Annotated in this window: 43 protein-coding genes and 1 pseudogene (2 of these 44 only partly in view); 33 read left to right on the forward strand and 11 right to left on the reverse strand. The window is 67.1% G+C overall.

Annotation, left to right across the window (positions count from 1 at the left end):
* The 11 genes from GGR47_RS11115 to GGR47_RS11165 form a co-directional block, all read left to right on the forward strand.
* A protein-coding gene (locus GGR47_RS11115; RefSeq protein WP_017978987.1) for a DUF2062 domain-containing protein crosses the window boundary here: on the forward strand, positions 1-243 show its 3' portion. Its footprint begins 321 nt before the window's first position; only the last 243 of its 564 coding nucleotides appear in the window; the start codon falls outside the window, past its left edge; its stop codon occupies positions 241-243.
* Between the two features lie 75 nt (positions 244-318).
* Complete coding sequence (locus tag GGR47_RS11120; protein ID WP_147034676.1) at positions 319-2,382, forward strand: M13 family metallopeptidase; 2,064 nt, start codon at positions 319-321, stop codon at positions 2,380-2,382.
* Between the two features lie 233 nt (positions 2,383-2,615).
* Entirely contained in the window at positions 2,616-4,637 is a 2,022-nt protein-coding gene (locus tag GGR47_RS11125; RefSeq protein WP_147034677.1) for a M13 family metallopeptidase, read from the forward strand.
* Positions 4,638-4,853: 216 nt separating this feature from the next.
* Positions 4,854-7,235 carry a hybrid sensor histidine kinase/response regulator gene (locus GGR47_RS11130; protein WP_147034678.1) on the forward strand — a complete coding sequence of 794 codons (2,382 nt, stop codon included), beginning with the start codon at positions 4,854-4,856 and terminating at the stop codon, positions 7,233-7,235.
* Between the two features lie 58 nt (positions 7,236-7,293).
* Positions 7,294-7,644 carry a response regulator gene (locus GGR47_RS11135; protein ID WP_017978983.1) on the forward strand — a complete coding sequence of 117 codons (351 nt, stop codon included), beginning with the start codon at positions 7,294-7,296 and terminating at the stop codon, positions 7,642-7,644.
* 97 nt (positions 7,645-7,741) lie between these two features.
* Positions 7,742-8,506, forward strand: coding sequence for an SDR family NAD(P)-dependent oxidoreductase (locus GGR47_RS11140; RefSeq protein WP_147034679.1), 765 nt, complete (start codon positions 7,742-7,744; stop codon positions 8,504-8,506).
* Positions 8,507-8,509: 3 nt separating this feature from the next.
* Positions 8,510-9,424, forward strand: a complete 915-nt coding sequence (locus GGR47_RS11145; RefSeq protein WP_147034680.1) for a glycoside hydrolase family protein — start codon at positions 8,510-8,512, stop codon at positions 9,422-9,424.
* Positions 9,425-9,467: 43 nt separating this feature from the next.
* Positions 9,468-11,186 carry a dihydroxy-acid dehydratase gene (gene ilvD, locus GGR47_RS11150; protein ID WP_147034681.1) on the forward strand — a complete coding sequence of 573 codons (1,719 nt, stop codon included), beginning with the start codon at positions 9,468-9,470 and terminating at the stop codon, positions 11,184-11,186.
* On the forward strand, positions 11,173-11,595 hold the full coding sequence (locus GGR47_RS11155) for a hypothetical protein (protein WP_221204750.1): 423 nt from the start codon (positions 11,173-11,175) through the stop codon (positions 11,593-11,595). Before ilvD ends, GGR47_RS11155 begins: the two co-directional genes overlap by 14 nt.
* Positions 11,592-12,983, forward strand: a complete 1,392-nt coding sequence (locus tag GGR47_RS11160; RefSeq protein ID WP_147034682.1) for an NAD(P)H-hydrate dehydratase — start codon at positions 11,592-11,594, stop codon at positions 12,981-12,983. Before GGR47_RS11155 ends, GGR47_RS11160 begins: the two co-directional genes overlap by 4 nt.
* A complete protein-coding gene (locus GGR47_RS11165; protein WP_147034683.1) occupies positions 12,980-14,185 on the forward strand; it encodes a class I SAM-dependent RNA methyltransferase in 1,206 nt (401 codons plus the stop codon). Before GGR47_RS11160 ends, GGR47_RS11165 begins: the two co-directional genes overlap by 4 nt.
* Before the next feature lie 130 nt (positions 14,186-14,315).
* On the opposite strand, the gene truA is transcribed toward GGR47_RS11165, so the two are convergent.
* Complete coding sequence (gene truA / locus GGR47_RS11170; protein ID WP_147034684.1) at positions 14,316-15,053, reverse strand: tRNA pseudouridine(38-40) synthase TruA; 738 nt, start codon at positions 15,051-15,053, stop codon at positions 14,316-14,318.
* Positions 15,050-15,964 (reverse strand): methionyl-tRNA formyltransferase, encoded by a 915-nt coding sequence (gene fmt / locus GGR47_RS11175; RefSeq protein WP_147034685.1) that lies wholly within the window; start codon positions 15,962-15,964, stop codon positions 15,050-15,052. Before fmt ends, truA begins: the two co-directional genes overlap by 4 nt.
* Before the next feature lie 52 nt (positions 15,965-16,016).
* Here fmt and recR point away from each other — a divergent pair, with 52 nt between their 5' ends.
* Complete coding sequence (gene recR / locus GGR47_RS11180; RefSeq protein WP_024310551.1) at positions 16,017-16,613, forward strand: recombination mediator RecR; 597 nt, start codon at positions 16,017-16,019, stop codon at positions 16,611-16,613.
* A 54-nt stretch (positions 16,614-16,667) separates the two neighbouring features.
* Positions 16,668-17,186 carry a peptide deformylase gene (def, locus tag GGR47_RS11185; protein ID WP_147034686.1) on the forward strand — a complete coding sequence of 173 codons (519 nt, stop codon included), beginning with the start codon at positions 16,668-16,670 and terminating at the stop codon, positions 17,184-17,186.
* A gap of 22 nt (positions 17,187-17,208) precedes the next feature.
* Here def and GGR47_RS11190 read toward each other — a convergent pair whose 3' ends face one another.
* Positions 17,209-17,541, reverse strand: coding sequence for a VOC family protein (locus tag GGR47_RS11190; RefSeq protein WP_147034687.1), 333 nt, complete (start codon positions 17,539-17,541; stop codon positions 17,209-17,211).
* Between the two features lie 55 nt (positions 17,542-17,596).
* Between GGR47_RS11190 and GGR47_RS11195 the strand changes: the two genes are divergently transcribed.
* On the forward strand, positions 17,597-18,676 hold the full coding sequence (locus GGR47_RS11195) for a PA0069 family radical SAM protein (protein ID WP_147034688.1): 1,080 nt from the start codon (positions 17,597-17,599) through the stop codon (positions 18,674-18,676).
* 354 nt (positions 18,677-19,030) lie between these two features.
* Positions 19,031-20,446 carry a hypothetical protein gene (locus GGR47_RS11200; RefSeq protein ID WP_147034689.1) on the forward strand — a complete coding sequence of 472 codons (1,416 nt, stop codon included), beginning with the start codon at positions 19,031-19,033 and terminating at the stop codon, positions 20,444-20,446.
* A 205-nt stretch (positions 20,447-20,651) separates the two neighbouring features.
* Here GGR47_RS11200 and GGR47_RS11205 read toward each other — a convergent pair whose 3' ends face one another.
* On the reverse strand, positions 20,652-21,872 hold the full coding sequence (locus GGR47_RS11205; protein ID WP_017978968.1) for an NADP-dependent isocitrate dehydrogenase: 1,221 nt from the start codon (positions 21,870-21,872) through the stop codon (positions 20,652-20,654).
* A 127-nt stretch (positions 21,873-21,999) separates the two neighbouring features.
* Between GGR47_RS11205 and GGR47_RS11210 the strand changes: the two genes are divergently transcribed.
* The gene (locus tag GGR47_RS11210; protein ID WP_147034690.1) at positions 22,000-22,731 is read left to right on the forward strand and encodes a phosphatidylserine decarboxylase; all 732 of its coding nucleotides are present in this window, start codon (positions 22,000-22,002) and stop codon (positions 22,729-22,731) included.
* On the forward strand, positions 22,731-23,576 hold the full coding sequence (locus GGR47_RS11215; RefSeq protein WP_147034691.1) for a CDP-alcohol phosphatidyltransferase family protein: 846 nt from the start codon (positions 22,731-22,733) through the stop codon (positions 23,574-23,576). The genes GGR47_RS11210 and GGR47_RS11215 overlap by 1 nt, the downstream gene beginning before the upstream one ends.
* Here the strand turns inward: GGR47_RS11215 and GGR47_RS11220 are convergent.
* A complete protein-coding gene (locus tag GGR47_RS11220) occupies positions 23,515-23,751 on the reverse strand; it encodes a hypothetical protein (protein WP_147034692.1) in 237 nt (78 codons plus the stop codon). The two genes, GGR47_RS11215 and GGR47_RS11220, sit on opposite strands and share 62 nt — an antisense overlap.
* A 334-nt stretch (positions 23,752-24,085) precedes the next feature.
* Here GGR47_RS11220 and rpsB point away from each other — a divergent pair, with 334 nt between their 5' ends.
* Positions 24,086-24,898, forward strand: a complete 813-nt coding sequence (rpsB, locus tag GGR47_RS11225; protein ID WP_017978965.1) for a 30S ribosomal protein S2 — start codon at positions 24,086-24,088, stop codon at positions 24,896-24,898.
* Positions 24,899-24,985: 87 nt separating this feature from the next.
* On the forward strand, positions 24,986-25,921 hold the full coding sequence (gene tsf / locus GGR47_RS11230; RefSeq protein WP_147034693.1) for a translation elongation factor Ts: 936 nt from the start codon (positions 24,986-24,988) through the stop codon (positions 25,919-25,921).
* Positions 25,922-26,023: 102 nt separating this feature from the next.
* Here the strand turns inward: tsf and GGR47_RS11235 are convergent.
* Positions 26,024-27,220: pseudogene (locus GGR47_RS11235) on the reverse strand (carbohydrate porin).
* A gap of 206 nt (positions 27,221-27,426) precedes the next feature.
* Here GGR47_RS11235 and GGR47_RS11240 point away from each other — a divergent pair.
* Both GGR47_RS11240 and GGR47_RS11245 read left to right on the forward strand, forming a co-directional pair.
* Positions 27,427-29,271: a methyl-accepting chemotaxis protein gene (locus GGR47_RS11240; protein WP_147034694.1), complete on the forward strand. Its 1,845-nt coding sequence runs from the start codon at positions 27,427-27,429 to the stop codon at positions 29,269-29,271.
* Positions 29,272-29,365: 94 nt separating this feature from the next.
* The gene (locus GGR47_RS11245) at positions 29,366-31,414 is read left to right on the forward strand and encodes a S9 family peptidase (RefSeq protein WP_147034695.1); all 2,049 of its coding nucleotides are present in this window, start codon (positions 29,366-29,368) and stop codon (positions 31,412-31,414) included.
* 12 nt (positions 31,415-31,426) lie between these two features.
* Here the strand turns inward: GGR47_RS11245 and GGR47_RS11250 are convergent, their stop codons facing one another.
* The gene (locus GGR47_RS11250; protein ID WP_017978960.1) at positions 31,427-31,819 is read right to left on the reverse strand and encodes a hypothetical protein; all 393 of its coding nucleotides are present in this window, start codon (positions 31,817-31,819) and stop codon (positions 31,427-31,429) included.
* 137 nt (positions 31,820-31,956) lie between these two features.
* On the opposite strand from GGR47_RS11250, the gene GGR47_RS11255 reads away from it, so the two are divergent.
* Together GGR47_RS11255 and GGR47_RS11260 are read left to right on the forward strand one after the other, a co-directional pair.
* On the forward strand, positions 31,957-34,638 hold the full coding sequence (locus tag GGR47_RS11255) for a valine--tRNA ligase (protein WP_147034696.1): 2,682 nt from the start codon (positions 31,957-31,959) through the stop codon (positions 34,636-34,638).
* A gap of 1,188 nt (positions 34,639-35,826) precedes the next feature.
* The gene (locus GGR47_RS11260; protein ID WP_147034697.1) at positions 35,827-37,260 is read left to right on the forward strand and encodes an MATE family efflux transporter; all 1,434 of its coding nucleotides are present in this window, start codon (positions 35,827-35,829) and stop codon (positions 37,258-37,260) included.
* 21 nt (positions 37,261-37,281) lie between these two features.
* On the opposite strand, the gene GGR47_RS11265 is transcribed toward GGR47_RS11260, so the two are convergent.
* On the reverse strand, positions 37,282-37,632 hold the full coding sequence (locus GGR47_RS11265; RefSeq protein ID WP_147034698.1) for a hypothetical protein: 351 nt from the start codon (positions 37,630-37,632) through the stop codon (positions 37,282-37,284).
* A gap of 123 nt (positions 37,633-37,755) precedes the next feature.
* Here GGR47_RS11265 and GGR47_RS11270 point away from each other — a divergent pair, with 123 nt between their 5' ends.
* From GGR47_RS11270 to GGR47_RS11280, 3 genes are all read left to right on the forward strand, one after another.
* On the forward strand, positions 37,756-38,427 hold the full coding sequence (locus GGR47_RS11270; RefSeq protein WP_147034699.1) for a DUF6445 family protein: 672 nt from the start codon (positions 37,756-37,758) through the stop codon (positions 38,425-38,427).
* Positions 38,428-38,602: 175 nt separating this feature from the next.
* A complete protein-coding gene (locus GGR47_RS11275) occupies positions 38,603-41,512 on the forward strand; it encodes a TonB-dependent receptor (RefSeq protein WP_147034700.1) in 2,910 nt (969 codons plus the stop codon).
* A 222-nt stretch (positions 41,513-41,734) separates the two neighbouring features.
* Complete coding sequence (locus GGR47_RS11280) at positions 41,735-43,222, forward strand: tryptophan halogenase family protein (protein WP_147034722.1); 1,488 nt, start codon at positions 41,735-41,737, stop codon at positions 43,220-43,222.
* Positions 43,223-43,398: 176 nt separating this feature from the next.
* Here GGR47_RS11280 and GGR47_RS11285 read toward each other — a convergent pair whose 3' ends face one another.
* A complete protein-coding gene (locus tag GGR47_RS11285) occupies positions 43,399-44,451 on the reverse strand; it encodes a LacI family DNA-binding transcriptional regulator (protein WP_017978953.1) in 1,053 nt (350 codons plus the stop codon).
* 142 nt (positions 44,452-44,593) lie between these two features.
* On the opposite strand from GGR47_RS11285, the gene GGR47_RS11290 reads away from it, so the two are divergent.
* The 6 genes from GGR47_RS11290 to GGR47_RS11315 all read left to right on the forward strand — a co-directional run bounded on the left by GGR47_RS11290 (position 44,594) and on the right by GGR47_RS11315 (position 54,327).
* Positions 44,594-46,423, forward strand: coding sequence for an alpha-amylase family glycosyl hydrolase (locus GGR47_RS11290; RefSeq protein WP_147034701.1), 1,830 nt, complete (start codon positions 44,594-44,596; stop codon positions 46,421-46,423).
* Positions 46,424-46,428: 5 nt separating this feature from the next.
* Positions 46,429-48,051 carry an alpha-glucosidase gene (locus GGR47_RS11295; protein WP_147034702.1) on the forward strand — a complete coding sequence of 541 codons (1,623 nt, stop codon included), beginning with the start codon at positions 46,429-46,431 and terminating at the stop codon, positions 48,049-48,051.
* Positions 48,048-50,141, forward strand: coding sequence for a glycoside hydrolase family 97 protein (locus GGR47_RS11300; RefSeq protein ID WP_147034703.1), 2,094 nt, complete (start codon positions 48,048-48,050; stop codon positions 50,139-50,141). Before GGR47_RS11295 ends, GGR47_RS11300 begins: the two co-directional genes overlap by 4 nt.
* 173 nt (positions 50,142-50,314) lie before the next feature.
* Positions 50,315-51,790: a tryptophan halogenase family protein gene (locus GGR47_RS11305; protein WP_147034704.1), complete on the forward strand. Its 1,476-nt coding sequence runs from the start codon at positions 50,315-50,317 to the stop codon at positions 51,788-51,790.
* Positions 51,787-53,295, forward strand: coding sequence for an MFS transporter (locus GGR47_RS11310; RefSeq protein ID WP_147034705.1), 1,509 nt, complete (start codon positions 51,787-51,789; stop codon positions 53,293-53,295). Before GGR47_RS11305 ends, GGR47_RS11310 begins: the two co-directional genes overlap by 4 nt.
* Positions 53,296-53,325: 30 nt before the next feature.
* Positions 53,326-54,327 carry an NAD-dependent epimerase/dehydratase family protein gene (locus tag GGR47_RS11315; RefSeq protein ID WP_147034706.1) on the forward strand — a complete coding sequence of 334 codons (1,002 nt, stop codon included), beginning with the start codon at positions 53,326-53,328 and terminating at the stop codon, positions 54,325-54,327.
* Between the two features lie 22 nt (positions 54,328-54,349).
* Here the strand turns inward: GGR47_RS11315 and GGR47_RS11320 are convergent, their stop codons facing one another.
* Positions 54,350-56,428 (reverse strand): malate synthase G, encoded by a 2,079-nt coding sequence (locus GGR47_RS11320; RefSeq protein ID WP_147034707.1) that lies wholly within the window; start codon positions 56,426-56,428, stop codon positions 54,350-54,352.
* 100 nt (positions 56,429-56,528) lie between these two features.
* Between GGR47_RS11320 and GGR47_RS11325 the strand changes: the two genes are divergently transcribed.
* On the forward strand, positions 56,529-57,419 hold the full coding sequence (locus GGR47_RS11325; protein WP_147034708.1) for a LysR family transcriptional regulator: 891 nt from the start codon (positions 56,529-56,531) through the stop codon (positions 57,417-57,419).
* 3 nt (positions 57,420-57,422) lie between these two features.
* Here the strand turns inward: GGR47_RS11325 and GGR47_RS11330 are convergent, their stop codons facing one another.
* On the reverse strand, positions 57,423-57,671 hold the end of the coding sequence (locus GGR47_RS11330; protein ID WP_147034709.1) for a cryptochrome/photolyase family protein. The gene runs 1,116 nt beyond the window's last position; the window shows 249 of its 1,365 coding nt (coding positions 1,117-1,365); the start codon falls outside the window, past its right edge — the gene reads right to left on this strand; it ends in the stop codon at positions 57,423-57,425.

Genomic DNA, 57,671 nt, shown 5'->3' on the forward strand with positions numbered 1-57,671 from the left:
CTGCACAGCGACGCACCCGCCATCGCCCAGCCCGCGGCGGAGGCGACCGGATGGCTTCAGACGATCACCGGCGCCTTCCACTGGCTATGGGCGCAGGGCCCGGCGTTCGGCCTAGGCCTCATCGTTCTGACCAGCCTGTGCGCGGTCGTCGGCTATGCTGCGACGGCGCTCGGCTGGCGTCTGTGGATCGCACGCAAGTGGCGGCATCGCCATGCGCATAGTCACAGCGGAAACCATATTTGACGAGGCGTTTTAACTGGTTACAACACTGCCCATCGTGAGTCTGCCAATCCCGGCTTCGCTCACCAGGGACCTTCGATGCGCAAACCGGTTATCGCCGCTCTCCTGCTCGCCTCCGCTGCATCCGGCGTAGTCTACGCCCAAAGCACTCGCCCGACCGCAACCACCACGCCCGCCGCCGCCGGCAAGCCGCAGCTCGGCAGCTTCGGCGTCGACCTGACCGCGATGGACAAGAGCGTCGCGCCGGGCGACGACTTCTACAATTACGTCAACGGCGCCTGGATGGCCCGCACCGAGATCCCGGCTGACCGGTCGAGCTGGGGCGGCTTCGCGATCCTGCGCAACCTGTCCGACGAACGCACCCGCAAGGTGATCGAAGACGCCGCCGCCAATCCCGGCAGCGACCCCGTCACCGCCAAGATCGGCGATACCTATGCGAGCTTCATGGACGCGGCCGCGATCGAAAAGGCCGGTGCCACGCCGCTGAAGCCCTATCTCGCGAAGATCGCCGCAATCAATTCGCAGACCGATCTCGCCCGCGCCTTCGGCGACGCGACGCGCCACGGCATCGATGTGCCGATCGGCGCCGGTGTGCAGCAGGACCTGAAGGATAACACCGTCTATGCCGTCTACGTCGGCCAGGGCGGTCTGGGCCTGCCGGACAAGGACTATTACCTCAAGGATGATCCCAAGTTCGCCGAGGCGCGGACCAAGTACGTCACCTATATCGCCGACATGATGCGCATGGCGGGCCAGCCCGACCCGCAGGGTGCGGCGCAGCGCATCTACGACCTGGAAAAGCAGATCGCGCAGGTCCATTGGGATCGCGCCGAGCTGCGCCAGGTGGAAAAGGGTTACAACCCGATGCCGGTCGCGCAGCTCGCCACCGCCATGCCCGGCTTCGATTGGAAGGCGATGCTCGATGCGCAGGGCCTGGCCAATCAGAGCCGTGTGATCGTTGGCCAGCCGTCGGCGCAGGCGGGCACCGCCAAGATCGTCGCCGCCACGCCGCTGCCGGTGTGGAAGGAATATCTGGCGTTCCACACGATCTCGAACGCCGCGCCTTTGCTGTCGTCGAACTTCGTCAATACGCAGTTCGCCTTCTACGGCACGACGCTGAACGGCACGCCGCAGCTGAAGGACCGCTGGAAGCGCGGTGTCGACCTCGTCAACGGCAGCCTGGGTGAAGCGGTCGGCCAGGTCTACGTCCAGAAGTATTTCCCGCCCGAATCGAAGGCCAAGGCCGACGAACTGGTCCGCAATCTGATTTCGGCAATGGACAAGCGCCTCAACAATCTCACCTGGATGGCGCCCGAGACGAAGCTGAAGGCGCGTGCCAAGCTCGCCGCCTTCACGCCCAAGATCGGCTATCCCGACAAGTTCCGCGATTACACGTCGCTGAAGGTCGTGAAGGGTGACGTGCTCGGCAACGCCGATCGCGTGGCGGAGTTCGAATACAATCGCCAGCTCAACAAGATCGGCAAGCCGGTCGACCGCAGCGAATGGTTCATGACGCCGCAGACGGTGAACGCTTATGCCAACCCGCTGATGAACGAGGTCGTCTTCCCGGCCGCGATCCTGCAGCCGCCGTTCTTCGATCCCAACGCCGATCCGGCGGTGAACTATGGCGCGATCGGCGCGGTGATCGGCCACGAGCTGAGCCACCACTTCGACGACCAGGGCCGCAAATTCGATCCCAAGGGCAATTTCTCCGACTGGTGGACGCCGCAGGACGTCGCGCGCTTCAACGCGCTGACCGACAAGGTCGTCGCGCAGTACGGCGCCTATGAGCCGATCCCGGGCACGCACGTGAACGGCAAGCTGACGCTGGGCGAGAATATGGCCGACCTTGCCGGCATCAACGTCGCCTATGACGCGTACAAGCTGTCGCTGAAGGGCAAGCAGGCGCCCGTCATCGACGGTTATACCGGCGACCAGCGCTTCTTCATGGGCTTCGGCCAGGTCTGGCAAACCAAGGCGCGCGAGGCCTCGATCAAGAACCAGCTGACCACCGACCCGCATACGCCGGGCCAGTGGCGCGCCTATGTCGTTCGCAACCTCGACGCCTGGTATCCGGCGTTCAACGTAAAGCCGGGCCAGAAATTCTATCTGGCCCCCGCCGATCGCATCAAGATCTGGTGATCCTGCCGCCGCCGCCCGCGACCACCCGCGGGCGACGGTTTTGTTTTGGCACGAACCTGCGTTAGCTCTATCACCCTCCTAACCACCCGTTCGCCCTGAGCCTGTCGAAGGGCGGGGTGCCCCACTCGGGCGCTTTGCCCGCGGAGAGCCGCCCTTCGACAGGCTCAGGGCGAACGGAATGAGACGTACTCGGTCGTGATCTGTACAGCAGACCGACCCATCGGGGAGAGACCATGAAGACCTATCTCATCGCCGGCCTGCTCGGCGCCTCGGCGCTTGCCGGCGCCGTCTATGCACAGCAGGCGCCCACCGCCGCCGCAGCGGGTAAGCCGCAGATCGGCGCCTTCGGCTTCGACGAAGCGGGCATGGACCGCAGCATCGCGCCGGGCGACGATTTCTACAATTACGCCAACGGCACCTGGGCGAAGACGACCGCGATCCCTGCCGACAAGTCGAGCTTTGGCGCGTTCGACACGCTCGCCGATCTGTCGCGCGATCGCACCAGGGGCATTCTGGAGGCCGCGGCCAAGCAGCCGGGCTCCAAGATCGGCACGGCCTACGCGACCTATCTCGACACCGGCGGGATCGAGGCGAAGGGCCTGGCACCGATCAAGCCGTGGCTCGATACGATCAAGCGCTCGACCAAGGCGAATTACGCCTCGCTGCTCGCGCAGGCGGACCGCAACGGCGTCTCCATTCCGTTCGGCAGCGGTGTCGGCCAGGACGACAAGGCGCCCGAAACCTATGTCGTTGAGATGCGCCAGTCGGGCCTCGGCCTGCCCGATCGCGACTATTACCTGCAGGAGAAGAACGCCAAGGAAAAGGCCGCCTATGAGGCGCACCTGACCAAAGTGCTGACGCTGGCGGGCGAGCCCAATGCTGCCGCGCGCGCCAAGGCGATCGTCAATTTCGAAACGCAGATCGCTGAGGTCAGCTGGAGCCGCGTCGACAGCCGCGACGCCAACAAGACCTACAACAAGATGACGGTTGCGCAGCTGGTGCAGAGCGCGCCGGGCTTCGACTTCGTCACCTATCTGAAGGGCGTCGGCACGCCCGTCGATTCGCTGATCGTGTCGCAGCCGAGCGCCGTCACCGGCATCGCCAAGCTGATCGGTGCCGCGCCCATCGGCGTGTTGCAGGACCAATTGCTCGTCCGCAGCCTCGACGGATTCGCGGGCGTGCTGCCGAAGGCGTTCGACGACGAACAATTCGCCTTCTACGGCACCACTTTGTCGGGGACGCCGCAGCAGGAAGATCGCTGGAAGCGCGCGGTGGGCTTCACCAGCGGCGCGCTGTCGGACGAGGTCAGCAAGCTCTACGTCGCGCAATATTTCCCGCCCGAAACTAAGGCGTCGGCGGACCAGCTGGTCAAGAACGTGATCGCGGCGATGGGCAAGCGTATCGACAAGCTCGAATGGATGGCGCCCGAGACGAAGGTGAAGGCGCACGCCAAGCTCGCCGCCTTCACGCCGAAGATCGGCTATCCCAGCCAGTGGCGCGATTATAGCAACCTGAAGATCGTCAAGGGCGACGCCTTCGGCAACGCCCTGCGCGCGCGCCAGTGGGGCCACGAATATAACATCAGCCACCTCGGCAAGCCGTTGCAGCGCTGGGAATGGGGCATGACCCCGATGACGGTGAACGCCTATGCCAATTTCGGCATGGTCGAGATCGTCTTCCCCGCCGCGATCCTGCAACCGCCGTTCTTCGACCCGAAGGCGGACCCGGCGGTGAACTACGGCGGTATCGGCGCGGTGATCGGCCATGAGCTGAGCCACCATTTCGACGACCAGGGATCGAAGTATGACGCGCACGGCCAGCTGACCGACTGGTGGATGCCGGAGGACGTCACGCGCTTCAAGACGCTGACCCAGCGGCTCGTCGACCAGTATAATGCCTACGAACCGCTGCCCGGCATGCACGTCAACGGCGCGCTGACGTTGGGCGAGAACACCGCCGACCTCGCCGGCCTTTCGGTCGCCTATGACGCGTACAAGGCGTCGCTGGGCGGGCGCGAGGCGCCGGTGATCGACGGCCTGACCGGCGACCAGCGCTTCTACCTCGGCTGGGCGCAGGTGTGGCGTCGCAACTATCGCGAGGCGAACCTGAAGCAGCGGCTGATGACCGATCCGCACAGCCCGTCGCAGCAGCGCGCCTGGGTCGTGCGCAACCTCGATCCCTGGTACGGCGCCTACAAGCCCGCGCCGGGCGGCAAGCTGGTGCTGACGCCGGACCAGCGCGTCCGCATCTGGTGATACGATCCCGCTTCCCCCGTCGCGCCGGGGGAAGCGGGGCCACTAACACCGCCGTTCGCCCTGAGCCTGTCGAAGGGCAGGTCGCCACACGCGTCGTCCCGCAGGTCCAAACCCGTGCTTCGACAGGCTCAGCACGAACGGCCATGGGGCCCGGAAGCAACCCCACTACACCAATCGCTTGACGCGCCCCGCCTGATCCCGCGATGACGGGCGGGCATGGCCTCGCTCCCCCTTTCGACACATCTGAACCCCGCCCGCGCCGCTGCGCTCGTCGCCGGCGCTGCGACGGTGGTGGCTGCGGCGCTCGTGCTGTGGCTGGTCGGCAGCATCGTCGCCGCGGCGGGATTCGTCGCCACGGGGATCGTGGCCGCAGGCGCGGTGATCGCGTGGCGGATGCTGGCGCCGGCCAGGGTCGCGGCGACGCCGACGATCGATTGGGCTTTCACCCGCGCGGTCGCGCAGGCGAGCACCGACGCCGTGGCGATCACCGATCGCGCCGGCCGCCTCGTCTGCGCCAACGACGCCTATGAGGCGCTGTTCGAAGGCTTTCCGACCCCGCCCGGCCTGCCGCTGGCGGGGGAGGGCGTCGCCGAACTCGGCAACGCCGGCCGGATCGCCTGGCGGGACGGGCACGGCGAGGTGCGGGGCCTACGCGCCGGGCCACACCGGCTGACGGCAGAGATCGCACGGGCGGGCGATGAGGGAGACATGCTCGTCTGGCGCTTCGCCATCGTCCGGCAGCACGATGCCGCCGCCTCCACCGAAGCGCTGGTCTCCGGGGCGATGGGCGAACGGCTCGGCACGTCCGGCGTCATGGCGGCGCTGCTGGGGAGCGACGGCCGCGTCCGTGCTGCCAACCGCCTGCTCGCACGACGCGCGATCGCTGCCGACACGGGACTGGAGGGGCGCGACTTCGCCCGACTGCTCATCACCGACAGCCGCGGCCTCGTCCGTTTCGAGCGCGAGGGGCTGGACGGCGCGCCGTTGCGCGTGGTGGAGATCCCCTTTACCGATATTCCCGAAGCGCCCACGCTGATTGCGTTGCTCGATGACGTGGACACCGCCCCGGCGATCGGTGCCAGCGCCTCCGAACATGTGCGCAGCCTCGTCAGCCTGATGCCGTTCGGCATGGCGCTGGTCGATCGCGAGGGCCGCTTCCTCCAGATGAACGACGCCTTCGTTCGCGCGGCCGGCGTCGATCCTGCCGCGGCGCCGCTCTATCCGGGCGATCTGGTGGTGCGCGAGGACAAGGCGGCGGTCGCCGACGCGATCCGGCGCTTCGCCAGCGGCGCGACGCATTCGTCGGACATGGCGGTGCGGCTGAAGGATCATCCCGACGAACCCGTCGCGCTCACCATCGCCGGTGCCCGCGGCCTGGGCGATGCGGCGGTGCTGCTCAGCCTCAAGGACAATAGCGAGGAAAGCCGCCTGAAGCGCGAGGTGGCACAGGCGACCAAGATGCAGGCGGTCGGTCAGCTCGCCGGCGGCGTCGCGCACGATTTCAACAACATCCTTACTGCGATCATCGGCCATTGCGACCTGATGATGATGCGCCATTCGCCGGGCGACAGCGATTACGACGACATCCAGCAGATCCGCACCAATTCGAACCGCGCCGCCAGCCTGACGCGCCAGCTGCTCGCGTTCAGCCGTCAGCAGACGCTCCGCCCGCAGACCCTGCAACTGCCCGACGTGGTGGCGGAGGTGTCCAACCTTCTGAAGCGGCTGATGGGCGAACAGATCCGCCTCGACGTCAGCCATGGGCGCAACCTCGGCGCCGTGCGTGCCGATCCGGGTCAGCTCGAACAGGTCGTCGTCAATCTCGCGGTCAATGCGCGCGACGCGATGCTGGCGCACAATCCGCGCGGGGGCGGCACGCTGACCATCCAGACACGCAGCGTCACCGCGGCCGACGTGCGGGCGATGGGCACCGACATCCTGCCGGTCGCCGATTACACCGCGCTGATCGTCAGCGACACCGGCGGCGGTATCCCGCCCGACGTGCTGCCGAAGATCTTCGAACCCTTCTTCACCACCAAGGAAGTGGGAAAGGGCACTGGGCTTGGCCTGTCGACCGTCTACGGCATCGTCAAACAGTCGGGCGGCTGGATTTTCGCCGATACGAAGCCGGGGCAGGGGGCGACCTTCAGCATCTACCTGCCTGTCCACGCGGCGGGCACCGCGACCCGTGCGCCTGCGCCGCGGGCGCCCGCCAAGCCGGTCGAGGTCTGGGGCACCGGCACCATCCTGCTCGTCGAGGACGAGGATATGGTCCGCGCCGTCGCCGAACGTGCGCTGACGCGGCAGGGCTATACGGTGATGACCGCGGAGAATGGCGAGGCGGCACTGGAACTGCTCGATCGAAACGGCCGGCCAGACCTGCTCATCAGCGACGTGGTGATGCCGACGATGGATGGCCCGACGATGGTCCGTCACGCGCGCGACCGCTATCCCGACCTGCCGATCATCTTCATGTCGGGCTATGCCGAGGAGCAATTGCGCAAGTCGATCGACCTCGACAACGTCGCCTTCCTGCCCAAGCCCTTCAGCGTGCAGCAATTGGCGGAAGCCGCGCGCGACGTTCTCACGACGCGGTAGCACACCGTTACAAACGAGTGGTTGTCAGCGTGTAACAATCACGGGTAAGGGCTGGGGCATGTCTGCGCTCACCCAGATCCTCATCGTCGAGGACGAACCGCTCATCGCGATGATGCTCGAGGATTTCCTCGAGGTGCTCGACAAGACGCCGGTCGGCACCGTCGATACGGTGGCCGGCGCCTTGGCGCGGGTGGAGGACGGCGGCATCGACGCTGCGATCCTCGACGTCAACCTGCGCGGCGGTGAGAAGAGCACGCCCGTCGCCGAAGCGCTCGCCGCACGCGACATTCCGTTCGTGTTCGCGACTGGCGGCAGCGACGACAGCGTCGACAGCCGCTTCCGCGATCGCCCGGTGCTGCAAAAGCCCTTCACGATGGACGGCGTCGCCAAGGCTCTCGCCGCGCTGTAACGCCCCTCGTTTGGGATGACGCATTTGTCACCGGAACGATTGACCGGCCCATCGCATTGGTAGCGTCGATTCCGGACGCAACGATGGGGCAAGGTGCATGGCAGATAATCCGATCGCGGTGGTGACCGGCGGCGAATCCGGTATCGGGGCGGCGTGCGTCGCCGCCCTGGCGAAGGCGGGCGCGCGCGTCGTCTTCACCTATTTCCGCGATGCGGATGCCGCGGCCAAGGTCACCGAGGCGGCGGGCGCCGATCGAGTCCACGCGATCCAGTGCGACGTGTCCAGTGAAGACGCGGTCGAGGCGCTGTTTGCCGACACCGAACGCCGCTTCGGTACTGCCACGTGGCTGGTCAATTCCGCGGGCCTCAATATGAGCGGCACTAAGCTGGTCGACATGCCGCTCGACCATTTCGACCGCGTCATCCGCTCCGACCTATACGGCCCCTTCCTGACCTGCCGTCGCTTCGTGCGCGCCGCCGAAAAGGCGGGGCAGGGCGGGCGGATCGTCAACATATCGTCGATCCACGAACGCGCGCCGAGACCGGGCGGCGTGGACTATGACGCAGCGAAGGGCGGCTTGGCCCAGCTTACGGCGACGCTCGCGCTCGAACTGGCGCCCGCGAAGATCGCGGTCAATGGCGTCGCGCCCGGCATGATCCTGACGCCGATGAACGAACATGCGATGGAGGATGCCTCCTATCGCCAATCGCTTGAGGCCAATATCCCCTGGGGGCGTGCGGGCAAGCCCGAGGAGGTCGCGACGCTCGTCGCCTTCCTACTCTCGCCCGCTGCTGATTACATCACCGGGACGACCGTCACGATCGACGGCGCGCTGAGCCTGGTGATCGCGCAGGGGGCCTGACCGATGCCGACCTATGCCGTCGAAGCGCTCGACGACGTCACGATCGCGCCCAATTCGCCGCTCGATGGCATGGACCTGATGAGCCCCTTCGTCTGGCGCGAGGACGGGCGTTATCGCATGTTGGTGCGCGGCGTCCCCGACCCGCTCGGACCGGACGATCCGACCGGCCTCATCGCCAGCGGCTGGAGCGATGACGGCCTGACCTTCACGCTCGACGATCATATCGCCATGGCTCCGGGCAGCGATCCGACGGACCCGGACGCGGGGGGCTGCGAAGACCCGACCGTGCTCAGGACCGACGATGGCACCTACGTCGTCTATTACACCGGCGTGGACGCCAAGCGCAGCCAGGGCGTGATGATCGCCGCGACTGGCCCGTCGCTCGACCGGCTGACCAAGCGCCGCGTCGTCCTCGCCGCGCCCGAAGGCGAGGGCAATATCAAGGAGGCGACCTTCGCCCCGACACCGCATGACGGCTGGCGGCTGTTCTACGAATATGCCGCGGCGGAGGAAAAGGGCGTCGGCGCGTCGCGCGTCGGCATCGCCCGCGCGGACCAGCTCGGCGATCCCTGGACATCGCTCGACGATCCGTTTCCGATCCGGCCAAAATCCTGGGACAATTGGCATCTGTCCACCGGCCCGATCTGCCAGCTGCCCGGTGCCGATCCGGTGATGTTCTACAATGGCGCGACGCTGGATGCGCGCTGGCGGATCGGCTGGATCAGCTTCTCGCCGGATTTCTCGGCCGTCACCGGCCGTGGGATCGAACCGCTGATCCTGCCGCCACCGCCGGAAGATCGCACCAAGACCGATATCGCCTTCGCCGCGTCAACAATTGTCGAGAACGACATGATATCGCTGTATTTCTCGATCGAGGACCGCATTCTCCGTCGGGCGCGCGTACGATATTACGCGTAACAAGCTTGCGCAGATGGGGGTTTTCGCGACATAGGGCGTCGCCATGACCCAGTTCGACAAAACCCGCCTGCCCAGCCGTCACGTCTCCGTGGGCCCCGAACGCGCGCCGCATCGCAGCTATTATTATGCGATGGGCCTCAGCGAAGAGGATATCGCCAAGCCCTTCGTCGCGTTGGCGAGCGCCGGTAACAATTCGGCGCCCTGCAACACGACACTCAACGCCCAGGCCGATGCCGCGCAGGCCGGTGTGATCCAGGGCGGCGGCATGCCGCGTCGGTTCAACACGATCACCGTCACCGACGGCATCGCCATGGGCCACCAGGGCATGAAGGCCAGCCTCGTCAGCCGTGAAGTGATCGCCGATTCGGTCGAGGTGTCGGTCCGCGGCCATTGCTATGACGCGCTCGTCGGCTTTGCTGGCTGCGACAAGTCGTTGCCCGGCATGATGATGGCGATGTTGCGCCTCAATATCCCGTCGATCTTCGTCTATGGCGGATCGATCCTGCCGGGCCGCTTCCACGACCGCGACGTCACTGTCGTCGACGTGTTCGAAGTCGTCGGCAAATATGCCGCCGGTGCGTGTCCTTTGTCCGAGGTGCATGAGCTGGAAAAGGTCGCCTGCCCCGGTCACGGCGCATGCGGTGGTCAGTTCACCGCCAACACCATGGCCTGTGTTGGCGAGGCAATCGGTTTATCGCTCCCAAACAGCAACATGGTGCCCGCTCCTTACACCACGCGTGAGCAGATCGCCGTGGCTGCGGGCGCGCAGGTAATGGAGTTGGTGGCGCGCAACCTACGCCCGCGCGACATCTGCACGCGTGAAGCCTTCATCAACGCCGCGCGCGTCGTGGCCGCGACCGGCGGCTCGACCAATGCCGCGCTGCACCTGCCGGCGATGGCGAACGAAGCCGGTATCGATTTCGATCTGTTCGACGTCGCGGAGGCCTTTAAAACAACACCTTACATCGCGGACCTCAAGCCCGGTGGTCAGTATGTTGCCAAGGACATGCATGAGGCCGGCGGCGTCTACATGCTGATGAAGACGATGCTCGCCGGCGGCTTCCTCGACGGCAATTGCATGACGGTCACCGGCAAAACGCTTGGCGAGAATATCGATCAGGTGACGTGGAACCCCGACCAGAAGGTCATCTACGATATCGCCACGCCGATCACCCCGACCGGCGGTGTCGTGGGCCTGCGTGGCAGCCTCGCCCCCAATGGCGCGATCGTGAAGGTCGCGGGCATGCACCGCCTGCAGTTCGAAGGCCCGGCGCGGTGCTTCGATTGCGAGGAAGACGCCTTCGCCGCCGTCGAAGCGCGCGCGATCAACGAGGGCGAGGTGATCGTTATCCGCTACGAAGGACCGAAGGGCGGCCCGGGCATGCGCGAAATGCTGTCGACCACCGCCGCGCTCTACGGCCTCGGCATGGGCGAAAAGGTCGCACTGATCACCGATGGCCGCTTTTCGGGTGGCACGCGCGGCTTCTGCATCGGCCATGTCGGGCCTGAGGCGGCCGAGGGCGGCCCGATCGCCTTGGTCGAGGACGGCGACACGATCCGCATCGACGCCGAAACGGGCACGATCGATCTGCTGGTCGACGACGCCACGCTCGACGCGCGCCGCGCCGCCTGGACGCCGCGCGTGAACGATTACGGCGCGGGCGCATTGTGGCGCTATGCCCAGAACGTCGGTCCCGCCTTCCAGGGCGCTGTCACCCACCCCGGCGCAAAGGCCGAACGCCACGTCTATGCGGATATCTGATTGTCCGCTGGCGGCGGGTAGGGTGGTGGCGGGAACGGCACTGCTTCTGCTCGCCGCCTGCGGCGATCGTAGTGCCGGCACGGCGAATAATCGGCCGCTGACCAACGCGGAAAGCGATCAGCGCCGCGCCGCCGACGACGTGGATCTGATCCTCTGCGCGCACGGCAGCGACGCGTTGCGTCGAACCTGCACGGTGGAACGGACGCGGGAGGATCGCGGATTGGTCCTCACCGTCCGCCACGACGACGGCGGTTTTCACCGCTTGCGCGTCACGCAGGATGGCCGCGGCGTCATTGCGGCCGACGGCGCAGAGGCGGCGCGCGTCTCGATCATTGATCCGAAGTCGATCGAGGTGGCGATCGGCAGCGATCGCTACCGCCTGCCCGCGACGATCGCGTCGACACGATGATCCCGCCCGAAGGCCAGCCGATCCTGACCGCAGCACAGATGCGCGCTGCGGAAGAGGCCGCCGTCGCGTCGGGCATTTCCGTCGAGACGTTGATGCAACGCGCAGGCGAAGGCATTGCCGCTGCCGTGCGCCGTCTCACCGCAGGCGCCGACATGCTCGTCCTCTGCGGACCCGGCAACAACGGCGGCGGCGGCTTTGTCGCCGCATCGGTTCTGCAACGTCTCGGCCTGAGCGTACGAGTCGCGGCGGATGAGGCCCCTCGCACACCCGCCGCCTCCGCCGCACGCCGGGGCTGGCAGGGCGACGTCGAGCCGCTGAACACGGCACGGCCCGCGCCGGTCCTGATCGACTGTATGTTCGGCACGGGGCTGTCGCGACCGCTGCCCGCCGCTACCGACGCAGCGCTCGCCCGCCTTGCCCGTGCAGCGCAGGTGTTGATCGCCGCCGATCTGCCCAGCGGCGTCGATGCCGACACGGGCGCTGTGCCCGATTGGGTCGCGGCGCATCCCGCGACGCTGACCCTCGCACTCGGCGCCCTCAAGCCGGCGCACGTCCTCGAACCCGCGGCCAGCGCCTGCGGCACCGTCCGCCTGATCCACCTGGGCCTCAGCGAGCAACCCGCCGACTGTGTCGTCGCAACAGCGCCGTATCTGCCGCAGCCCGGACCCGAATCGCACAAATATACACGCGGCATGGTCGCCGTGGTCGTTGGGGCGATGGAAGGCGCCGCGCGGCTCTCCGGCATCGCCGCCCTGCGCAGCGGGGCGGGCTATGTCGCGCTATATGGCGACGGCGGCCGTGGCGGTCCCGACGCGCTCGTTCACCGCCCCTATGATGCCGACGCGCTGGCCGATCTTCGGATCGGCGCTATCCTGATCGGTCCGGGGCTGGGACGCGACGACCACGCACGGCAGCGTTTGAAGGCGCTAATCGCCGCCGACGATCACGCGTTGGTCATCGATGGGGATGCGCTACATCTGCTCGATCCGGACACGCTTGCCCAGCGGCGCAACCCCGTTATCCTGACGCCGCACGCCGGCGAATTCAAAGCGCTGTTCGGCCAAGGCGCCGGCTCGCTGCTCGATCGCGCGCGCGCGGCGGCGAAGCGCACCGGCGCCGTCGTCGTCCTGAAGGGCCCGACGACCATCGTCGCCGCGCCCATTCGCACCATCGTGCATCCGCGCGGCAATTCCTGGCTGTCAACCGCCGGCACCGGCGACGTGCTCGCCGGCGCGATCGCGGCGCAACTCGCCCATGCCGGCACGGATCCGCTCGCGGCAGCGAGTGCGGGCGTCTGGCTCCACGCCCAGGCGGCACGCCGGCTCGGCGCCAGCTTCATCGCCGACGACTTGGCAAATGCGCTGACGCCCGTCAGGGCGGGCGCATGACCGATTCCGATACGATTCTGCCCCCCGATACGATTGTCCGCGTTGCCGCCCGTGGCGATGGCGTCACTGCCAACGGTCGCCATGCCGCCTTCGCGGCGCCCGGCGATCTGCTCGGCCCCGAAGGCACGTTGACCCACGGCCCGCATCACCAGACGCCGCCGTGCCACCATTTCTCCGAATGCGGCGGCTGCCAGCTCCAGCATCTCGACGACGAATCCTACGCCGCCTTCATCACCGATCGCGTTGCCAGCGCGCTGGAGGCGCAGGGGCTGACCGCGCCGTTGCGCACGCCGCTCGTCTCGCCGCCGCAAACCCGCCGCCGCGCGACGCTGCATGTCGAGAGCAAGGGGGGCCGTATCCTGCTGGGCTTCTCCGCCGAGAAGAGCCACGCCATCGTCGATGTGCGCGAATGCCACATTCTCGCGCCAGAACTGTTCGCGGTGGTCGCGCCGCTGCGCGCCTTGCTGCAAAAGCTGGGGTTCAAGCGCCGCGGCGACGTTCACCTGACCCTGTCCGATCAGGGCCCCGACATCCTCGTGACCAATCTGTCCGCAGACGGCCTTGCCGCCGCGGAGACGATCACCGCCTTCTGCGAGCGATACGGCATCGCGCGCTTCACGCTCGACAGCGGCGACGGGTTCGAAACGCGCTGGGAGCCGCAGCCGGTGACCATCACGCTCGGCGGCCATCCCGTGCCGCTGCCGCCCGCCTCGTTCCTGCAGGCAACACAGGAAGGCGAGGACGCGCTGGTCGCCGCCATGCGCGAAGCGACCGCGGGTGCGGGCACGATCGCCGATCTGTTCGCGGGCCTCGGCACCTTCGCGCTTGCTCTGCCGGCACGGGTGTACGCCGCCGAGGGCGCGCGGGATGCGATCATGGCATTAAAGGCCGGCGCAGCGCACGGTGGGCGCCCGATCTTCACCGAACATCGCGACCTGTTTCGCCGTCCGCTCACCGTGGCGGAGCTCGACCGCTTCGACGCGATCGTCATCGATCCGCCGCGCGCGGGCGCGCGCGATCAGGCAGAGGCGCTCGCCGGGTCCCAGACCAAGGTCATCGGCTATGTTTCGTGCAATCCCAGCAGCTTCGCGCGTGATGCGAAGATGATGGTGGAGGGTGGCTGGCAGATCGACTGGATCCAGCCGGTCGGCCAGTTCCGCTGGTCCACCCACGTCGAACTGGCCGCAAGATTCGTTCGCTAAAGGGTTCGCGCGACGCCGCGAAGAGGCGAAGAGGTCATGCCGGGATGCCGCGATTGGGCAGACGCCACTGTCGGCGATCGGCAGGACGGCCTCCGCCCTGTCCGCGTCCCCCGTCGCGGCTGCGGGTGAGTCAATACACCGCCGTCATGAAGAACAACCCATCGGGCGGCGCATTGAGCCCCAGCCGCGCGCGATCCCGCGCCGCGAGCGCATCGGCGACGTCGGCGACCGACCACTGCCCCCGCCCGACCAGCGCCAGGCACCCGACCATCGATCGCACCTGATGGTGCAGGAACGACCGAGCCGCCGCCCGCACCGCGATGCGATCGCCATTCCGCTCGACGGACAGCAGATCTAGCGTCCGCACCGGACTATCGGCCTGGCAATGCGCGGAGCGGAAGGTGGTAAAGTCGTGCCGCCCGACCAGCACCGCCGCCGCTGCCGCCATCGCGTCCGCGTCGAGCGGCTGCGGCACCTGCCACGCCAGTCCCGCTTCCCAGGTCAGCGGCGCGCGCCGGTTGACGATGCGATATTCGTAACTGCGCCCGACGCACGAAAAGCGCGCATGCCAATCGTCCGCCACCTCCACGCAGTCGAGCACCGCGACCGGTGCCGGCCGCACCCGCGCGTTGAGCGCCTCCATCAACCGGAACGGTGCGATCGTCTTGGCGATGTCGACATGCGCGCGCATGCCGAGCCCATGCACGCCGGCATCGGTCCGCCCCGCGGCATGCACCGCCGCCGTCTCGCCGGTGACAGCGAACACCGCCTCTTCCAGCGTCTGCTGCACACTCGGCCCGTGCTTCTGCCGCTGCCAGCCCATGAACGGCCGGCCGTCATATTCGATCGTCAGCGCGAACCGCGTCAAAGCTGCGTCCCCGATCGTACCGGGAAGCCACGCAGCATCTCCTCCGCGCTCGTCACGCCGCGCCCGGCGCGCTGCACCAGCGTCGGGCGGATCGCACCGTCGCCGCATGCGATCGTCAGCGCCGCGTCCACCGTTGTCCCCTCGCCGCCGGGGAAGGAGAAGGGCAGCACCTCGGCAGCGAGCAGCTTCACCCGCTCGCCCGCGATCTCCACCCACGCCCCCGGCGCCGGGTTCATCGCGCGGATCAGCCGCTCGACCTCGACCGCGCTCCTGGTGAAATCGATCCGTGCCTCGGCCTTGTCGATCTTGCGGGCATAGGTGACGCCGTCCTCGGGCTGCGGCACCGGCGGATGGCCCTCCAGATCGTCAAGCACGTCCACCATCAGCCGCCCGCCCAGCGCCGCCAGCGCATCGGTGAGCTCGCCCGTGGTCTGCCGCTCGATCGCGACCCGCCCCTCCAGCCGCACGGGGCCGGTATCGAGTCCTGCCTCCATCTGCATGATCCCGACCCCCGTCTCGGCATCGCCGGCCAGAATCGCGCGCTGCACGGGCGCCGCCCCGCGCCAGCGCGGCAACAGCGAGCCGTGGACGTTGAGGCAGCCATGCTTTGGGGCATCGAGGATCGCCTGCGGTAACAACAGTCCGTAAGCCGCCACCACCGCCACGTCGGCGTCCAGCGCCGCGAACGCCGCCTGCGCCTCGGCGCCCTTCAGGCTGACCGGGTCGTGCACCGGTATGCCTGCCTCTTCGGCGCGCAGTTGGACCGGCGACTTGACCAGTTCGCGCCCGCGCCGACCGCCCGGCCGTGCCGGCTGCGTATAGACCGCGACGACCTGATGCCCCGGCGCCGCCAGCACCGCATCCAGCACGTCGCGCGCGAAGGCCGGGGTTCCCATGAAGATGATCCGCATGGGGGCCTTCAACGCGCTGGCGGGGCAGGGCGCAACCCCCTATCTGTTCCCCATGGCATCCCCCGAAATCGAGGCGCTGACCCAGGCGCTCGCGCGCCTTCCCGGCCTCGGCCCCCGATCCGCCCGTCGCGCGGTGCTGCACCTGCTGAAGAAGCGCGAGGCCGCGCTGGGCCCGTTGCGCGCCGCGCTGGAGGCGGTGGACGAGCGGCTTGAAACGTGCGGCATCTGCGGCAACGTAGATACGGCCAACCCCTGCGCGATCTGCGCGGATCCGCGCCGCGATCAACGGTCATTGTGCGTGGTGGAAGAGGTGGCCGACCTCTGGGCGCTCGAACGCTCGCGCCTGTTTCCGGGCCGCTTTCATGTGCTGGGCGGCCGCCTGTCGGCGCTCGAGGGCGTCCGCCCCGAAGACCTCGCCATCGACGCGCTCGTCGCCCGGATCGAGGCGGGCGGCATTGACGAGGTCGTTCTCGCGATGAACGCCACGCTGGAGGGGCAGACGACGGCCCATTATCTCGCCGACCGGATCGAGCGCTTTCCCGTCCGCGTCACCCAACTCGCGCACGGCCTGCCGGTCGGCGGCGAACTCGACTATCTCGACGAGGGCACACTGGCGCAGGCGCTGCGCGCAAGACGGCCGGTCGCCTGATTGCGAGGTCACCCCAATCTTGACGGCAAACGCCCCGGGACCTAGCTCCGCGCGATGGCAGTTCTTCCCATCGTCGAAATTCCCGATCCGCGTCTGCGCCTGATCTCCAAGCCCGTCGAATCGATCACCGATGAAACGCGCGCCTTCGTGCAGGACATGATCGACACGATGTACGATGCGCATGGCATTGGCCTCGCCGCGATCCAGGTCGGCGTCGACCAGCGCATTCTCGTCATCGACCTGCAGGAGGAAAAGGACGAGGACGACAAGCCGATCAAGGCGCCCAAGGCCTATATCAACCCCGAAGTCCTGTCGGTCAGCGACGAGACGAGCACCTATAACGAAGGCTGCCTGTCGATCCCCGAACAGTACGCCGACGTCCAGCGCCCCGCATCGTGCCGCGTCCGCTGGCAGGATGAGACCGGCGGCGCCCATGAGGAAGAGCTGACCGGCCTGCTCGCCACCTGCATGCAGCACGAGATCGACCATCTGAACGGGGTGCTATTCATCGACCATATCAGCCGCCTGAAGCGCGACATGGTGCTCAAGAAGCTGGCGAAGGCACGCCGCTGACCGAAGCCGGCCGGCGCGACGGTCACGCCGGCTGCATCACCGCCAGCACATGTCCGTCCGGGTCGGCGAGGTGAAAGCGCCGGCCGCCCGGAAAGGCGAAGATCGGCACGGTTACGCGCCCGCCCGCCGCCTCGACCGCAGCGAGGGCCGCCTCCAGATCGTCCACCTCGATCACCGGCAGCGGCGCCACGACGCGATCCGGTGCCGCATCCAGCCCTACATCGGTATCGCCGCTGGTCGTCGCGGCATAGTCCGGCCCGTAATCGGTGAAGGTCCAGCCTAAGGCCTCGGCGTAGAACGCCTTGGCCCGCGCGCAATCACCCACCGGTAGCTCGAGATAGTTCAGACGCGCCATCGAATCCTCCCATTTCGTTCTTGATACGTTCTACACGTGCGCCTAGCCTTAGGCAATGGCCGGTCCCAAGTCCCGACGCGCCGTCCGCGGCGCGACGCTCAACAGCGAAAGCCGCCGCTTCAACCTGCCGCAGGTGGAGGCGGACGGCGACTGGCTGGACGCGCGCGAGGAGATCGACGGCGAAGCGCCACCGCTGCGCACCAGCGTGACGATCGAACAGCCCCGCACGATCATCAGCCGAAACGCCTCGCCCGACGTCGGCTTCGATCGCTCGATCAACCCGTATCGTGGCTGCGAGCACGGTTGCATCTATTGCTTCGCACGGCCGACGCATGCCTTTCACGATCTATCGCCCGGTCTCGATTTCGAAAGCCGGCTGTTCGCCAAGCCACAGGCGGCGGAGCTGCTCCGCGCCGAACTGGGCAAGCCCGGCTATGCCGTCGCGCCGATCGCGCTCGGCACCAACACCGACCCCTATCAGCCGATCGAGAGCGATTGGCGGATCACCCGCGCCGTGCTGGAGGTGCTGCGCGAGACGCGGCATCCGCTGACGATCACGACGAAATCAGACCGTGTGGTCCGCGATATCGACCTGCTGGCCCCGATGGCTGCCGAGGGGCTGGCGGCGGTTGCAGTGTCGATCACCTCGCTCGATCCGCGTGTCGCCATGACGATCGAACCGCGCGCGCCGCATCCCGAACGGCGGCTGAAGGCGGTGCGCGCGCTCGCCGATGCGGGCGTACCGGTCTATGTCTCGATCGCGCCCGTGATCCCCGCCATCACCGATCATGAGATCGAGCATCTGGTCGAACGTGCGGCAGGGGCGGGCGCCCGCGCGTGCTTCTTCATCCCCGTCCGCTTGCCGCACGAGGTCGCGCCGCTGTTTCGTGCCTGGCTCGACACCCACTTCCCCGATCGGGCGGGCAAGGTGATGGCGACGATCCAGAGCCTGCGCGGCGGCCGCGACAACGATCCCGGTTTCTTCACGCGTATGCAGGGGGCAGGGCCATGGGCCGAGCTGATGCGCACCCGTTTCGCCATCGCCTGCCGCAAGCACGGCCTCGCCAATCGCGGCGTGACGCTCCGCACCGACCTGTTCCGCCCGCCGGCCGGTCCGCAGGGCGAGCTGTTCTGACGGGGGGCAGTGCCAAGCAATCCTCGTCACCCCGGACCTGATCCGGGGTCCCGCTATTGCTCCGGGCGCGTTGAGAAAGAAGCGGGATCCCGGCTCAAGGCCGGATGACGGGGCGTTTTGGGGGGGGCTGCCCGTAGCGTCGCGGAGACATCGTGACACGCCCGTTATCCTCATAAGAGCCCTCCTCGTCACCCCGGACTTGATCCGGGGTCCCGCTTTTACCCCGACCGCGGTAAACAACGAAGCGTGCGTCCGCCCTACGCCGGGACAACAGGCAAAGTCCTGCCGACGCAACGCCATCGCTCCCGACTCCGTTAGGCACCCGCTAACCATAACAGGCGCATCGGGAAGACCATGACCTCGCGCCGCATCTGGCTGATCCTCGTGCTCGTCGCGCTGGCGCTGCGGCTGCCCGATATCGGCAACCCGCTCGTCGATCTCGACGAACAGATGTACCTGCTCGTCGGCCAGCGGATGTGGGACGGCGCGATTCCCTATGTCGACATCTGGGATCGCAAGCCGATCGGTCTGTTCCTGATCTACGCCGCCAGTGCCGCGCTGCCGATCGACGCGATCGTCGCCTATCATCTCGTCGCGCTGGCCGCGGCGGTGGCGACGGCGGGATGCATCGCGATGCTGGTGCGCACCTTTGCCGGACCGAAAGCCGCGCTCGCTGGCGGCATCCTGTACCTCGTTTGGCTGTCGCTGATCGGCGGGCGCGGCGGGCAATCGCCGGTGTTCTACGACTTGCCGATGGTGCTGGCCGCGTGGCTGACCTGGCAGATGCTGGCGGGCCAGCGCCGCGGCGGAGTCGCGGCGATGCTGCTGGTCGGCGTTGCGCTCCAGATCAAGCCGACCGTGGTGTTCGAAGGCGGGTTCTTCGGTGTGACGCTGCTGGTGGCGTCATGGCGCCACCACCGCAGTCACGCACGCGTCGCTCGGGACGCCGCGGTCTACGCATTCGCCGCCTTGCTCCCGACCCTGATAGCGGCGGGTGCCTATGCCGCCATGGGGCAGGGTGACGCCTGGTGGTTCGCCAACGTCCAGTCGATCTTCCTACGGCGCCTGACGCCCGGCGATCCGATCGCGGCGCGGCTGATCGGCGCCGTCGTCGTGCTGCTAGTGCCGTTCGGCCTGGCGGTGCGCGGTCTCACAATGCACCATGGGCAGCGCCGCTGGTTCCTCGCCGGCTGGCTGGCGAGCGCCACCATCGGCTGGCTGCTCGTCCCACCCTATTTCAACCATTATGCGCTGCCGCTGCTGGTCCCCCTCGCGGTCGCGGCCGGCATCGCGCTCGATCGCCCCGCGCTGCGCTGGCTGGCCGCGCTGGCCGGTGCGGTGATGTTGTATCTGAGCGGTTATCCGCATGGGGGCGAGACCGCGACGATCCGTCACCAGCTCGCATCGCTCGCCACCGCCTTCGGGCAGGATCGCGATCATGGGTGCCCCTTCGTGTTCGATGCGCCGCCCGCGCTCTACACCGCGGCCCACGCCTGTCTGCCGACCCGCTATGCCTTTCCGCCGCATTTGGTCGAGCCAAGCGAAGCGGGCGCGATCGGCGTCGATCCGCGTCGCGAGCTGGCCCGGATCCTCGCCGCAAGACCCCCTGCCATCGCCGTCGGTCGACCCGATGCGATGATCCACGCGACGCTGGTCAAGGACTATTACCCGGTCGCGCGGGCGCTGGGCATCACCATCTATCGCCGCGCCGATCTGTCGCACGTGACGGATAGGTCCGGCGCATCCGTGCGTTCTCCCGTCCCGCACTGATGCGGCCGGCAGGAGCGCAGCATGACCGATCCCGACACGCCCGAACCCACCGAACGCCCTGACGGCGGAGTGCCCGATACCAGCGTCCCTGACGAATCGGGTGCCGGCTACGGCAATCACGGCGACGCGGACGACTGATCGCCGACACGAAAAAGGCCCGGACGCGCGACGCATCCGGGCCTTTTTTAGTCGTTAGACGACGGGCTTACGCCCAGTTCGCCATCTTCTGCTCGAGGTTCGAACGCACCGCCTCGAAGAACTGCTCGGTCGTCATCCAGGGCTGATCCGGGCCGATCAGGATCGCGAGATCCTTGGTCATCTGGCCGTTCTCCACGCATTCGATGCAGACGCGCTCCAGCGTCTCCGCGAAACGGACGACGTCCGGCGTGTTGTCGAACTTGCCGCGATACTTCAGGCCGCCGGTCCAGGCGAAGATCGACGCGATCGGGTTGGTCGACGTCGCCTTGCCCTGCTGGTGCTGGCGATAGTGACGCGTGACGGTGCCGTGCGCCGCTTCCGCCTCGACCGTCTTGCCGTCCGGGGTCAGCAGCACCGAGGTCATCAGACCCAGCGAGCCGAAGCCCTGCGCGACCTGGTCCGACTGCACGTCGCCGTCATAGTTCTTGCACGCCCACACGAACTCGCCGTTCCACTTCAGCGCCGATGCGACCATGTCGTCGATCAGGCGGTGTTCGTAGACGATGCCCGCTTCCTTGAACTTGTCCTTGAATTCGGCCTCGAACACCTCGGCGAACAGGTCCTTGAAGCGGCCGTCATAGGCCTTCAGGATCGTGTTCTTGGTGCTGAGGTACACCGGCCACTTCAGGTTCAGGCCGTAATGCATCGACGCACGGGCGAAATCGCGGATCGAATCGTCCAGGTTGTACATGCCCATCGCGACGCCCGACGACGGGAACTGGAAGACTTCTTCGTCGATCACGGTGCCGTCTTCGCCTTCGAAGACCAGGCGCAGCTTGCCCGGGCCCGGAACGCGGAAATCGGTCGCCTTATACTGATCGCCGAACGCGTGACGGCCGACGACGATCGGGTGCGTCCAGCCCGGGATCAGGCGGGGGACGTTCTTGATCACGATCGGCTCGCGGAACACCACGCCGCCCAGGATGTTGCGGATCGTGCCGTTCGGCGACTTCCACATCTTCTTCAGGCCGAATTCCTCGACGCGCGCTTCGTCGGGGGTGATCGTCGCGCACTTCACCGCGACGCCGTACTTCTGCGTCGCCTTGGCGGCATCGACCGTCACCTTGTCCTCGGTGGCGTCGCGGTGCTCGACGCCGAGGTCGTAATAATCGAGCTGGATGTCGAGATACGGCTTAATGAGGCGTTCGCGGATCCATTCCCAGATGATGCGCGTCATTTCGTCGCCGTCGATCTCCACGACGGGCGTCTTCACCTGAATCTTGGCCATATGCTCTTCCTGCAAGGGGAGTTTGCGTGTGCGTCTAGGCACAAGCGCCACGCGGATCAACCACCGGTACGCGCCTTCCGCCCGAGAGCGTTGTGTTGCAGGAACGTCACGGTTACACCTGCGCGTTATGTCATCGCTTGAAAAGCCTCCCCACACGCCGCTGCCGACGACGACCGTCAAGTGGCGCTTCCCCTCGGTTCACCCCGAAGGACACAAATACGCCGCCATTGCCCTGGGCATCACGTTGCTCGGCACGGTGCTCACCAAGGTGCTGTTCTGGCCGCTGCTCGCAGTCGTCGTCTGGGTGCTCACCTTCTTCCGCGATCCCGTGCGCACGACGCCGACGGGCGAGGGGCTGATCATCGCGCCCGCCGACGGCCTCGTCACGATGATCCAGAAGGTGCCGGTGCCGCGCGAGCTGGTCGGCGACCTCGGCGATGCGCCGCTCACCCGCGTGTCGATCTTCATGTCGGTGTTCGACGTCCACATCAATCGCACGCCGATCGCCGGCACGATCCGCCAGGTCGTCTATATCAGCGGCAAGTTCCTCAACGCCGATCTCGACAAGGCATCGGATGAGAACGAACGCCAGCATATCGTCGTCGAAGGTCGCGACGGTCGCCGCATCGGCTTTACCCAGATCGCCGGACTCGTCGCGCGCCGCATCGTACCCTTCGTCAAGCCGGGCGACATGGTTGCGATCGGCCAGCGTATCGGCCTGATCCGCTTCGGCAGCCGTGTCGACGTCTTCCTGCCAGACGATATTATCCCGCAGGTGACGCTCGGCCAGCGTTCAATCGCTGGTGAAACCGTCATCGGCCGCGTCGGCGGCGTGCCCGTCACCGGCATCGCCCAGTAATGGACGATTCGTCGGAGCAGCGCCCCCCGCTGTCGCAGGGCCGGTTCGCCGGCCGTCGCCTGCCTCGCCGCCCGCGGGGCCTGCCGCTGCGCGCGGTGGCGCCCAATGCGGTCACTGCTCTTGCGCTATGTTCGGGCCTCAGCGGCGTCCGGTTTGCGATCGGCGGCGAATGGCAGAGCGCCGTCGCGATGATCATGATCGCCGGTGTGCTCGACGGTCTCGACGGCCGTATCGCGCGCATGCTGCACGGCGAAAGCCGCTTCGGTGCCGAACTCGATTCGCTGTCCGACGCCATTTCCTTCGGCGTGGCGCCGGCGCTGATCCTCTACCTCTGGTCGCTCGCCGCACTACCCCGCATCGGCTGGATCAGCGCATTGGTGCTGGCGGTGTTCTGCGCTTTGCGCCTCGCCCGCTTCAACGCAAAGATCGATGAGACAGATCAACCGCACAAATCGGCGGGGTTCTTGACCGGTGTTCCTGCACCTGCCGGGGCAGGCCTCGCTATGCTACCGATGTATTTCTGGTTTTGGACCGACGAGCCGATCTTTACGTCACCGTGGCTCGTTGCTCTCTGGGTCGCGTTCGTCGCGCTACTGATGGTGTCGAGCGTGGCGACCTTCTCGTGGACCTCGCTCCGCCTCCGCCGCACCGTGCGGTTCGAAGCGATCGCGGCGGTGGTCTTCCTGGGCGCTGCGCTTGTGTCGGCCCCGTGGCACACGCTCAGCGTGATCTGCCTCGGCTATCTGCTGACCATTCCGTTCAGTATCGCCAGCTACGCCCGGGTTAGGCGGCTGCGCGCAACCGGCGAACGGCCGCGGGCACCGGAGCCGACGCCCAGCGCCTGACGGCGATGCGGCGCTCGGCATGGGCGAGCTGCGAGAGCGGCGTGAATGCCGGTTCGATATGGCCGGAGGCGAGGCGGGCGATGCGGCGCCATTGCGGCGCGATGGTGGCGATCATCACCCCGGCCGCCGCCAGAAACGCGCCTACGAACACCAGACCGGACAGCACTGCAACCATCGAACCAACTCCCTCGCAGGGTTGCAAGCACCCTGTGGATAACTCGCTAAACCCATGTTTTATCGGTGAGTTCCCATAAACGTCTGATTTTCGCCCATTTCGGCCCCTTGTTGATCTCCATCAAGGGGCGGCGTGGGCTTGGGTCACCGTATGAACCCTGTATGTTCCATCTACGTTCTATGTGTCAAGCTGATGTTCCGGCTTGCACCGGCGCGTGGCTTTCGCTAAGGGCGCGCTCCTCAACCCCGCATGGGAGGCTTCATAGCCCGGTGCGCGTGGCCGAATGGTCGCCGTCATCCGCTTCCCAGAGGCATTAACCGGAAGGACTTATCCTATGGCGGCTCCCGTCGTCACCATGCAGCAGCTGATCGAGACCGGCGCGCACTTCGGCCACCAGACCCACCGCTGGAACCCGAAGATGAAGCCCTACATCTTTGGCGACCGTAACGGCGTCCACATCCTCGACCTGTCGCAGACCGTTCCCCTCTTCGCCCGCGCGCTCGAGTTCATCTCGTCGTCGGTCGCCAGCGGCGGCAAGGTGCTGTTCGTCGGCACCAAGCGCCAGGCGCAGGACGCCGTCGCCGATGCGGCGCGTCGTTCGGGCCAGCACTTCGTCAACCACCGCTGGCTGGGCGGCATGCTCACCAACTGGAAGACGATCAGCAACTCGATCAAGCGTCTGAAGGCGCTCGAAGAGCAGCTGTCGGGCGACACGCACGGCCTGACCAAGAAGGAAGTGCTGCAGCTCACCCGTGAGCGCGACAAGCTCGAACTGTCGCTCGGCGGTATCCGCGACATGGGCGGCATCCCCGACGTGATGTTCGTGATCGACGCGAACAAGGAAGAGCTGGCGATCAAGGAAGCCAACACGCTCGGCATCCCCGTCGTCGCGATCCTCGATTCGAACGTCTCGCCGGACGGCATTGCCTTCCCGGTGCCCGCGAACGACGACGCGAGCCGTGCGATCCGCCTGTACTGCGAAGCCGTGGCGATCGCCGCGACCCGCGGTAACCAGGAGCAGCAGTCGCGCCGTGGCGTCGACCTGGGTGCGCAGGACGTTGCGCCGGTCGAGGAAGCGCTGACCGTCGAGCCGGTGTCGGCGGATGCCGGCGCGGCAGCGGAGGCCGAGCGTCAGATCGACGCATAAGCACCGTCACGATGCTTTCATGCGGGCGGGGCAGGGCGTGCGCTCTACCCCGCCCGCAAACACATTCAGACTATAGAGGATATGCACATGGCTGATATCACCGCAGCGATGGTCAAGGACCTGCGCGAGAAGAGCGGCGCGGGCATGATGGACTGCAAGAAGGCGCTGAACGAGACCGCCGGCGACATGGACGCCGCGCTGGACTGGCTGCGCACCAAGGGCCTCGCGGCCGCGCAGAAGAAGTCGAGCCGCACCGCGGCCGAGGGCCTCGTCGCCGTCGCGACCAGCGGCACCAAGGGTGCGGCGGTCGAAGTGAACTCGGAAACCGACTTCGTCGCGAAGAACGACCAGTTCCAGCAGTTCGTCCGCGAAGTCGCGCAGATCGCGCTGGCCAGCGGTGGCGACGTCGACGCGCTCAAGACCGAATCGATGCCCTCGGGCAAGACGGTCGAGGAAGTGCTGACCAACAACATCGCGACGATCGGCGAAAACCAGTCGCTGCGTCGCGCCAAGCGCCTCGAAGTGTCGAAGGGCGCGGTCGTCAGCTACGTCCACAACCAGGCCTCGCCGGGTCTGGGCAAGATCGGCGTGCTCGTCGCGCTCGAATCGGACGCGGGTGAAGAGGCGCTGCAGGCGCTCGGCAAGCAGCTGGCGATGCACATCGCCGCAGCCTTCCCGAAGGCGCTGAACGAGGAAGACCTGGACGAGGGCGAGATCGAGCGCGAGCGCGCGATCGCGACCGAAAAGGCCGCCGAATCGGGCAAGCCGGCCGACATCATCGCCAAGATGGTTGAAGGTTCGATCGCCAAGTTCCGCAAGGAGCATGCGCTCGTCAGCCAGCTGTTCGTGATGGACGGCAAGACCAAGATCAGCGACGTCGTCGCCAAGGCGGGCAAGGACGCCGGTGCCGAGATCAAGCTGGTCGACTATGTCCGCTTCCAGCTCGGTGAGGGCATCGAGAAGGAAGAGAGCGATTTCGCCGCTGAAGTCGCCGCAGCTTCGGGCGTTGCGCAGAAGGGCTGATCCGGGCTGTCGCCCGTCTTTCGGGGCGGGCGAGCGTCAAAGAAAAAGGGGCATCGCGTGACGGCACGCGATGCCCCTTTTTTCGTGCGACGCGCCCGGGCGTCAGTGCGCCGACCAGCCCAGCGTCAGGCGTAACCCCAGCACCAGCGCATTGCGGATCGTGCGGTCCGCCGCCGGGTTGATGACATATTGGATGTCGGGTTGCAGGGAGACGCCCTTCATCAGCGTATCGGTATAGGTCGCCTCGATGATCGTTTCCGCCCGGCCCAGTGCGGGCAGTTCCGGCGGATTGGCGCTGCGATAGCTATTCGACAGCACGCCGCTGCCCGCCCCGATCGAAACGGCGCTGTCGGGCCGCGATGCAAAGGGTTGTTTCAGCAGCAGGCCGCCTTGCCAGCCACCGCGAAACGGCGTTGTCTTCCCCTCGGACAGCCCCAGCCGCAGAAACCCTTCAAGCTGGCGGGGCGTGTCGGCCTTGCCGGCGAGCAGGCGCTCGGCGATCAGATAGACGCCGCGCGACGCGTGAAAACCGGGCCCTTGCGAGATTTCCGGCGGGATGATCGTCGGCTGGGTGCGTGTGTAGGTCCATGCGCCGATCGCGACGCGGCCGCTGCCCGTCCAGCCCGCTTCGCCGATCAAAAGCGCACCGTCGCGGCCGGTGAAGTCGATGCCATTCTAATCACCGATCGTGCCGGCGCGCGCGTTGACCACGGCGAATGCGCCATAGGTCTTGCCGGCCTCGACCCGCAGCCGGGCGGCGAGTGCCGTCGAGGGAAAGATCGCCGGGCCGTTGACGCCCGTCGCAGCCAGTTCCGATCCGACGCCGAACATCGGCGAGATCAGCAATCCCGCGGCATCGTTCTGGTAGAATTCGCAGTTGACGTCGTACAGCCCCGCCCGCAGCGACCAGCCCGGAGCCAGCGCCTGCTCGACCCAGGCTTCGTAGAGTTTGAAGCGCCCCTGCGACACTTCGATATTGTTGATGCCCTGGATCGATCCGGCGAGATCGTTAGGCTTGCCGCCCATGTTGTTGAGCAGCGCTGCATGCGCCTTGCCGCCATGCCATCCGATCAGCGCGTCGAGATCGGCCTCGGCGATCACGTCGATATTGTCGAGATAGCGCACGCCGCGTTCGATGCCGCCCGATGCCACGCCGGCGAGATCGGCCGTGTATTCGGCCGATAGGCTCCATGCGCTCGACGCCTCCTGGGCAATCGCCGCGTCGACACAGCCGACGCTCATCGCGATGATTCCGGCGCCCCACCGCATGGCGCGGCAAATGGCAAAGATCCTGTCCATGTCTACTCCCTGTTATGACTGGTTACGGGAGCGGTAATGGCGATGGCGTTTCCCTTATTGGTCAATATGGACTTAATTTGACTTGGTGACGGCCGGAAAGCATTTTGGTTGATTTCAGTCGGCCAAGCCCGTCAGCGCGGTTAACCCAACTTTATCCGTTTCCGACATAATGACAGGAACATGACGCGGAACGGGAGAATTTAGGGGTGCGATCGATCAACACGATGATGATGGCGGCGATTGCCGCGATCATCGCCCTCGTCTTGGCCTCGGCCGGGGTGAGCCTGTGGGCCAATGGCCAGCAGTCCGCGGCGCGCGACCGCGTCGGCGCGGCCTCCCGATTGCTGCGCAATCACATGACCGCGGACATGATGCACGATGCGATCCGGGGCGACGTGCTGTCGATCCTGCGCGCGATCCGTGTCGGCGACCTCAGCCTGACGGATAACCGCAAGGCGCTGGAACAGGATGTGGCGACGCTGCGCAAGACGCTGGCCGTCGATCGCGCTTATGCCGCCGCGCCCGAAGTCGTCGCCGCGGCGACGCAGATCCAGCCGCAGGTCGACGCCTATATCGCCAGCGCCCGCTCCGTCGCGGCGACGGCCGCCGTCGATCAGGATCGCGCATCGACGATGCTGCCGGCGTTCCTGCGCACCTTCCACGACCTCGAATCGGGCATGGAAACGGTGTCGAACCGTCTCGAAACTCATTTGAACGCGGTGGACGCCGATGCGGACCGGGTCACCAGCCTCGCCTCCATGTCGCTGATCGCGACGACCCTGGCGTTGCTGGCCCTCGTCGGCACGATCGGCGTCCTATGCCGACGCTATGTGGTCGCGCCGCTTCTTCAGTTGGTCGGTGTCCTCAACCGGATGACGTCGGGCGATCTGGCGGTGGCCGTGCCCGCCACGGGTCGCGGTGACGAGCTGGGGCAGCTTGCCGGCGCGACGACGGCGCTGCGCGATCAGCTGGTCGCAGCCGAACAGGCCAAGGCGGCGCAGACGACGTTGATCGTCGATAGCTTCGGCCAGGCGCTGTCGCGTCCGGCGGAGGGTGATCTGGTCTCGCGCGTCGATGCCGATCTCACCGGGCCGTTCGCGCGCATCAAGGACGATTTCAACGCCGCCGTATCCGCCCTGCAAACGACGCTCGCCGCCATGTCCGAATCGGCGTCCAGCATCAACAGCGGCGCTGGGGACATCCGTCAGGCCTCCGACGATCTGTCGCAACGCACCGAACAACAGGCGGCGAGCCTTGAGGAAACCGCCGCGGCGATGGACGAGATTACCAGCACCGTCCGCTCCACCGCGGAACGCGCCGGCAGTGCCAATGCCGCGGTGCGCAGCGCTCGTGACGAAGCGCAGCATTCGGGCGCCGTCGTGCGCAACGCCGTGGAGGCGATGGGCGGAATCGAACGCACGTCGGGCGAGATTTCCGAAATCATCAGCGTCATCGACGGCATCGCCTTCCAGACCAACCTGCTGGCGCTGAACGCCGGCGTCGAGGCGGCACGCGCAGGCGACGCGGGCAAGGGCTTCGCCGTGGTCGCATCGGAAGTGCGGGCGCTGGCGCAGCGGTCGGCGGAGGCGGCCAAGGACGTCAAGACGCGGATCACCGCCTCGTCGCAACAGGTGGACGAGGGCGTGCGGCTGGTCGGCGAAACCGGCCAGGCCTTGCAGCGGATCATCGACCGGATCGCCGAGATCGACGGCCTGGTCGCCGACATCGCGCGCTCGGCCGAACAGCAAGCGACCGGCCTGCAACAGGTCAACACCGCGGTCAGCGAGATGGACGGCGTGACGCAGCAGAATGCCGCGATGGTCGAGGAAGCGACCGCCGCCGCGCGCAGCCTTGCCGCCGAAGCGGAGACGATGGCGCGCCAGATCACCCGCTTCCGCACCGGCGGTGGGGCCACGCCCAATGCATCGCCCGTCGCGCAGTTGCAGGAACGGGCGGCGGTGGCCGGACGCCAGATCGCGGCGGCGAGCAAGCGCCGGGCGACCGGCAACCTCGCCGTCGTCGCCGCATCGGACGACTGGTCGGAATTCTGACCGACGCGGGCAGGGGCGGTGCCGCGACGCGCCGCTCCTGCCGCTATCGGCCCGCCGTTGCCCCGGCACGGCCGATCTGCTTAACCTCGCGCGCATGAAGACCCTCTTTGCCGCGAGCCTGCTCGCCACCGCCGCTGCCATCGCCGCGCCCGCCGCCGCCCGCCAGCTCACCATCGATGACGTCACCACGCTCAGCCGCGTCGGCGCGCCGACCGCGTCGGCGGACGGCAAGTGGCTCGTCTGGGCGCAGCGCGAAACCGATCTCGCCGCCAATCGCGGCCGCTATGACCTGTGGCGCCTCGACCTGACCCGCAAGGGCGCTAAGCCCGAACCCCTGGTCGCCGAGGCGGAGGTCAACGAAAACGCACCGCAGATCGTCGGATCGACCGTCTACTTCCAGTCGAACAAGGGCGGCGAGGATGCCATCTGGGCGGTCCCCGTCACCGGCGGCACCCCCCGCAAGCTCACCAGCTTCCAGGGCGGCTTCGGCGGCTTCAAGGTCGCGCCGACCGGCGACCGCATCCTCGTCTGGGCCGATCGCAAGCCCAACGCGCCCAGCCTTGCCCCCGCCATGGTGAAGAAGGACCCGCTGGCCGGCGAGGGCCGCGTCTACGACAAATTGTTCGTGCGCCACTGGGATACGTGGGCGGACGGCACGCAGTCGCAGCTCTTCGTCCTGCCGCTGACCGCCGCGGGCGCGCCGGGTGACGGCGTCGCGATCGAACACGGCCTCGACGGCGATGCCCCCTCGCGTCCCTTCGGCGGCGGCGAAGAGGTGTCGTGGAGCGCCGACGGCAAGACCGTCTATTTCGCGCTGCGCGTCGCCGGCACCACCGAACCGCTTTCGACCAACCTCGACATCTGGTCCGCGCCCGCCGACGGCTCGGCCGCGCCGGTGAACCTCACCGCCGCCAATCAGGCTACCGACAATCTGCCCACCGTCTCGCCCGATGGCCGCAGCCTCGCCTGGTTCGCGATGAAGCGGCCCGGCTTCGAAGCCGATCGCCAGGTGCTGATGCTCCGCGATCTCGCGACCGGGCAGGTGCGCAGCCTGACCGAGGGCTGGGACCGGTCGGTCGGCTCGATCGCCTGGTCACCCGATTCGAAGCGCATCTATGTGACGGCGCAGGACACGCAGGAAAACCCGCTGTTCAGCGTCGATCCCACGAGCGGCAAGGTCACGCGCCTGACGCAAGCCGGCCATGTCTCCGCCGTCGTGCCGACGCCCAAGGGCGCGGTCGTCGCGATCAACAGCCTGACCGCCCCCGACGATTTCTACGCCGTCGCCGCCACCGGCAAGGGCAAGCCCGCGCGCCTGACCGCGGTCAACGCGACCAAGCTCGCCGGCATCGACATGCCGACCGTCAGCCGCTTCAGCTTCACCGGTGCGAACAACGACACCGTCTGGGGCTATGCGGTGAAGCCGTACGGCAGCACGGGCAAGGTGCCGGTCGCGTTCATGGTCCATGGCGGCCCGCAGGGATCGAGCGACAACAGCTGGTCCTATCGCTGGAACCCCGCGGTGTTCGCCGGCGCCGGCTATGGCCTTGTCGCGGTCGATTTCCACGGGTCCACCGGCTACGGCCAGGCCTTCACCGATTCGATCAGCAACAATTGGGGCGGCTGGCCGCTCGACGATCTGAAGGCGGGGCTGGCCGCGGCGACCACCAAGTTCGGCTGGCTGGACGGCGAAAAGGCCTGCGCGCTCGGCGCCTCCTATGGCGGCTATATGATGAACTGGATCGAGGGCAATTGGCCCGATCGCTTCAAGTGCATCGTCCAGCACGACGGCGTCTTCGACGCGCGCGCCATGGCCTATGAAACCGACGAACTGTGGTTCGACGAATGGGAACATGGCGGCAAGACCTATTTCCAGGATCCCGCCGCGTTCGAAAAGTGGAACCCGGTCAATTACGTCGGGCAGTGGAAGACGCCGCAATTGGTCATCACTGGCGAAAAAGACTTCCGCATTCCCTATACGCAGGGCCTCGCCGCCTTCACCGCGCTCCAGCGCCGCGGCATCCCCTCGCGCCTGCTCGTCAACCCGAACGAGAACCATTGGGTGCTGAAGCCCGCCAACTCGCGCCAATGGTATCGCGAGGTGCTGGGCTGGATGGACCGCTGGACCAAGGACCAGCGCTAACGCGCTCGCAGGTCAGGCGGCGCGGCTGAAAGCGGACAGGCGAGGATGCAGGTGGCGCTCCTCCCAGTCCAGCCGGCGGCGCAGCCTGGCCTGTAGCATCAGCACCGCGCGGCGATAGGCGGGGAACTCCGCCTTCACGCGCTGCGGCGGCCAGGCCGCCACCTGCGCGCTATAGTCGCGAATCAGCACCTGCATGTCCGCGGCGCCCTGGATGCGGATCGGGTCGTCTGCGGGCAGCTGCTGACAGCAAGCCTCTTCCCGGGCGACATGCGCCTGGAATGTCTGATAGAATTTTACGCGGGCGCGTTGCAGGTCCGCGTCGAACCCGGTCGATTGGTCCATCGCCATGGCGAAGCTGTGCATCAGCGTTCGCAATTCGTCATGGTCGTGGTGCAGATCGTGCATCGGCTGGCGAACTCTGGTCCGTTGGGGGATCGCCGTACCCCGAAAACATTTACCAAAATCCTATGATGCCAGACGCTTCCGGCACGCTGCACGCACCCTTCTTCTCAGATGCTTCCGCCATGGCTACAGGCATTGCCATGACCGAGCTTCCCAAGACCTTCGACCCCGCGACAATCGAACAGCGTTGGTATGCGCATTGGGAGGCGAACGGCCTGTTCCGTCCCGACCGGCCGAACGCCGAGCCCTGGACGATCGTCAACCCCCCGCCCAACGTGACGGGCAGCCTGCACATCGGCCATGCGCTCGACAACACGCTGCAGGATATCCTGACCCGCCATGCCCGGCTGAAGGGCAAGGATGCCTTGTGGGTTGTCGGCACGGACCATGCCGGCATCGCGACGCAGATGGTCGTCGAGCGCCAGATGAACGCCGCCGGCCAGAAGCGCACCGACCTCAGCCGCGCCGACTTCATCGCCAAGGTGTGGGAATGGAAGGCGGAGAGCGGCGGCCAGATCACACAGCAGCTGCGCCGCCTGGGCTGTTCGATGGACTGGGCCAACGAACGCTTCACCATGGACGAGGGTTTTTCGAAGGCCGTCCTCAAGGTCTTCGTCGAGCTGCATCGCCAAGGCCTGCTCTACCGCGACAAGCGCCTCGTCAACTGGGACCCGGGCCTCGGCACCGCGATCAGCGACCTCGAGGTCGAGACGCGTGAGGTGAAGGGCAGCTTCTGGCGCCTGCGCTATCCGCTCGCCGACGGATCGGGCTTCATCGAGGTCGCGACAACGCGGCCCGAAACGATGCTCGCCGACATGGCGGTCGCGGTGCACCCGGATGACGCGCGCTATACCGCGCTGGTCGGTAAGCTGGTGCGCCTGCCGATCACCGGCCGCCTGATCCCGATCGTCGCCGACGAACATGCCGACCCCGAACTGGGATCGGGCGCGGTGAAGATCACGCCGGGCCACGACTTCAACGACTTCGAGGTCGGCCGCCGCGCCGGGATCGAAGCGCGCGACATGCTCAACATGCTCGATGCCAAGGCGCAGATCGTGCAGACCGCGGACGGCCTGATCCCCGCCGACCTGCTCGGCCTGTCGACCGCGGACGCGCGCAAAGCGATCGTCGCCCGCCTGAAGGACGACGGCGTCCTGATCCCGCACGTCGACAAGGACGGCAACGAGCACGACGCCGAACCGCGCACGATCCAGACGCCGTTCGGCGACCGCTCCGGCGTGGTCATCGAACCCTGGCTGACCGACCAATGGTATGTCGACGCCAAGACGCTCGCCCAACCCGCGATCGAGGCGGTGCGCAGCGAGGCGATCAAGATCGTCCCGAAAACCTGGGAAAAGACCTTCTTCAACTGGATGGAGAACATCCAGCCGTGGTGTGTCAGCCGCCAATTGTGGTGGGGGCACCAGATCCCGGCATGGTTCGCCGACGACGGCCGCGTGTTCGTCGCGGAAACCGAGGCCGAGGCACAGGCCGAAGCGGGCGAGGGCGTTGCGCTCACCCGCGACCCCGACGTCCTCGACACGTGGTTCTCCTCTGCGCTATGGCCGTTCGCGACGCTCGGCTGGCCCGACAACACCGACCCCTCGCTCGGCGGTCGCTATCCCAATGACGTGCTGATCTCCGGCTTCGACATCCTGTTCTTCTGGGATGCGCGGATGATGATGCAGGGCATGCACTTCCTGAAGGATGTGCCCTTCAAGACGCTCTACCTGCACGGCCTCGTCCGCGCGGCGGACGGCGCCAAGATGTCGAAGTCCAAGGGCAATACCGTCGACCCGCTCGGTCTGATCGATACCTATGGCGCCGACGCGCTGCGCTTCTTCATGGCGGCGATGGAAAGCCAGGGCCGCGACATCAAGATGGATGAACGCCGCGTCGAGGGCTATCGCAACTTCGCGACCAAGCTGTGGAACGCCGCGCGCTTCTGCCAGGCGAACGGTATCGGCGCGAGCGCGACGATCGAGGCACCGGCGGCGAGCCTACCGGTCAACGCCTGGATCATCGGCGAAACGATCCAGACCGTACAGGCGATCGACCTCGCTCTCGCCGACCTGCGCTTCGACGCGGCGGCGAACGCCATCTACCAGTTCGTCTGGAGCCGCTTCTGCGATTGGTATCTCGAACTCATCAAGCCGCAGGTCGTCGACGGCGTCCGCGGCGAGATCGACCCGGAGTCCAAGGGGGTCGCCGCCTGGGTGCTCGACCAGATCCTGATCCTGCTCCACCCGTTCATGCCCTTCATCACCGAAGAGCTGTGGCACGCCAACCTGCGCGACCACGACCTGATCGTGGCGCAATGGCCGCAAACCGATGCGCGCAGCCTCGATCCGGCGGCGGAGGCGGAGGTCGCATGGCTGATCCGCCTCGTCGGCGAAATCCGCACGGCGCGTACCGAACTCAACGTGCCGCCCGGTGCAAGGCTGGTGTTGCACACCGTCGACGCCGATGCGCCCTTGCGTGACCGCTTGGGGCGCAACGCCGCAACACTCGGCCGCCTCGCCCGTACGGAGACGGTCAGCTTCGACGCCCCCGCCGCGGGCAGCGTGCTCCAGATCGTGGTCGACGGCACCACCTTCATGCTGCCGGTCGAGGGCGTCATCGATCTCGACGCCGAACGCGCGCGCCTGACTAAGGGCATCGCCGCCGCGGAAAAGGAACGCGACGCGCTCGCCGGCCGCCTAGGCAACGCCAGCTTCGTCGAACGCGCCAAGCCCGAAGCGGTGGAAAAGGCCCGCGCCGACCACGCCGAAAAGGCGGCCGAAGCGGAACGCCTGTCGGCGGCCCTGGCGCGCCTGGGCTAAAGGGGAGGGCGCACCGCTCTCTCCACCCCCACCGTCACCCCGGACTCGTTCCGGGGCCCACTCCGCGGCGAGGGGATGGCTGGAGCCTCTATCGTCCCCCCTGCGGCCCGGTGGACCCCGGACCAAGTCCGGGGTGACGGGTGATTTGCGGTGCCTGTCGCGAGCCTCGCAGAGTGAAATATGGCGGCAGAGCGGTGATCGACCTGCCAAACCGCAACGTGAACTCACCGATCGATCGGCCGCATCGCTAAGAGAAGCCCCCGCCGCTCACCCCACACCCACCGTCACCCGGACTGGTTCCGGGGTCCACTCCGCGGCGAAGGGGATGGCTAAAGGCTCCATCGTTCCCCCGCGGCCCGGTGGACCCCGGAACCAGTCCGGGGTGACGGGTGATTTGCGGTGCCTGTTGCGCGTCTCGCGGAGTGAACAGGGCGGCATAGCGGCGATCGACCCGCCAAACCGGAACGTGAACTCAGCGACCGATCGGCCACATCGCTACTAGAAGGCCACGCCGCTCGCCCCACCCACACCGTCACTCCGGACTCGTTCCGGGGTCCACTCTGCGGCGAGGGGGATGGCTGGAGGCTCCATCGTTCCCCGCGGCCCGGTGGACCCCGCACCAAGTCCGGGGTGACGGGGTATTTGCGGTGCCCGTCGCGCGTGTCGCGGAGTGAAATAGCGCGGTGGAGCGGCGATCGACTTGCCAAACCGCGATGTAAGCTCACCGAGCGATCGGCCACATCGGCACAGGAAGACCACGCCGCTCACCTCACGCACCCCGTCACCCCGGACTTGTTCCGGGGTTCACTCGGCGGCGAGGGGGGTGGCTGGCGGCTCTATCGTTCCCCCCGCGGCCCGGTGGACCCCGGACCAAGTCCGGGGTGACGGAGTGTTTGCGGTGCCTGTCGCGCGTCTCGCGGAATGAAAGGGCAGTGGAGCGGCGATCGACCTGCCGAATCGCAACGTGAGCTCACCGACCGAGCGGCCGCATCGCTACCAGAAGACCACTCCGCTCACCCCACCCCCACCGTCACTCGGACTGGTTCTGGGGTCCTCTCTTCGACTAGGGCAGCGGCAGGGGCTTGAGCGATCTCCGTACGGCCGGAACCAGTCCGGGGTGACGGGCACTTAGACGCTCCGCCGCCCCCTCACTTCACGGGGCGACGACACGCGAAACAAGGACACACCATGGCGAAACCGCAGCGTGACCTCACCACCGGCCCGATCGGTCGCACGCTGCTGCTGTTCGCCCTTCCGACCCTCGGCTCCAGCGTGCTGCAATCGGTCAACGGATCGATTAACGCGATCTGGATCGGTCGCCTGCTCGGCGAGCGCGCGCTGGCGGCGACGACGAACGCCAGCCTCGTCATGTTCCTGCTCATTTCCGCGGTGTTCGGGTTCGGCATGGCCGCGACGATCCTGATCGGTCAGGCGATGGGCCGGCGCGATATCGACGGCGTGCGGCGTGTGTTCGGCACCGCTGCCGGCCTGTTTGGATTGCTCTCCGTCGTCGTCGTGGTGGCGGGCTGGTTCGCGACGCCCGCGATCCTCACCGCGCTGCGCACCCCCGCCGACGCCTATGACCTCGCGCTCGATTATCTGCGCGTCATCTTCGTCTCGATGCCGACCAGCTTCCTCTCGGTCCTGCTGTCGATGGCGTTGCGCGGGGCGGGGGATTCGGTGACGCCGCTCAAGTTCATGGCGCTGGGGTCGCTGCTCGACGTCACGCTCAATCCCGTGCTGATCCGCGGCCTCGGCGGCGTGCCCGAACTCGGCATCGCCGGATCGGCGCTGGCGACCTGCATCGCGAACACCGTCTCGTTCCTCGCGCTTCTCGCCTATGTCTATCGGCAGGACCTCGTCGTCCGGCTGCGCGGGGCCGAATGGCGCTATCTGATCCCCGATCCCGCGCTGCTCCGGCCGATCGTGACCAAGGGCGTGCCGATGGGCCTCCAGATGCTGGTCGTGACCGCCTCGGCGCTGGCGATGATCGGCCTCATCAACAGTTACGGCACCACCACCACCGCGGCTTATGGCGCGGCGAACCAGCTGTGGACCTATATCCAGATGCCTGCGATGGCGGTGGGCGCGGCGGTCAGCGCTATGGCGGCGCAGAATATCGGGGCAGGGCGGTGGGACCGGGTGGCGCGGGTGACGCGCGCGGGCGTGCTGATCAACCTCGCGATGACCGCCGCGCTGATCGGTGCGGTGGCGCTTGCCGATCGGACCGCGCTCGGCCTGTTCCTCGGCAGCGACGCGACGTCGATCGATCTGGCCGCACACATCAACATCGTCGGGTCGGTCAGCTTCCTGTTCTTCGGCGTGTCGATGGTGCTCGCCTCGACCGTGCGCGCGAACGGCGCCGTGGTCGGGCCGCTGGTGATCCTGGCGGTTGCGCTGTTCCCGGTCCGGCTGGGCATCGCCTATGCGCTGCAGCCGATGCTCCACGCCGACGCGATCTGGTGGAGCTTTCCCGCCGGTACGCTCGCGTCGATGGCGATGACGATCGCCTATTACCGCTATGGCAACTGGCGGAAGGGTCGCCTGATGCCCGCCGCGCATTGCGAGGAACAGGCGAAGGCAGAGGTCGAACCCGCCGCCCGGCAGATGCCGCTGGGCTGACGGGTTCGCCCGTGATGCCGCTTAGCCGCCGGCCTTCGCCGGTACGCCGGTCACGTCCGCGGTGCCGTCGTCGCCGATCGTGATCAGCCATGCGCCGCCATCGGTGCAGCGGACGGCCCACACCGGCTTGCCGTTGTTATCCTTCTGGCGCAGCGTGTCGGCGATGCCCTGGCACGATTGTTTGGCGTCATCGATCGCGCGGTACAGCACGCCGTTCAGCTGGCGCGGCGGCAGTGCCAGCACCTTGGCGATATAGCCGCTGCCCTGCGACGTGGCGGTGGTGTTTGCCGCGGCGGTCTCGTTCGATCCGCCCTGCGTCCCGCACCCTGCCAGCGCCATGCCCAAAACCAAGACCGGCCATCCACGCATCATGATCGTCCCTCGCTTGTCCGCCGCGTTCGTAGCGCGGTCGACCGTTAAACGCGATCGATACGCATCCGTTCCGGACTTATCGCCGCGGTTGAACCGTATCGCCGACGGCGGCACACGCACAGGATGAACTGGCAGATATCGGTCGAGCGCCACGGCGCAGAGGAACAGCCCGTCGTCGTGATCGACGGCTTTGCCGACGCCGCGCGCTTCCGCGACGACGCCGCCTTCCTGTCGTTCGCGCCGATCGGCCCGCATTATCCCGGCATCCGCGCGGTGGTGGCGCCGCCGATGCTGCGCGATCCCCTCGCGCGCCTCGCGCCCATCGCTGCGGAGGTGTTCGGCGCGGGCGCGCTGGAGGTGGTCGACGCATTCTATTCGATCGTCACCACGCCGCCATCGGCGCTCACCCCGATCCAGCGCCTGCCGCATTTCGACGAAGTCTCGCCGCGCCGCCTCGCGCTGCTCCATTATCTCTCGCCCGACGAATCGAGCGGCACTGCTTTCTATCGCCATCGCAGCACCGGCTTCGAATCGATCGATGCCGCCCGCCTGCCCGCCTATCGCACCGCGCTCGACGCCGATCTCGCGGCCCATGGCCTGCCGGACGCCGCCTATATCGCGGGCGACACACCGGTGTTCGAGCGCATCGCGCTGCACCAGGGGCGCTTCAACCGCGCGATCCTCTATCGCTCCAACACGCTGCATTGTGCGCATCTGCCCGACATGCTGTCGTTCGATCCGGACCCTGAAACGGGCCGGCTGACGGTCAATAGCTTCCTGGAATTGCGCGACTAATCCGCTGTTGCGGAAAAGACACGGCGGCTGCGAGGCGCAATGCATGCATCCGTGAATACGTATGTGGCCAACTTGGCACCTAATCCTCTCGCGTTCACAAGCCCGCAACACAGTCAGCCGATCGTCCGCGATGGTAGCGGGCGGGGGCATGGCATTCGTCAGGGGGAGGATTTTCGTGTCCCACATCGATTCCAGTTTTTCGCGTCGTGCGCTGATCGCGCTGCGCTCCAGCACCGTTGCGATCGGCAGCGTGCTGCTCGTCACCGGCGGCACCGCCTTCGCGGAGGAAGCGCCCAACCCGCAGTCGCCTACCGCCAACCCGCCCGCCGCCGCGACGGTGCAGGCGCCGGCCCCCGCTGCCGACCCGACGCCGAACCAGGCCGCCGCCGTCCAGCAGACTGCCGCCAATGCCGCCGCCGATGATGGCGACATCGTCGTCACCGGCATCCGCGCCAGCCTGGCCAACTCGGCGAAGATCAAGCGTGATTCGACGCTGATCGTCGACAGCGTCTCGGCCGAAGACGTCGGCAAGCTGCCCGACGTGTCGATCGCCGACAGCCTTGCCCGCCTGCCGGGCGTCACCGCGCAGCGCCTCGAAGGCCGCGACCAGCGCCTGTCGATCCGCGGCCTCGGCCCCGATTTCTCCACGACGCTGCTCAACGGCCGCGAACAGGTGACCGTCGGCGATAACCGCGGCGTCGAATACGATCAGTATCCGTCGGAATTCTTCCGCAACGTCAACGTCTACAAGTCGGCGAACGCCACGCTGATCGCCGCGGGCATCTCGGGCACCGTCGACCTGCGCATGCTGCGTCCGCTCGATCAGTCGCAGCGCGTCTTCGCGATCAACGCGCGCGGCCAGATGAACGGCATCGACAATCTGAACCCGGATTCGTCGCGCTACGGCTATCGCGCCTCGGCGACGTACATCGACAAGTTCGCCGACAACACGCTCGGCATCGCGATCGGCGTGTCGGCGACGCAGACGCCCTCGCAGGATGAACGCTACAACGCCTGGGGCTATTCGGGCAGCGGCACCGCGGCCGACCCGTACGTGCTGGGCGGCGCCAAGCCCTATGTCCAGTCGAACGAGCTGCGCCGCTATGGCGCGGTGGCGACGATCGAGTGGGCCCCGTCGGAGAATTTCCACTCGACGTTCGACGCGCTCTATTCGCACTTCACCGAAGAACAGCGCCTGCGCGGCATCGAATTCCCGCTCGGCTTCTCGGATCCCGTCAAGAGCGGCATCACGACGAATAATGGTTTCGCCACCGCGACGACGTTCAGCAACGTCTTCGCCGTGCAGCGCAACGACTATAACAAGCGCACCGCAGAGAACCTGTCGCTCGGCTGGAACAACGATTTCAAGATCGCCGACAATCTGCACTTCAACGTCGATGCCAGCTGGAGCCGCGCGGACCGCACCGACTTCCTGCTCGAAACCAACACCGGCACCGGGTTTGCCAAGAGCGGCGTCGCCGATCGCGTGACCGTGACGCAGAATGCGAACGGCACCTACAAGATCGTGCCGACGCTGGATTACACCAACACCAGCATCTTCAAGCTGACCGACCCGCAGGGCTGGGGCAACAACGGCACGCAGCCGGTCGTCCAGTCGGGCTTCCTCAACCAGCCGAAGTTCCGCGACGATCTGAAGTCGCTGCGCGCCGCACTGAAGGGCGACATCGACGGCAGCATCATCAAGAGCTGGGAAGTCGGCGGCAACTACAGCCGTCGTGAAAAGACCAGCGCCTACACCTCCTACTTCCTCTGCCCGACCGGCGGCGGCACCAACTGCACCGTCGCCAGCGGCACCCCGCTGACCGCGCCGCTGCCCACCGCCGCGCTGCTCGGCACCAACATCCCGCTGACCTATCTCGGCATCCCCGCGATGCTGACCTGGGATCCGCTGTACGTTTACAACAACGCGCTGAATAAGGCGTTCGACGGCCGTCCCTCGGCGCTGGTCCGCGACAATGTCGTGACCGAGAACGTCTGGACCGGCTATGCCCAGGCGAACATCGACGGCGAACTCGGCGGCAAGTCGGTGAAGGGCGCGCTCGGCGTGCAGGTTATTCGCAGCGAACAGCGCGGCACCGGCCAGATCGCCAGCGTCAACAACGGCATCGTGACGATCGCGCCGGCCGACCAGAAGTCGACCTACACCAACGTCCTGCCCTCGGCGACCTTCTCGGTCGAGCTGATCGACAGCGGCTACGTCAAGCTGGGTGCGTCGCAGACGATGATCCGTCCGCGCCTCGACCAGGAGCGCGTGACGCAGGATGTGTCGATCAACTTCCAGAACATCGGCTCGACGCAGCAGGGGGGACTTGCGCCCGTCTTCTCGTCGAACGGCGGCAACGTCGCATTGCGGCCCTACCAGTCGACCAACATCGATCTCTCGCTGGAGAAGTATTTCGACGGCGGTGGTTACGTGGCGCTGTCGGGTTACTTCAAGCACCTGACCGACTTCGTCGATCCGAACAACACGATCGCTTATGACTTCTCGTCGCTGCTGAACGCGCTGTCGGCGGCGGATCGGGCGAAGCTGCTGCCGGGTCAGCAGATCGGCAACGTCTCGTCTCCGGCCAACACCGGCCGCGGCGAAGTGCTGGGTGTCGAAGCCACGCTGTCGCTGCCGTTCAAGACGCTGACCAGCGCGCTCGACGGCTTCGGCATGTTCGTGACCGGCAACTACACCGACTCGCGGATCGTCTATCGCAACAACCCGACGCCGATCACGCTGCCGGGCCTCTCGGATGTCGTCGCCAGCGGCACGCTCTACTTCGAAAAGTATGGCTTCCAGGCGCGCGTCAACTATCGGTACCGGTCGGACTTCCTCGCCGAAGTCGCGGGCCTCTCGGCCTCGCCGACCTACCGCACGGCTAAGTCGGAAGGCATCCTCGACGCGCAGGTCGGATATGAATTCCAGGAGGGCTTCCTCAAGGGCTTCTCGATCCTCGCCCAGGCGAAGAACCTGACCGATCGTCCGTTCATCACCTATCAGAACAACGACGTCCGTCAGGTGATCGACTATCAGCGCTACGGCCGCGATTATTACATCGGCATCACCTACAAGTTCTGATCCGGCCTATCCGTCATTGCGAGGGAAGCGCGGCAATCCAGAGCCGGACCAGGCGGCCCTGGATTGCTTCGCTCCGCTCGCAATGACGAACCGAGGTTGGCTTCGCGGCATCATACCCAATCCCCGTTTCCTTCCCCGGAAACCTTCGGGCTGTCGTCATGTGACGGCAGCCCGTTTTCTTGATAGGCCAGCAGCATGGCGGACACTCCTCTCACCACGCCCATGACCACGATCGTCATCGCCGGTGGCGGCACCGCGGGCTGGATGGCCGCGGCGGCCTTCGGCGGCCTGCTCGAAAGCGGCTACCGTATCCGGCTGGTCGAATCCGAAGAGATCGGCACCGTCGGCGTCGGCGAGGCGACCATCCCGCAGATTCGCCTGTTCAACCAGGCGCTGGGGCTGGACGAGGACGCCTTTCTCCGCGCGACCGGCGGCACGTTCAAGCTCGGCATCGCTTTCGACGGCTGGCGCGAGCCCGGCCACAGCTACATGCATGCGTTCGGCGACGTCGGCCGCGACGTCGGGCTGATCGCATTCCAGCATTATTGGCTGCGTGCGCGCCAGCTCGGCCTTGCCAAGTCGCTCGACGCCTATGCCCTCAACGAGGTCGCCGCGCGCGCCGGCCGTATGCACCGCGGCGGGCCGATCACCGCGCAGACGCTGCCGACGATGCCCTACGCCTTCCACTTCGACGCAGGGCTGTACGCCGCCTACCTGCGCCGCTTCGCCGTCAACCGCGGGGTCGAGCGCACCGAAGGCACGATCGATCGCGTCGAACGGAACGGCGACACCGGCGACATCGCCGCTTTGGTCCTCGCCTCGGGCGAACGGGTCGTGGGCGACCTGTTCCTCGACTGCACCGGCTTTCGCGGCCTGTTGATCGAGGGCGCGCTCGAAACGGGCTATGACGATTGGACGCACTGGTTGCCCTGCGACCGCGCCGTCGCGGTGCCCAGCGCCAACATCGACGCACCGCTGCCGTATACGCGGGCGATCGCGCGCGAGGCGGGGTGGCAATGGCGCATCCCGCTCCAGCATCGCACCGGCAACGGCTATGTCTATTGCAGCCGCTATCTCTCCGACGATGCCGCCGCCGCGGCGCTGCTGGCGAATATCGAGGGCGAGGCACAGTCAGACTCCCGCCACCTTCGCTTCGTCACCGGCCGCCGCAAGCGTGCCTGGAACCGCAACGTCGTCGCGCTGGGCTTGGCGAGCGGCTTCCTCGAACCGCTTGAATCGACCAGCATCCACATGATCCAGTCCGCCATCGCCCGGCTGGTGAAGCTGCTCCCCGCCTTGCCGATTCCGCAAGCGCTACGCGACGAATACAACCGCCAGACCGATTTCGAGATCGAGCGCATCCGCGACTTCCTGATCCTCCATTATTGGGCGAACGGCCGCACCGAACCCTTCTGGAAGGAACGCCGCGAGGCCGACCTACCCGACACGCTCCGCACCAAGATCGCGCTCTGGCAACAGGCCGGCACGATCACCCGCGAACATGAGGAGCTGTTCACCGAAGACGGCTGGCTGCAGGTTCTGGCGGGGCAGGGGGTGGAGGCGACCGCCTATCACCCGCTCGCCGACCAGATCGGCGTCGAGGACTTAGGCGAATATATGGAAACGCTCGAACTGCTCTACCGCCGCGAGGCACAGGCGATGCCCCCCCACGCCGACGTCATCGCCCGCCACTGCGCCGTCCGGCCCTGAACCTCCCCGTCATTTCCTTCCGCCACCGTCATCCCGGCCTTGAGCCGGGATCCCGCTTCTTTTTCTGCGCCGGCCGGGAATAGCGGGACCCCGGATCAAGTCCGGGGTGACGAACATTAGATGTCGCCGCACCCCGTATAGGATCGTTTCGCCCAAGGCGTTCATGTTGTCTATCGTCAGGCGGACGCCCGTACGATCAACCGCGGCTGCAACAGCGCCGTATCGGTTGGCTGGTCCGCGATCCGGCGCAGCAGCGTGTCGACCAGCACCTCGCCCGCCTTGCGATAATCCTGGGCGATCGTGGTGAGCGGCGGCTGCGTCGTCGCCGCGGCGGGAATGTCGTCGAAGCCGATGATCGCCACATCCTCCGGCACGCGCCGCCCCGCCTCGGTCAGTGCGCGCACCGCGCCCAGCGCGATCAGGTCCGATGCCGCGAACAGCGCGTCGAACGGCAGGTCCCGCGCCAGCAGTCGCTTCGTCGCGTCATAGCCCGATTGCTCGACCGACAGCGCGTCGGCGTGCAGGCCGGGATCAACCGGCAGACCCGCCGCGCGCAACGCCGCGCACAGCCCGCGATAGCGGTCGCGGAACTCGGGATAATGATCGTCGGCGTCGCCGATGAAGCCGATCCGCGTGGCGCCGCGTGCGATCAGATGTTCGCCCGCCATCCGCCCGCCGGCAATATTGTCGCAGCCGATCGTCACCCCGATCGGATGCGCGTCGACCGATCCCCAGCGCACGAAATGCGTGCCCTGCGCCACCAGCGCCTCAAGCCGCGCCTTGTACAGCTCGTAATCGCCATAGCCGAGCAGGATGATCCCGTCCGCCTTGCGACTGTCCTCGTAATCGGTGTGCCAGTCGGCGGACAGCTGCTGGAACGAGGTGAGCAGGTCGTACCCCCGCGCCGCGCAGGTGCGCAGGATCGACCCCAGCATGGAGAGGAAGAAGGGATTGATGAAGCTGCCGTCGTCCAGCGGGTCTTCGAAGAAGAGCAGGGCCAGCGTCATGCTCTGCCCGCGCCGCAGCGACGACGCGTTCTTGTCGACCTTGTAGTTAAGCTGCCGCGCGATCGCCTCGATCCGCATCCGCGTCGCGCTGCTGACCGTGCGGTCGCCACGCAGCGCCCGGCTGACCGTCGGCTGCGATACGCCGGCGAGCGCGGCGATGTCGAACGAGGTCGGCGGCTTGTCGCCCGCGCCCGTTCCTCGTCCTCTGCTCTTCACGGCCATGCGGGACTGTAGCCAAAGCCGGGCGGTAGGGATAGCGGCGTTGAATACGTATGCCCTATGCTTGGCTTGGGGGCGCAGGGTCCGCACAAGGCGGGCCGGACGCGGCCGGCGACGGATCGGCTGCGCGTGACTTGGGGGATGCATGCTGAAGCTGGCCACACGAACCGCAACCGCGCTCGCGCTGCTGTTCGCCGCACCCGCCGCGCCCGCCCAGACGGCGGCCACCGATTACCGCGCGCGCCTGCCGCAGGATGAGGTGATCTACTTCCTGCTTCCCGACCGGTTCGAAAATGCCGATCCCACCAACGATCGCGGCGGCCTGACGGGCGACCGCACCGTCACCGGTTTCGATCCCACCGCCAAGGGCTTCTACCACGGTGGCGACCTCAAAGGGCTGACCAAGCGCCTCGATTACATCCAGTCGCTTGGCGCGACGGCCCTGTGGGTCGGCCCGATCTTCAAGAACAAGCCGGTGCAGGGCGCCCCCGGCCAACAGTCCGCCGGCTATCACGGCTATTGGATCACCGACTTTACCCAGGTTGATCCGCACCTCGGCACCAATCAGGATTTCGCCGACCTCGTCGCCGCCGCGCACAAGCGGGGCATGAAGGTCTATATGGACATCATCATCAACCACACCGCCGACGTGATCCAGTATCGCGAATGCGTCGGCCAGCGCGAATGCCCCTACCGCAGCCGCGCCGATTATCCCTATCAGCGCCGCGGCGGCGTGACGGGTAAGGCCATCAATCCCGGCTTCGTCGGCGACCAGGACCGCAGCGCCGCGAACTTCGCGAAGCTTACCGACCCGACCTACGCCTACACGCCCTTCGTGCCGGCGAAGGAAAAGGACGTGAAGGTCCCCGCCTGGCTCAACGACGTCACCCTCTACCACAATCGCGGCGACACGACCTATCGCAACGAAAGCTCGACGATGGGCGACTTCGTCGGCCTCGACGACCTGATGACGGAGAACCCGCGCGTCCTCAGCGGCATGATCGACATCTTCGGCGGCTGGATCGACCGCTACGGCATCGACGGCTTCCGCATCGATACCGCCCGCCACGTCAATCCGGAATTATGGGCGGCCTTCGTCCCCGCGATGGAAGCGCGCGCCAAGGCGAAGGGCATCCCCAACTTCCACATCTTCGGCGAAGTCTCCGACCATGAGGTGCGCCCCGCCGTGCTCGCCCAGCACACGGTGGTCGACAAGCTGCCCGCCGTGCTGGACTTTGCGTTCCGCCAGGCGGTGGTCGAAACGGTCGCCGGCACCCGCGGCACCGACGCGTTCGAGGCGCTGTTCGACGGCGACGCGCTCTACGCCAAGGGCTATGACACCGCGATCCAGCTGCCGACCTTCACCGGCAACCACGACGATGGGCGCTTCTCCACTTTCGTGCGCAAGGCCTTCCCCAAGGCGAGCGATGCGGAGGTGCTGCAACGCGTGATGCTGTCGAACGCGATGCTGCTGAGCTTGCGCGGCGTGCCGACCATCTATTCGGGTGACGAACAGGGCTTCGTCAGCGACGGCAACGACCAGGACGCGCGCGAGGACATGTTCGCGAGCAAGGTCGCCAGCTACAATGACAACCGCCTGCTCGGGACCAGCAAGACGACCGCGACGGAGAGCTTTGGCCAGGACAATCCGCTGTTCCGGCAGACCGCGATGCTGGCCAAGCTGCGCACCGCCACCCCCGCGCTGACCCGCGGCCGCCAGTTGCTCCGCGCTCGTGAGGACACGCCCGGCCTGCTCGCCATCTCGCGTTTCGACCCGACGAACGGGGCAGAGGTGCTGCTGGCGTTCAACACGTCCACCACGCCGCTGACCCGTCAGGTTGAGATCGGCGTCGGCGCCACCGGCGCCAAGACGCTCGCCGGCACCGGATGCGGCGCGGTCGCCGCGCCCGGCAGCCTCACTGTCACGCTGCCGCCGCTCGGCTATGCGATCTGCGCGCTGACCCCAGCACGATGAGCCATATGCAACCTCCCCAGGACCGCCCCCAAGACCGTGCCTGGTGGCACGGCGCCACCATCTATCAGATCTATCCGCGCAGCTTCGCCGATTCGAACGGCGACGGCATCGGCGACCTGCCCGGCATCACCGCGCACCTCGACCATGTCGCGAGCCTGGGCGTCGAAGCGATCTGGCTGTCGCCCTTCTTTCGATCGCCGATGGCCGACTTCGGCTATGATGTGTCCGATTATTGCGACGTCGATCCGATCTTCGGCACGCTTGCCGATTTCGATGCCCTCGTCGCCCGCGCGCATGCGCTGGGGGTGAAGGTCATCATCGATCAGGTCTGGGCGCACACCAGCGACCGGCACCCCTGGTTCGAGGAAAGCCGGGCCAGCCGCGACAACCCCCGCGCCGATTGGTACGTCTGGCACGATCCCAAGCCCGACGGCTCGCCGCCCAACAACTGGCAGTCGGTGTTCGGCGGTCCGGCGTGGACGTGGGACGCGCGCCGCCGCCAATATTACATGCACAACTTCCTGAAGGAGCAGCCGCAGGTCAACGGCCACCATCCGGCGGTGCAGCAGGCGTTCCTCGACGTCGCCCGCTTCTGGCTGGAGCGGGGCATCGACGGCTTCCGCATCGACGCGATCAACTTCATGATGTTCGATCCCGGCTTCCGCGACAATCCGCCGGCGCCGCTGGACGACGGCATCCCGCGCACCCGGCCGTTCGATTATCAGCTCCACACCTACAACCAGAGCCACGACGCGATCCCCGGCTTCCTCGAGCGCATCCGCGCGTTGTTCGACAGCTATGACGCGCGCTTCACCGTGGCCGAGGTCGGCGGTGCCGACAGCGATCGCGAGATGAAGCTGTTCACCGCCGAAGGCCGCCGTCTGCACAGCGCCTATGGCTTCGACTTCCTCTACGCCCCCGGACTGACGCCCGCGGTGGTCGCCGAGGCGGTGGAGAAATGGCCCGAGCAGGACGGCGTCGGCTGGCCGAGCTGGGCGTTCGAGAACCACGACGCCCCCCGCGCCATCTCGCGCTGGGTCGCGCCGGAGCAGGCGCGGGCCTTCGCCCGCATGAAGATGCTGCTGCTGGCAAGCTTACGCGGCAATATCTTCCTATATTACGGCGAGGAGCTGGGTCTGACCCAGGTCGATGTGCCGTTCGAAGACCTGCAAGACCCGGAAGCCATCGCCAACTGGCCGCGCACGTTGTCGCGTGACGGTGCGCGGACGCCGATGCCGTGGCAGGCCGATGCGCCCAACCTGGGGTTCTCTACGGCCAAGCCGTGGCTGCCGATCGGTGACGATCATGGCGCGCTGGCAGTGGACCGGCAGGAGCGGGACCCGCATGCGCTGCTCCACTGGACTCGCGACGTGCTCGCCCTGCGCAAGGCGTATCCGGCGCTGCTGACCGGCGATATCCGCATCGTTGCGGCGGACGACGCCATGCTCGCGATCGAACGGCGTGCCGCGAACGAGACGATGCTGTGCGTCTTCAACCTGTCGCCCGAGCCGCAGCGCTGGGCGCCGGAGCAGCCCGACCAGTGGCAGACCGTCGCCGAGACCGCGACGCAGGGCTGGCATTTCGACGGATATGGCGCATTGATCGCCAAAAGAACGGGAGAGGCATGATGAGGCATTTCACGATCGGCGCCGCGATGGCGCTGGTGCTGGCGGCGGGCGCTGCCGTCGCCCAGACGGATCCCAATGCCGTCGCGCAGATCCCCACCGCCAGCTTCAAGCCCGTCGCGACCGCCACATCGCCCGACGGCTCGATCGCGCTCACCATCGCCTTCGATAACGACGGCCGCCCCACCTATGCCGTCAGCCGCAAGGGCAAGGCGATCCTCAACCCCAGCCGGCTCGGCATCATGTTCACCGATGCGCCGAAGATCGAGCGCAACGTCGAGCTGATCGGCCAGTCCAAGGCGAGCGGCGACAGCAGCTGGACGCAGCCCTTCGGCGAATGGCGGACGATCCGCGACCGCCACAACGAACTGACCCTCCGCTTCCGCGAGAAGACGGGCTTGAAGCGCGAGATGGACGTCACCTTCCGCCTGTTCGATGACGGCTTGGGCTTCCGCTACAGCTTCCCCGACCAGCCGAACCTGCATAAGGCCAATATCTCGGACGAGCTGACCGAATTCGCTTTCGCCCAGAACGGCACCGCCTGGTGGAAGCCGGCATATCTGTGGAACCGCGAGGAATATCTCTACAACAAGACGCCGCTCGACGCGGTCGGCACCGCGCAGACGGTGATGACGGTGAAGCTCGCCGACGGCACGCATGCCGCACTGCACGAGGCGGCGCTGGTCGATTATGCCGCGATGAACCTCGCGCGCAGCGAAGGAAACACCTTCAAGGCCTCGCTGACGCCCGGCGCGGGTGCGCCCAAGGTCACGCGCGCGGCGCCCTTCGCCTCGCCCTGGCGCACGATCATCCTGTCGGACGATGCGCCGGGCCTCTACATGAGCCACCTCGAGCTGAACCTCAACGAGCCGAACAAGCTCGGCGACGTCAGCTGGCTGAAGCCCGCCAAGTTCGTCGGCGTGTGGTGGAAGATGATCAAGGGCGAATGGACCTGGGCGACCGGGCCGCAGCACGGCGCGACCACCGCCAACGTCAAAAAGTATATCGACTTCGCCGCCGCGAACAAAATTCCCGGCGTGCTGGTCGAGGGCTGGAACGTCGGCTGGGACGGCGACTGGTTCGGCAACGGCAACGACATGCAATTCGACCAGCCGACGCCCGATTTCGACGCCGCCGAGCTGACCCGCTACGCCAAGGCGAAGGGTGTCCACCTCGTCGGCCATAACGAGACGGGCGGCTCGGCGAGCCACTACGACGCGCAGCTCGACCGCGCCTTCGCCTATGCCCGCGATCACGGCATTCCGGTCGTGAAGACCGGCTACGTCACCGACGCCGCGCAGATCGAACGCGTCGACGCCGACGGGACGAAGAAGCGCGAATGGCATGAGGGTCAGTGGATGGTGAACCACTATCTGCGCGTCGTGCAGACTGCCGCCAAGTACAAGGTCGGGATCGACAGTCACGAACCCGTCAAGGACACCGGCCTGCGCCGCACCTACCCCAACTGGCTCGCCCGCGAGGGCGGTCGCGGCATGGAATATAACGCCTGGCCAGGCAAGAACCCGCCCAACCACGAAGCCAATATGTTCTTCACCCAGTGGCTCGGCGGCCCGATGGACTTCACGCCGGGTATGCTGAGCCTGGAAGGGCAGGGCGGCAGCGCGTTGATGTCGACCGCGGCGAAGCAGCTGGCGCTCTACGTCGTCATCTATTCGCCGGTGCAGATGGCGGCGGATACGCCCGAAAACTACGCCAAGCACATGGATGCCTTCCAATTCATCCGCGACGTGCCGGTCGACTGGTCGGACACGCGCGTGCTGAACGGCGAGGTCGGCGATTACGTCACCGTGGCGCGCAAGGATCGCGCGAGCGACGATTGGTATCTCGGCAGCATCACCAACGAGAGCGGCCGGACGCTGAACGTCGCCCTCGACTTCCTCGATCCGGGTCGCAGCTATACCGCCGAAATCTATCGCGACGGCACGGGCGCGGACTATCGCACCGACGCCCGCCACGCGATCGCGATCGAGAAGCGGGAGGTAAAGAAGGGCGGCACGATGACGCTCGCCTTGGCGCCCGGCGGCGGTCAGGCGATCCGCTTCGTCGCGAGTGGCAAGGCCCGCCGGAAGTAAGTGGACGCGCGGCTGCCTGTCCATAACCGTCACCCCGGACTTGTTCCGGGGTCCACTCGTCCGCGGGGGGAACGCCTGAGCCTCTTGCCCGTCCCCCCGTTGCACAGTGGACCCCGGACCAAGTCCGGGGTGACGGAGAAGATGGGGCAGGCCGCCGAGTTCCCACTGCGCGCATGACCCCACCGCCTCCCTCGATCGCCATCCTCGGCGGCGGCACCGCCGGCTGGATGGCCGCCTGCCTGATGGCCAGGGCCTGGCCGCAGGCGCGCATCACCGTCATCGAATCCCCGGACATCGGTATCGTCGGCGTCGGCGAAGGATCGACCCCGCAGCTCAAGGCGCTGTTCGATACGCTTGGGCTCGCCGAGGCCGACTGGATGCCGGCCGCCGACGCGACCTACAAGGCGGGCATCGCCTTCCACCGCTGGGCCGACGACACGCCCGCCTATTTCCACCCCTTCGCCGGCCAGATCGACCTCCATACGCAAGGCGCCTTCTTCGCCAGCACTCGCGCACGCCGTCATGGCGCCGACGTTCCCGCGCATCCGGACCGCTTCTTCCTCAACGGGAGGCTGGCGGAGGCGGGCCGTGCCCCGATCGCGCCCGCACACTTCCCGTTCCGCATCGGCTATGGCTATCATTTCGACGCGCATAAGGTCGGGCATGTCCTGCGCGACGCGGCGCTGGCCCGCGGCGTCGTCCATCTGCCGCGCCGCGTGCGGGACGTCGTGGTCGATGCGGCTGGTCAGGTCGCCGCGCTGACGCTGGACGAAGGGGATGCCATCCACGCGGAGCTGTTCGTCGATGCCAGCGGTTTCGCCAGCGTCATCGCGCAAAAGGCGCTCGGTGTGCCCTTCCGCTCCTTCGCCGATAGCCTCCTCGCCGACCGTGCCGTGGTGATGCCCACCCCGCGGCAGTCCGCGCTGCCGGTCCAGACCAAGGCGACCGCGCTCTCCGCCGGCTGGGCCTGGGACATTCCGCTGACCAGCCGCACCGGCAACGGCTATGTCTACGCCTCGCGCTACCTGTCGCCCGACGCGGCCGAGACGGAGCTGCGCCGTCACCTCGGCCTGCTCGATGCCGAAGTCGCCGCCCGCCACCTCAGCATGAGGGTCGGCCGCGTCGAGACGAGCTGGACCGCCAACTGCCTCGCGATCGGCCTCGCCCAGGGCTTCATCGAACCGCTCGAAGCGACGGCGCTCCATATCGTACAGGCGACGATCGAAGGCTTCATCGGCGCCTATCAGGCCGGCAGCCGCGACGCCTTCAACGCCGCGATCGCGCGCCGCTACGACGGTATCCGCGACTATATCGTCGCCCATTACCGCCTCAACCGCCGCAGCGGCTCCTTCTGGCGCGACGTCGCCGCCAACGACGATCTGTCCGACGACCTGAAGGCGATCATGACCGCGTGGTTCACCGGCGGCGACGTCGCCGCGGTGGTCGAGGGGCGGGGCCTTGCCGGCTATTACGCGCCCATGTCGTGGGAGGTACTCCTCGCCGGTTACGGCACCTTCCCCGACGCGACGCGGCTGCGCACGGCACCCCCCGTCGCCGATCTCGCCGCAATCGAGACCTTGCTGAGCGGATGCCTGCTCAACTTCCCAGATCATCAGGCCGCGCTAGACGGCCACCGGAGGATGCCATGACCCCCACTGCCACTCGCCCGCGCCAAAGCTGGGCGGGCCTCTGGAATATCTCGTTCGGCTTCTTCGGTATCCAGATCGGCTTCGCGCTGCAGAACGCCAACATGAGCCGCATCTTCCAGTCGCTCGGCACCAGCCTCGACGATCTGCCCGCGCTCTGGGTCGCGGCGCCGCTGACCGGCCTGCTGGTGCAGCCCGTGATCGGCCACCTCAGCGACCGCACCTGGCTCGGCCGGCTGGGGCGGCGGCGGCCCTATTTCCTTGCGGGCGCGATTCTGGCGGCGATCGCGCTGCTGCTGATGCCGGAAAGCCCGGGGCTGCTGATGGCGGCGATGCTGCTGTGGCTGCTCGACGCCTCGCTCAACGTCTCGATGGAGCCGTTCCGTGCCTTTGTCGGCGATATGCTCGACAAGGATCAGCATGCCGCGGGCTATGCGGTGCAGACCGCCTTTATCGGCGCAGGCGCGGTGTTTGGGTCGATCTTCCCCTGGCTGCTCGAACACCTCGGGGTGTCCAACCAGGCAGCGGGCGGCGGCATTCCCGATACCGTACGCTATGCCTTCTGGTTCGGCGGCGCGGCGTTGTTCCTCGCCGTGCTGTGGACCGTGCTGACGACGCGCGAATATGCGCCCGACGAGATGGCGGCGTTCGACGGTTCTGCGGCGGAAGACCATGGCCACACGCTCCTTATCCTCGCCGCGCGCCGGTACGGTACCAGCATCGCCTGGATCGTCGCGGGGGCGATCGTGGTCGTCGCCGTCGCCGCGATGCGGCTGGAGAAGGAGGTGTACCTGCTCGGGGCGCTGCTCGCCGGCTATGGTCTCGCCAGCATCGTCGCGATCGCCCGGGCGCGGGCGGGGCAGGCGGCGGGCATGCTCGGCCATATCGTCGGGGATTTCGGCGGCATGCCGCTGCTGATGAAGCGACTGGCGGTCGCGCAATTCTTCAGCTGGTCGGCATTGTTCATCATGTGGATCAACACCACGCCGATCGTCGCGGGCGCCTTCTACGGCGCACCCGACGCGAAAAGCCCGCTGTATCAGGAGGGCGCGAACTGGGTCGACGTGCTGTTCGCAACCTATAACGGCATCGCCGCGGTCGCCGCGCTCACGCTGCTGCCGGTGCTGGCCAAGCGGATCGGGCAGGCGAAGACGCACATCATCGGGCTGCTGTGCGGCGCGGCGGGCTTTGCCAGCTTCTTCGTCATCACCGATCCCAAATGGCTGCTCGCCAGCGAGATCGGCATCGGCATCGCCTGGGCGTCGATCCTCGCCATGCCGTACGCGATCCTCGCGTCCAGCCTGCCGCAGCGCAAGCTCGGTATCTACATGGGCCTGTTCAACGTCTTCGTCGTCGTGCCGCAGCTGCTGGTCGCGACGGTGATGGGGTCGATCACCAAGCATTTCTTCCCGACAGCGCCGATCTGGACGCTCGCCTTTGCGGCCGGAGCGCTGCTGCTCGCGGCGATCGCGATGACGCGGGTGGAGGCGGCGCGCGTCCCCGGCTAGAGCGGCGGCAGACTGCAAACGGGGACGACGATGCCGACGACATTGGTGACGGGCGTGGCGGGGTTCATCGGCATGAGCACCGCCGATGCGCTGATGGCGCGCGGCACGCGGGTGATCGGCGTGGATTCGATCAACGATTACTACGACCCGGCGCTCAAGCACGCGCGCCTCGCCCGCCTGACCGAACGCTATGGCGACCTGTTCGCCTTTCTCCAGGTCGACTTCGCCGATGCCGCGGCGCTGAAGTCCGCGCTGGAATCGCACGATTTCGATCGCATCGTGCATCTCGGCGCCCAGCCGGGCGTGCGCTATTCGATCGAGCACCCGGAGGCCTATGGCCAGTCGAACCTCGTCGGGCATCTCAACCTGCTCGAGGTCGCGCGCCACCGCGGCGTCGCGCATATGGTCTATGCTTCGTCGTCGTCAGTCTATGGCGGCAACACTGCCGTGCCGTTCCGCGTCGAGGATCGCGTCGATCGGCCCGTCTCGCTCTATGCCGCCACCAAGCGCGCGAACGAGGTGATGAGCGAAAGCTACGCGCACCTTTATCGGTTGCCGCTCACCGGCCTGCGCTTCTTCACGGTGTACGGCCCATGGGGGCGGCCGGACATGATGATGTGGATCTTCACGCGCGCGATGTTCGCGGGCGAGCCGATCCCGGTTTTCAACGATGGCCAGATGGAGCGCGACTTCACCTTCATCGCGGACATCGTCGCGGGCGTGATCGCAGCGCACGACAATCCGCCGCCCGACGACGGCGCGGAGAAAGCCGGCGGCAGCGTTGCGCCGCATCGTCTCTACAATATCGGCAACAACCGGTCGGAACCGTTGGGCCGCGTGATCGAGGTGCTGGAACGGGCGACGGGCCGCCAGGCGATTCGCCGCAACCTGCCGATGCAGCCGGGCGACGTCGTCCGCACCGCGGCGGATATCGACGCGATTGCGGGCGACCTCGGCTACCGGCCGACGACCTCGATCGATGTCGGCGTGCCGGCGTTCGTCGACTGGTATCGCGCCTACCACCGCCTGTAGGCGGCGCCTCTCAGCCGACGCCTCAACCGGCCGCCTTCGCCTCGGCGCGATAGCGGTGAAGCAGCGGTTCGGTGTAGCCGTTCGGCTGCGCGACACCCTCGAACACCAGCGCGCGCGCCGCCTGCCAGGCGAGGCTGTCCGGATGCCCGCTCATCGGACGGTAGAGGGGATCGTCGGCATTCTGCGCATCGACCTTCGCCGCCATGCGCGTGAAGGCGGCATCGACCTCGGCCGGCGTCGCGACGCCGTGGAGCAGCCAGTTCGCCATATGCTGCGAGGAGATACGCAGCGTCGCGCGATCCTCCATCAGGCCGATATCGTGAATGTCGGGCACCTTCGAACAGCCGATGCCCTGATCGATCCAGCGTACGACATAGCCCAATATGCCCTGCGCATTGTTGTCGAGTTCCGCGCGCACCTCATCCGGCGTCCAGTTCCGTCCCGCCTCGGCAACGGGGATGGTCAGCAGGTCGCCCAGCGGCGCGACCGGCTCGGCGGCACGCTCGCGTTGGCGGGCGAAGACGTCGACGCGGTGATAGTGCGTCGCGTGCAGCGTCGCCGCGGTGGGCGAGGGGACCCAGGCGGTATTCGCGCCGGTCTGCGGATGGCCGATCTTTTGATCGAGCATGTCCGCCATCCGGTCCGGCGCGGCCCACATGCCCTTGCCGATCTGCGCCTTGCCCGACAGGCCACAGGCGAGGCCGATCTGCACGTTGCGGTTTTCATAGGCCGCGATCCAGCGGCTCGCCTTCATCTCGCCCTTCGGGATCATCGGGCCGGCGTGCATCGATGTGTGCATCTCGTCGCCGGTACGGTCGAGGAAGCCGGTGTTGATGAAGACCAGCCGGTGGCGGACGGCGTGAATGCATGCGGCCAGGTTCGCGCTGGTCCGCCGTTCTTCGTCCATCAGCCCGACCTTGATCGTGTGGCGATCAAGGCCCAGCAGATCCTCGACCGCGTCGAACAGCGCGTTGGTCAGCGCCGCTTCGTCCGGCCCGTGCATCTTGGGTTTCACGATGTAGATCGATCCGGCGCGGCTGTTGCGACGCGGCCCTCGCACGTCATGCAGCCCGATCAGACTGGTGACGACCGCATCGAGGATGCCTTCGGGCGCCTCGCTGCCGTCGGGCAGGCGCACGGCCGGTGTCGTCATCAGGTGGCCGACGTTGCGGACGAACAGCAGGCTGCGGCCGGGCAGGGTGATCGTGCCGCCGTCGGGGGCGGTATAGGTACGATCCTCGGCCAGCGTCCGGCTCACCGTCCGCCCGCCCTTGTCGAAGTTCGCCGTCAGGTCGCCGCGCATCAGCCCCAGCCAATTGGCATAGCCCGCAACCTTGTCCGCGGCATCGACCGCCGCGACCGAATCCTCAAGGTCGCAGATCGTCGTCAAGGCGGATTCGAGAACGACGTCGGCGATACCCGCGGGATCGTCGCGACCGATCGGGTGGCCGCGGTCGACGACGACCTCGATATGCAGGCCGTTGTGCCGGAAGAGCAACGTGTCGCCGGCGTTGCCCACCCATTGCCCGGAATCGGCGAGTGCGGGCGTGCCCCCCGTCCAATCTGTCCAGCGGCCATCGGCGAGAGGCACCGCCTCGTCCAGAAACGCCTTGGCCCAAGCGATGACTTGGCTCCCCCGCGCCGCGTCATAGCCGCCGGACACAGCCGCGCCGGGCAGCGCGTCGGTGCCGTACAGCGCATCGTACAGGCTGCCCCAGCGCGCATTCGCCGCATTCAGCAGGAAGCGGGCGTTGAGGATCGGGACGACCAGCTGCGGCCCCGCCCGCTCGGCGATTTCCGGATCGACATTGGCGGGGTCGACCGCAAAGGGCGCCGGTTCGGGCAGCAGATAGCCGATCTCGCGCAGGAATGCCTCATAGGCGGCGGGCTCGAACGCATGGTCGCGATGCCATGCGTCGATCGCTGCCTGCATCCGATCCCGCGTCGCCAGCAGCGCGCGGTTCTGTGGCGTAAAGCGTTCGAAGATCGCCGCCACGCCCGACCAGAAAGCATCAGGCTCGATACCGGTGCCCGGCAATGCCTCGCGCTCGAGGAAGTCGGCAAGTTCGGGGGCGATGCCAAGGCCGGCGCGCGCGATCATGGGGTCATCCTTCGCTATGGTCTTGCCGGCGATCCTAGACCGATCGCTATCCGTTCGGTAGCAGCAAAGATATTGAAGCAGTTTATCGTAAGAGGAACGAATGGCCTTCGATCCCGATTATGCGCTGTTCGTCGCCGTGGCCGAAGCCGGCAGCCTTTCCGCTGCCGCACGGGCGCTGCGCCTATCGCCCGCGATGGTCTCCAAGCGGCTGCAACGCCTTGAGCAACGGCTCGGCGTCACGCTGGTGCATCGCACCACCCGACGGCTGGCGCTGACGACGGCGGGCGAGCGGTTCCGCGCCGATCTGGGCGACATTCTCGGCGCGCTGGATGCGGCGGAAGCGCGGGTCACCGGCGCCCGCACCGCGCCGGCGGGACCGCTTCACGTTTCCGCGCCGACCTCGTTCGGGCGGTTGCATGTCGCGCCTCACCTTGGCCGGTTCGTGGCCGCCTGCCCGGCGGTCGAGCTGCGCTTCGATCTCGACGACGGCTTTGTCGACCTGTTCGGGGCGCGGGTCGACTGCGCGATCCGCATTGCGGCAGAGGTGCCCGAGACCGTCGTGGCGCACCGGCTCGCGACCAGCCGCCGCATCCTCTGCGCGGCGCCGTCCTATCTCGCCGACATCGGCACGCCTGAACAGGTGGACGACCTGGCCGCGCATCGCCTGCTGGCGGCCGATGGGCAGATGCCGTGGCGTCTCGTGTCCGGCGGACGCACGAGCCTCGTCACCCAAATTAGCTACGTTCGCACCAACTCCAGCGAAATGGTGCGCGAACTCGCGCTGGGCGGCGTCGGTATCGCGTTGCGCTCGTTATGGGATGTCGGCGATGCGCTCGCCTCGGGACAGCTCGTGCGCGTGCTGCCCGAATGGGAGGGTTCGGCCGACGTCGGTATCTATGCGGTCCACCTGCGCAGCCCCGCGGTCCCGGCCACCGTCACCGCCTTCATCGATTTCCTGCGCGATACGATCGACCCCGCCGCCTGGGCCTGACGCTCAGCGCAGCGTCTTGGCAGCCGTCAGCGCGCGATCGCGCGCCTCGCGATGGCCGATGATCTTGGGCGGATAGCTCTTCGGCCGGGCGTCATGCGCATCGGGATCGTGGATCGCGGCATCGGACAGGTCTGCCAGCTCGGGCACCCACCGGCGGATGTAATCGGCCGCATCGAACTTCTCCGACTGGCTGAGCGGCGCCATGATCCGCCCGAACATGTTGGCATCGACGCCGGTCCCCGCGATCCACTG

This window comes from Sphingomonas aquatilis, assembly GCF_014196115.1.
In the GTDB taxonomy this organism is placed as follows: Bacteria; Pseudomonadota; Alphaproteobacteria; order Sphingomonadales; family Sphingomonadaceae; genus Sphingomonas; species Sphingomonas aquatilis.

Bases quoted from the DNA above. Each gene is read 5' to 3' on its own strand.
- GGR47_RS11125 (WP_147034677.1), top strand. From the start codon at position 2,616: ATGAAGACCTATCTCATCGCCGGCCTGCTCGGCGCCTCGGCGCTTGCC.
- GGR47_RS11300 (WP_147034703.1), top strand. From the start codon at position 48,048: ATGATGAGGCATTTCACGATCGGCGCCGCGATGGCGCTGGTGCTGGCG.
- recR (WP_024310551.1), top strand. From the start codon at position 16,017: ATGGCATCCCCCGAAATCGAGGCGCTGACCCAGGCGCTCGCGCGCCTT.
- rpsB (WP_017978965.1), top strand. From the start codon at position 24,086: ATGGCGGCTCCCGTCGTCACCATGCAGCAGCTGATCGAGACCGGCGCG.
- GGR47_RS11135 (WP_017978983.1), top strand. From the start codon at position 7,294: ATGTCTGCGCTCACCCAGATCCTCATCGTCGAGGACGAACCGCTCATC.
- GGR47_RS11205 (WP_017978968.1), bottom strand. From the start codon at position 21,872: ATGGCCAAGATTCAGGTGAAGACGCCCGTCGTGGAGATCGACGGCGAC.
- def (WP_147034686.1), top strand. From the start codon at position 16,668: ATGGCAGTTCTTCCCATCGTCGAAATTCCCGATCCGCGTCTGCGCCTG.
- GGR47_RS11280 (WP_147034722.1), top strand. From the start codon at position 41,735: ATGACCACGATCGTCATCGCCGGTGGCGGCACCGCGGGCTGGATGGCC.
- GGR47_RS11155 (WP_221204750.1), top strand. From the start codon at position 11,173: ATGCGGATATCTGATTGTCCGCTGGCGGCGGGTAGGGTGGTGGCGGGA.
- GGR47_RS11210 (WP_147034690.1), top strand. From the start codon at position 22,000: ATGTCATCGCTTGAAAAGCCTCCCCACACGCCGCTGCCGACGACGACC.
- ilvD (WP_147034681.1), top strand. From the start codon at position 9,468: ATGACCCAGTTCGACAAAACCCGCCTGCCCAGCCGTCACGTCTCCGTG.
- GGR47_RS11200 (WP_147034689.1), top strand. From the start codon at position 19,031: ATGACCTCGCGCCGCATCTGGCTGATCCTCGTGCTCGTCGCGCTGGCG.
- GGR47_RS11120 (WP_147034676.1), top strand. From the start codon at position 319: ATGCGCAAACCGGTTATCGCCGCTCTCCTGCTCGCCTCCGCTGCATCC.
- GGR47_RS11285 (WP_017978953.1), bottom strand. From the start codon at position 44,451: ATGGCCGTGAAGAGCAGAGGACGAGGAACGGGCGCGGGCGACAAGCCG.
- GGR47_RS11140 (WP_147034679.1), top strand. From the start codon at position 7,742: ATGGCAGATAATCCGATCGCGGTGGTGACCGGCGGCGAATCCGGTATC.
- GGR47_RS11255 (WP_147034696.1), top strand. From the start codon at position 31,957: ATGACCGAGCTTCCCAAGACCTTCGACCCCGCGACAATCGAACAGCGT.
- GGR47_RS11165 (WP_147034683.1), top strand. From the start codon at position 12,980: ATGACCGATTCCGATACGATTCTGCCCCCCGATACGATTGTCCGCGTT.
- fmt (WP_147034685.1), bottom strand. From the start codon at position 15,964: ATGCGGATCATCTTCATGGGAACCCCGGCCTTCGCGCGCGACGTGCTG.
- GGR47_RS11260 (WP_147034697.1), top strand. From the start codon at position 35,827: ATGGCGAAACCGCAGCGTGACCTCACCACCGGCCCGATCGGTCGCACG.
- GGR47_RS11320 (WP_147034707.1), bottom strand. From the start codon at position 56,428: ATGATCGCGCGCGCCGGCCTTGGCATCGCCCCCGAACTTGCCGACTTC.
- GGR47_RS11305 (WP_147034704.1), top strand. From the start codon at position 50,315: ATGACCCCACCGCCTCCCTCGATCGCCATCCTCGGCGGCGGCACCGCC.
- GGR47_RS11190 (WP_147034687.1), bottom strand. From the start codon at position 17,541: ATGGCGCGTCTGAACTATCTCGAGCTACCGGTGGGTGATTGCGCGCGG.
- GGR47_RS11250 (WP_017978960.1), bottom strand. From the start codon at position 31,819: ATGCACGATCTGCACCACGACCATGACGAATTGCGAACGCTGATGCAC.
- GGR47_RS11265 (WP_147034698.1), bottom strand. From the start codon at position 37,632: ATGATGCGTGGATGGCCGGTCTTGGTTTTGGGCATGGCGCTGGCAGGG.
- tsf (WP_147034693.1), top strand. From the start codon at position 24,986: ATGGCTGATATCACCGCAGCGATGGTCAAGGACCTGCGCGAGAAGAGC.
- GGR47_RS11295 (WP_147034702.1), top strand. From the start codon at position 46,429: ATGCAACCTCCCCAGGACCGCCCCCAAGACCGTGCCTGGTGGCACGGC.
- GGR47_RS11270 (WP_147034699.1), top strand. From the start codon at position 37,756: ATGAACTGGCAGATATCGGTCGAGCGCCACGGCGCAGAGGAACAGCCC.
- GGR47_RS11130 (WP_147034678.1), top strand. From the start codon at position 4,854: ATGGCCTCGCTCCCCCTTTCGACACATCTGAACCCCGCCCGCGCCGCT.
- GGR47_RS11220 (WP_147034692.1), bottom strand. From the start codon at position 23,751: ATGGTTGCAGTGCTGTCCGGTCTGGTGTTCGTAGGCGCGTTTCTGGCG.
- GGR47_RS11315 (WP_147034706.1), top strand. From the start codon at position 53,326: ATGCCGACGACATTGGTGACGGGCGTGGCGGGGTTCATCGGCATGAGC.
- GGR47_RS11290 (WP_147034701.1), top strand. From the start codon at position 44,594: ATGCTGAAGCTGGCCACACGAACCGCAACCGCGCTCGCGCTGCTGTTC.
- GGR47_RS11195 (WP_147034688.1), top strand. From the start codon at position 17,597: ATGGCCGGTCCCAAGTCCCGACGCGCCGTCCGCGGCGCGACGCTCAAC.
- GGR47_RS11310 (WP_147034705.1), top strand. From the start codon at position 51,787: ATGACCCCCACTGCCACTCGCCCGCGCCAAAGCTGGGCGGGCCTCTGG.
- GGR47_RS11245 (WP_147034695.1), top strand. From the start codon at position 29,366: ATGAAGACCCTCTTTGCCGCGAGCCTGCTCGCCACCGCCGCTGCCATC.
- GGR47_RS11145 (WP_147034680.1), top strand. From the start codon at position 8,510: ATGCCGACCTATGCCGTCGAAGCGCTCGACGACGTCACGATCGCGCCC.
- GGR47_RS11325 (WP_147034708.1), top strand. From the start codon at position 56,529: ATGGCCTTCGATCCCGATTATGCGCTGTTCGTCGCCGTGGCCGAAGCC.
- GGR47_RS11160 (WP_147034682.1), top strand. From the start codon at position 11,592: ATGATCCCGCCCGAAGGCCAGCCGATCCTGACCGCAGCACAGATGCGC.
- GGR47_RS11215 (WP_147034691.1), top strand. From the start codon at position 22,731: ATGGACGATTCGTCGGAGCAGCGCCCCCCGCTGTCGCAGGGCCGGTTC.